The organism is Aquimarina sp. Aq107, assembly GCF_943733665.1.
In the GTDB taxonomy this organism is placed as follows: domain Bacteria; phylum Bacteroidota; class Bacteroidia; order Flavobacteriales; family Flavobacteriaceae; genus Aquimarina.
Map to the genome: position 1 here is coordinate 1,971,542 of NZ_OX030782.1, position 57,671 is coordinate 2,029,212.

60 protein-coding genes (2 of these 60 running past the window's edge) are annotated in these 57,671 nt (G+C 31.2%); 44 read left to right on the forward strand and 16 right to left on the reverse strand.

Annotation, left to right across the window (positions count from 1 at the left end):
- The 6 genes from NMK29_RS08235 to NMK29_RS08260 form a co-directional block, all read left to right on the forward strand.
- Positions 1–97 carry the 3' portion of a metal-dependent hydrolase gene (locus tag NMK29_RS08235; protein ID WP_108804345.1) on the forward strand. Its footprint begins 584 nt before the window's first position, so only the last 97 of its 681 coding nucleotides appear in the window; its start codon lies off the left edge, out of view; the stop codon is at positions 95–97.
- Positions 97–1,137, forward strand: coding sequence for an o-succinylbenzoate synthase (locus NMK29_RS08240; protein WP_108804344.1), 1,041 nt, complete (start codon positions 97–99; stop codon positions 1,135–1,137). Before NMK29_RS08235 ends, NMK29_RS08240 begins: the two co-directional genes overlap by 1 nt.
- Positions 1,138–1,148: 11 nt before the next feature.
- Positions 1,149–2,054 carry a CPBP family intramembrane glutamic endopeptidase gene (locus tag NMK29_RS08245; protein ID WP_108804343.1) on the forward strand — a complete coding sequence of 302 codons (906 nt, stop codon included), beginning with the start codon at positions 1,149–1,151 and terminating at the stop codon, positions 2,052–2,054.
- A gap of 66 nt (positions 2,055–2,120) precedes the next feature.
- On the forward strand, positions 2,121–3,236 hold the full coding sequence (locus tag NMK29_RS08250) for an AMP-binding protein (protein WP_108804342.1): 1,116 nt from the start codon (positions 2,121–2,123) through the stop codon (positions 3,234–3,236).
- A gap of 105 nt (positions 3,237–3,341) precedes the next feature.
- A complete protein-coding gene (locus NMK29_RS08255) occupies positions 3,342–5,486 on the forward strand; it encodes a VWA domain-containing protein (protein ID WP_108804341.1) in 2,145 nt (714 codons plus the stop codon).
- Positions 5,487–5,585: 99 nt separating this feature from the next.
- Positions 5,586–6,908, forward strand: coding sequence for a M24 family metallopeptidase (locus NMK29_RS08260; RefSeq protein WP_108804340.1), 1,323 nt, complete (start codon positions 5,586–5,588; stop codon positions 6,906–6,908).
- 49 nt (positions 6,909–6,957) lie between these two features.
- Here NMK29_RS08260 and NMK29_RS08265 read toward each other — a convergent pair whose 3' ends face one another.
- From NMK29_RS08265 to NMK29_RS08295, 7 genes are all read right to left on the reverse strand, one after another.
- A complete protein-coding gene (locus NMK29_RS08265; RefSeq protein WP_108804339.1) occupies positions 6,958–7,755 on the reverse strand; it encodes a hypothetical protein in 798 nt (265 codons plus the stop codon).
- 195 nt (positions 7,756–7,950) lie between these two features.
- Positions 7,951–8,133, reverse strand: a complete 183-nt coding sequence (locus NMK29_RS08270) for a hypothetical protein (protein WP_108804338.1) — start codon at positions 8,131–8,133, stop codon at positions 7,951–7,953.
- A gap of 130 nt (positions 8,134–8,263) precedes the next feature.
- Complete coding sequence (locus tag NMK29_RS08275; protein ID WP_108804337.1) at positions 8,264–8,464, reverse strand: hypothetical protein; 201 nt, start codon at positions 8,462–8,464, stop codon at positions 8,264–8,266.
- Positions 8,465–8,634: 170 nt separating this feature from the next.
- Positions 8,635–9,258 carry a hypothetical protein gene (locus NMK29_RS08280; protein ID WP_108804336.1) on the reverse strand — a complete coding sequence of 208 codons (624 nt, stop codon included), beginning with the start codon at positions 9,256–9,258 and terminating at the stop codon, positions 8,635–8,637.
- 216 nt (positions 9,259–9,474) lie between these two features.
- Entirely contained in the window at positions 9,475–10,629 is a 1,155-nt protein-coding gene (locus NMK29_RS08285; RefSeq protein WP_108804335.1) for a hypothetical protein, read from the reverse strand.
- Positions 10,630–10,742: 113 nt separating this feature from the next.
- Positions 10,743–12,485: an AraC family transcriptional regulator gene (locus NMK29_RS08290; RefSeq protein ID WP_108804334.1), complete on the reverse strand. Its 1,743-nt coding sequence runs from the start codon at positions 12,483–12,485 to the stop codon at positions 10,743–10,745.
- Between the two features lie 134 nt (positions 12,486–12,619).
- Entirely contained in the window at positions 12,620–14,248 is a 1,629-nt protein-coding gene (locus tag NMK29_RS08295; protein ID WP_108804333.1) for an acyl-CoA carboxylase subunit beta, read from the reverse strand.
- 266 nt (positions 14,249–14,514) lie between these two features.
- Here NMK29_RS08295 and NMK29_RS08300 point away from each other — a divergent pair, with 266 nt between their 5' ends.
- The 7 genes from NMK29_RS08300 (at position 14,515) to NMK29_RS08330 (ending at position 20,932) form a co-directional block, all read left to right on the forward strand.
- The gene (locus NMK29_RS08300) at positions 14,515–15,921 is read left to right on the forward strand and encodes a DNA/RNA non-specific endonuclease (protein ID WP_108804332.1); all 1,407 of its coding nucleotides are present in this window, start codon (positions 14,515–14,517) and stop codon (positions 15,919–15,921) included.
- A 205-nt stretch (positions 15,922–16,126) separates the two neighbouring features.
- Complete coding sequence (locus NMK29_RS08305; protein WP_108804331.1) at positions 16,127–16,309, forward strand: CAL67264 family membrane protein; 183 nt, start codon at positions 16,127–16,129, stop codon at positions 16,307–16,309.
- A gap of 57 nt (positions 16,310–16,366) precedes the next feature.
- Complete coding sequence (ettA, locus tag NMK29_RS08310; protein WP_108804330.1) at positions 16,367–18,058, forward strand: energy-dependent translational throttle protein EttA; 1,692 nt, start codon at positions 16,367–16,369, stop codon at positions 18,056–18,058.
- Positions 18,059–18,085: 27 nt separating this feature from the next.
- Positions 18,086–18,664 (forward strand): hypothetical protein, encoded by a 579-nt coding sequence (locus NMK29_RS08315; protein WP_108804329.1) that lies wholly within the window; start codon positions 18,086–18,088, stop codon positions 18,662–18,664.
- Complete coding sequence (locus tag NMK29_RS08320; RefSeq protein ID WP_108804328.1) at positions 18,658–19,347, forward strand: HAD family hydrolase; 690 nt, start codon at positions 18,658–18,660, stop codon at positions 19,345–19,347. The genes NMK29_RS08315 and NMK29_RS08320 overlap by 7 nt, the downstream gene beginning before the upstream one ends.
- Positions 19,347–19,982: a chloramphenicol acetyltransferase gene (locus NMK29_RS08325; RefSeq protein WP_108804327.1), complete on the forward strand. Its 636-nt coding sequence runs from the start codon at positions 19,347–19,349 to the stop codon at positions 19,980–19,982. Before NMK29_RS08320 ends, NMK29_RS08325 begins: the two co-directional genes overlap by 1 nt.
- A 44-nt stretch (positions 19,983–20,026) precedes the next feature.
- Entirely contained in the window at positions 20,027–20,932 is a 906-nt protein-coding gene (locus NMK29_RS08330) for a DUF6268 family outer membrane beta-barrel protein (RefSeq protein ID WP_108804595.1), read from the forward strand.
- Between the two features lie 84 nt (positions 20,933–21,016).
- Here NMK29_RS08330 and NMK29_RS08335 read toward each other — a convergent pair whose 3' ends face one another.
- Together NMK29_RS08335 and NMK29_RS08340 are read right to left on the reverse strand one after the other, a co-directional pair.
- On the reverse strand, positions 21,017–21,607 hold the full coding sequence (locus NMK29_RS08335; RefSeq protein ID WP_108804326.1) for a hypothetical protein: 591 nt from the start codon (positions 21,605–21,607) through the stop codon (positions 21,017–21,019).
- A gap of 174 nt (positions 21,608–21,781) precedes the next feature.
- Positions 21,782–22,375 carry a pseudouridine synthase gene (locus NMK29_RS08340; protein ID WP_108804325.1) on the reverse strand — a complete coding sequence of 198 codons (594 nt, stop codon included), beginning with the start codon at positions 22,373–22,375 and terminating at the stop codon, positions 21,782–21,784.
- 149 nt (positions 22,376–22,524) lie between these two features.
- On the opposite strand from NMK29_RS08340, the gene NMK29_RS08345 reads away from it, so the two are divergent.
- Positions 22,525–23,316 (forward strand): hypothetical protein, encoded by a 792-nt coding sequence (locus NMK29_RS08345; protein ID WP_159092286.1) that lies wholly within the window; start codon positions 22,525–22,527, stop codon positions 23,314–23,316.
- Positions 23,317–23,554: 238 nt separating this feature from the next.
- A complete protein-coding gene (locus tag NMK29_RS08350; protein WP_108804323.1) occupies positions 23,555–24,004 on the forward strand; it encodes a cold-shock protein in 450 nt (149 codons plus the stop codon).
- A gap of 81 nt (positions 24,005–24,085) precedes the next feature.
- On the opposite strand, the gene NMK29_RS08355 is transcribed toward NMK29_RS08350, so the two are convergent.
- Both NMK29_RS08355 and NMK29_RS08360 read right to left on the reverse strand, forming a co-directional pair.
- Positions 24,086–24,886: an MBL fold metallo-hydrolase gene (locus tag NMK29_RS08355; RefSeq protein ID WP_108804322.1), complete on the reverse strand. Its 801-nt coding sequence runs from the start codon at positions 24,884–24,886 to the stop codon at positions 24,086–24,088.
- A 69-nt stretch (positions 24,887–24,955) separates the two neighbouring features.
- Positions 24,956–25,711, reverse strand: a complete 756-nt coding sequence (locus NMK29_RS08360) for a TSUP family transporter (protein ID WP_108804321.1) — start codon at positions 25,709–25,711, stop codon at positions 24,956–24,958.
- Positions 25,712–25,840: 129 nt separating this feature from the next.
- On the opposite strand from NMK29_RS08360, the gene NMK29_RS08365 reads away from it, so the two are divergent.
- Positions 25,841–27,574 carry a SulP family inorganic anion transporter gene (locus NMK29_RS08365; protein ID WP_234424304.1) on the forward strand — a complete coding sequence of 578 codons (1,734 nt, stop codon included), beginning with the start codon at positions 25,841–25,843 and terminating at the stop codon, positions 27,572–27,574.
- Here NMK29_RS08365 and NMK29_RS08370 read toward each other — a convergent pair.
- Positions 27,571–27,978 carry a hypothetical protein gene (locus NMK29_RS08370; protein WP_108804320.1) on the reverse strand — a complete coding sequence of 136 codons (408 nt, stop codon included), beginning with the start codon at positions 27,976–27,978 and terminating at the stop codon, positions 27,571–27,573. The two genes, NMK29_RS08365 and NMK29_RS08370, sit on opposite strands and share 4 nt — an antisense overlap.
- 21 nt (positions 27,979–27,999) lie before the next feature.
- Positions 28,000–28,962 carry a hypothetical protein gene (locus tag NMK29_RS08375; protein ID WP_108804319.1) on the reverse strand — a complete coding sequence of 321 codons (963 nt, stop codon included), beginning with the start codon at positions 28,960–28,962 and terminating at the stop codon, positions 28,000–28,002.
- A gap of 272 nt (positions 28,963–29,234) precedes the next feature.
- On the opposite strand from NMK29_RS08375, the gene NMK29_RS08380 reads away from it, so the two are divergent.
- Positions 29,235–30,068, forward strand: a complete 834-nt coding sequence (locus NMK29_RS08380; protein ID WP_255411810.1) for a DMT family transporter — start codon at positions 29,235–29,237, stop codon at positions 30,066–30,068.
- Positions 30,069–30,090: 22 nt separating this feature from the next.
- Here the strand turns inward: NMK29_RS08380 and NMK29_RS08385 are convergent, their stop codons facing one another.
- Both NMK29_RS08385 and NMK29_RS08390 read right to left on the reverse strand, forming a co-directional pair.
- Positions 30,091–31,704 (reverse strand): FAD-binding protein, encoded by a 1,614-nt coding sequence (locus NMK29_RS08385; RefSeq protein ID WP_108804317.1) that lies wholly within the window; start codon positions 31,702–31,704, stop codon positions 30,091–30,093.
- A 19-nt stretch (positions 31,705–31,723) separates the two neighbouring features.
- Complete coding sequence (locus NMK29_RS08390) at positions 31,724–32,047, reverse strand: hypothetical protein (RefSeq protein WP_159092285.1); 324 nt, start codon at positions 32,045–32,047, stop codon at positions 31,724–31,726.
- Between the two features lie 290 nt (positions 32,048–32,337).
- Between NMK29_RS08390 and NMK29_RS08395 the strand changes: the two genes are divergently transcribed.
- From NMK29_RS08395 to NMK29_RS08450, 12 genes are all read left to right on the forward strand, one after another.
- Positions 32,338–32,667 carry a helix-turn-helix transcriptional regulator gene (locus NMK29_RS08395; RefSeq protein WP_108804315.1) on the forward strand — a complete coding sequence of 110 codons (330 nt, stop codon included), beginning with the start codon at positions 32,338–32,340 and terminating at the stop codon, positions 32,665–32,667.
- Positions 32,661–33,947: a type II toxin-antitoxin system HipA family toxin gene (locus NMK29_RS08400; RefSeq protein ID WP_108804314.1), complete on the forward strand. Its 1,287-nt coding sequence runs from the start codon at positions 32,661–32,663 to the stop codon at positions 33,945–33,947. Before NMK29_RS08395 ends, NMK29_RS08400 begins: the two co-directional genes overlap by 7 nt.
- Positions 33,948–34,544: a hypothetical protein gene (locus NMK29_RS08405; protein WP_108804313.1), complete on the forward strand. Its 597-nt coding sequence runs from the start codon at positions 33,948–33,950 to the stop codon at positions 34,542–34,544.
- A 599-nt stretch (positions 34,545–35,143) separates the two neighbouring features.
- Entirely contained in the window at positions 35,144–35,812 is a 669-nt protein-coding gene (locus NMK29_RS08410; RefSeq protein WP_108804311.1) for a DUF2293 domain-containing protein, read from the forward strand.
- Positions 35,813–35,863: 51 nt separating this feature from the next.
- On the forward strand, positions 35,864–36,034 hold the full coding sequence (locus NMK29_RS08415) for a hypothetical protein (RefSeq protein ID WP_199915052.1): 171 nt from the start codon (positions 35,864–35,866) through the stop codon (positions 36,032–36,034).
- Positions 36,027–36,413 carry a YchJ family protein gene (locus tag NMK29_RS08420; protein WP_108804310.1) on the forward strand — a complete coding sequence of 129 codons (387 nt, stop codon included), beginning with the start codon at positions 36,027–36,029 and terminating at the stop codon, positions 36,411–36,413. The genes NMK29_RS08415 and NMK29_RS08420 overlap by 8 nt, the downstream gene beginning before the upstream one ends.
- A gap of 355 nt (positions 36,414–36,768) precedes the next feature.
- Positions 36,769–36,984 carry a hypothetical protein gene (locus NMK29_RS08425; protein WP_027391388.1) on the forward strand — a complete coding sequence of 72 codons (216 nt, stop codon included), beginning with the start codon at positions 36,769–36,771 and terminating at the stop codon, positions 36,982–36,984.
- A gap of 152 nt (positions 36,985–37,136) precedes the next feature.
- Positions 37,137–38,360 carry a radical SAM protein gene (locus NMK29_RS08430; RefSeq protein WP_108804308.1) on the forward strand — a complete coding sequence of 408 codons (1,224 nt, stop codon included), beginning with the start codon at positions 37,137–37,139 and terminating at the stop codon, positions 38,358–38,360.
- Between the two features lie 68 nt (positions 38,361–38,428).
- Positions 38,429–38,737, forward strand: a complete 309-nt coding sequence (locus NMK29_RS08435; RefSeq protein WP_108804307.1) for a hypothetical protein — start codon at positions 38,429–38,431, stop codon at positions 38,735–38,737.
- A 100-nt stretch (positions 38,738–38,837) separates the two neighbouring features.
- Positions 38,838–39,422: an OmpA family protein gene (locus tag NMK29_RS08440; protein WP_108804306.1), complete on the forward strand. Its 585-nt coding sequence runs from the start codon at positions 38,838–38,840 to the stop codon at positions 39,420–39,422.
- On the forward strand, positions 39,419–39,640 hold the full coding sequence (locus tag NMK29_RS08445) for a hypothetical protein (protein ID WP_234424308.1): 222 nt from the start codon (positions 39,419–39,421) through the stop codon (positions 39,638–39,640). Before NMK29_RS08440 ends, NMK29_RS08445 begins: the two co-directional genes overlap by 4 nt.
- 76 nt (positions 39,641–39,716) lie before the next feature.
- The gene (locus NMK29_RS08450) at positions 39,717–40,286 is read left to right on the forward strand and encodes a hypothetical protein (RefSeq protein ID WP_234424303.1); all 570 of its coding nucleotides are present in this window, start codon (positions 39,717–39,719) and stop codon (positions 40,284–40,286) included.
- Positions 40,287–40,288: 2 nt separating this feature from the next.
- Here the strand turns inward: NMK29_RS08450 and NMK29_RS08455 are convergent, their stop codons facing one another.
- Positions 40,289–41,161, reverse strand: coding sequence for a pirin family protein (locus NMK29_RS08455; protein WP_108804304.1), 873 nt, complete (start codon positions 41,159–41,161; stop codon positions 40,289–40,291).
- Positions 41,162–41,322: 161 nt separating this feature from the next.
- Here NMK29_RS08455 and NMK29_RS08460 point away from each other — a divergent pair, with 161 nt between their 5' ends.
- The 15 genes from NMK29_RS08460 to NMK29_RS08530 all read left to right on the forward strand — a co-directional run.
- Entirely contained in the window at positions 41,323–42,642 is a 1,320-nt protein-coding gene (locus tag NMK29_RS08460; RefSeq protein WP_027391394.1) for a cation:proton antiporter, read from the forward strand.
- Between the two features lie 9 nt (positions 42,643–42,651).
- The gene (locus NMK29_RS08465) at positions 42,652–43,332 is read left to right on the forward strand and encodes a YafY family protein (protein ID WP_108804303.1); all 681 of its coding nucleotides are present in this window, start codon (positions 42,652–42,654) and stop codon (positions 43,330–43,332) included.
- Between the two features lie 136 nt (positions 43,333–43,468).
- Complete coding sequence (locus tag NMK29_RS08470) at positions 43,469–43,783, forward strand: hypothetical protein (protein ID WP_108804302.1); 315 nt, start codon at positions 43,469–43,471, stop codon at positions 43,781–43,783.
- Positions 43,784–43,831: 48 nt separating this feature from the next.
- The gene (locus NMK29_RS08475; protein WP_108804592.1) at positions 43,832–44,647 is read left to right on the forward strand and encodes a DNA alkylation repair protein; all 816 of its coding nucleotides are present in this window, start codon (positions 43,832–43,834) and stop codon (positions 44,645–44,647) included.
- Between the two features lie 219 nt (positions 44,648–44,866).
- The gene (locus tag NMK29_RS08480; RefSeq protein ID WP_108804301.1) at positions 44,867–46,288 is read left to right on the forward strand and encodes a glycogen synthase; all 1,422 of its coding nucleotides are present in this window, start codon (positions 44,867–44,869) and stop codon (positions 46,286–46,288) included.
- The gene (locus NMK29_RS08485) at positions 46,281–47,552 is read left to right on the forward strand and encodes a glucose-1-phosphate adenylyltransferase (RefSeq protein WP_108804300.1); all 1,272 of its coding nucleotides are present in this window, start codon (positions 46,281–46,283) and stop codon (positions 47,550–47,552) included. The genes NMK29_RS08480 and NMK29_RS08485 overlap by 8 nt, the downstream gene beginning before the upstream one ends.
- Positions 47,553–47,638: 86 nt before the next feature.
- Entirely contained in the window at positions 47,639–49,549 is a 1,911-nt protein-coding gene (gene glgB / locus NMK29_RS08490; RefSeq protein ID WP_108804299.1) for a 1,4-alpha-glucan branching protein GlgB, read from the forward strand.
- 201 nt (positions 49,550–49,750) lie between these two features.
- Positions 49,751–52,156, forward strand: coding sequence for a glycoside hydrolase family 31 protein (locus tag NMK29_RS08495; RefSeq protein ID WP_108804298.1), 2,406 nt, complete (start codon positions 49,751–49,753; stop codon positions 52,154–52,156).
- Between the two features lie 125 nt (positions 52,157–52,281).
- On the forward strand, positions 52,282–53,103 hold the full coding sequence (locus NMK29_RS08500) for a M48 family metallopeptidase (protein ID WP_108804297.1): 822 nt from the start codon (positions 52,282–52,284) through the stop codon (positions 53,101–53,103).
- Between the two features lie 86 nt (positions 53,104–53,189).
- On the forward strand, positions 53,190–54,503 hold the full coding sequence (locus NMK29_RS08505) for an MFS transporter (RefSeq protein WP_108804296.1): 1,314 nt from the start codon (positions 53,190–53,192) through the stop codon (positions 54,501–54,503).
- 305 nt (positions 54,504–54,808) lie between these two features.
- Positions 54,809–55,288, forward strand: a complete 480-nt coding sequence (locus tag NMK29_RS08510; protein ID WP_108804295.1) for a lipocalin family protein — start codon at positions 54,809–54,811, stop codon at positions 55,286–55,288.
- Positions 55,289–55,307: 19 nt separating this feature from the next.
- Complete coding sequence (locus NMK29_RS08515) at positions 55,308–55,997, forward strand: OmpA family protein (RefSeq protein ID WP_369863162.1); 690 nt, start codon at positions 55,308–55,310, stop codon at positions 55,995–55,997.
- A 201-nt stretch (positions 55,998–56,198) separates the two neighbouring features.
- On the forward strand, positions 56,199–56,660 hold the full coding sequence (locus NMK29_RS08520) for a lipocalin (RefSeq protein WP_254097190.1): 462 nt from the start codon (positions 56,199–56,201) through the stop codon (positions 56,658–56,660).
- Between the two features lie 40 nt (positions 56,661–56,700).
- The gene (locus tag NMK29_RS08525) at positions 56,701–57,393 is read left to right on the forward strand and encodes an OmpA family protein (protein ID WP_108804292.1); all 693 of its coding nucleotides are present in this window, start codon (positions 56,701–56,703) and stop codon (positions 57,391–57,393) included.
- A 79-nt stretch (positions 57,394–57,472) separates the two neighbouring features.
- Positions 57,473–57,671: the 5' end (the start) of an NAD(P)/FAD-dependent oxidoreductase gene (locus NMK29_RS08530; RefSeq protein ID WP_108804291.1), read on the forward strand. Its footprint extends 929 nt past the window's final position; 199 of the gene's 1,128 nt are visible here — the first part of the coding sequence; its start codon is at positions 57,473–57,475; its stop codon lies beyond the right edge, outside the window.

Sequence of the window (57,671 nt, forward strand, 5' to 3'; positions counted from 1 at the left end):
ATATATAGAAATTGATCATGAGGATGCTAAAAGAAAGTTTAGAGCCAAAGACAAGGATCTTATTTTATTAGATGTAGGGCAGCGTATAGAATTATAATGAAAGCAATCTATCATAAGCATATTTTAGAATTTAAAAGACCGAGTGGAACTTCTAGAGGAGTTCTTAAGACTAAAGAAACTTGGTATATCGTAATTACTTTTAATGGTAAACAAGGTATTGGTGAGTGTGGTATTCTAAGAACGTTAAGTATTGATGATCGACCTGATTATGAAGAAAAACTTAAATGGACTTGTAATAATATTCATTTAGGCGTTGAGCAACTTTGGGAAGAACTCAAAGAATTCCCTAGTATTCAATTTGGAGTAGAAATGGCTTTTAAATCTTTACATAGTGAGTCACCGTTTTTGTTATTCCCATCAAAATTTACGAAAGGAATAGATTCTATCCCAATTAATGGACTGATATGGATGGGAGAGAAGGAGTTTATGAAAAATCAGATAGTAGATAAACTAAATCAAGGTTTTGATTGTATTAAAATGAAGATAGGTGCCATTGATTTTGAAGCAGAATTAGAATTGTTATCATATATAAGATCCCAGTTTTCTGAGGAAGTTATTGAGCTAAGAGTTGATGCTAATGGAGCGTTTAGTACTAACGAAGCTTTAGATAAATTGATAAAACTGCATAGTTTCGGATTGCACAGTATAGAACAACCAATTAGACAAGGACAATACGATTATATGATGGATTTGTGCGAAAGATCACCTTTGCCCATAGCTCTAGATGAAGAATTAATTGGTGTTTTTAGTGTAACGGAAAAGAGAAAATTACTACTAACAATAAGACCTCAATACATTATTTTAAAACCAAGTTTAATAGGAGGTTTTAAAGGAACCCAGGAGTGGATCGATATTGCCGAAGAATTAGGAATAGGATGGTGGATTACGAGTGCTTTGGAAAGTAATATAGGATTAAGTGCTATAGCACAATATACCTATACATTACAAAGTAAGATGCCGCAGGGATTAGGAACAGGAAGTTTGTATACCAATAATATAGAAGCTCCCTTGTTAGTAGATACAGGTAGTTTAAAATATCAACAAAATAAGAAATGGGTAGTTTCTTATTTAAATTAAATAATTTATAGATGTATATAGAGCAAGGAAGAAAAGGGAAATTAGGAATGTGGAAATATTTGCCTGTTCCAATCGGTTTTCTCGGTTTAATTCTTTTTAATTTGATGTTTACTCAGGGAGTTGATATTGATGCACTTATGGCTGAGCAGATAGAAACTTTAGGAAAACCACTATTTTTTCTTATTTCTGTAGGACCTTTTGTCATTTTTTTAGCAGGGTTGCTTTTTTGGGTAAAGGTAGTGCATCAACAAAGTATAACGTCTTTAACTACATCTAGAAAAAGAATAGATTGGAAACGAGTTCTTTTTATGTTTACACTCATAACACTCTATATTTTAATTACTACTGGAGTTTTATATTATTTATATCCAGAAGATTTTCAGCTTAATTTTGAATTAGATGCTTTTATTACTTTGGCTATAATGGCAATTATTATTGTTCCGATGCAAACTAGTTTCGAAGAATATTTGTTTAGAGGTCATATGATGCAGGGATTAGGTTTAGCTACAAAAACTAGATGGATTCCACTGATTGTTACCTCTGTAATATTTGGTGCTATGCATTTTGGTAATCCAGAAGTAGCTAAGATTGGTCCTCATATTATGGTTTACTATATAGGGACAGGTCTATTTTTAGGTATTATTACTTTAATGGATGAAGGTTTAGAGCTAGCATTAGGTTTTCATGCAGCGAATAATTTAGTAACGGCACTTTTAGTAACATCTTCTTGGACGGCATTTCAAACAGATTCTATTTTATTGTATACAGGAGAACCCGAGACAGGATTGGAAATATTGATTCCTGTTTTCGTAGTGTTTCCAATTTATATTTTAATTCTTTGGAAAAAATATAAATGGTCAGGATGGAGAGATAAACTATTTGGAAAAGTTAAACCAGAAATTCAAATGGAAAAATAACAAATTATTAATATATAATTTACGTAATCATAACCAATGAATATGTAATAAAATTGAAATTTGGGTATGCAAACAGAAGATACATTTTCTACACCTAAAATACATAACAATTTTAGTATTAATAAGCGATCTTTAGATAATTCTGGTCTGCAACGTATCGCCTATAGTTTTAAAAAAGACGGAGAGTTTTATGAACAAGAAGTGGGTAACTTTCTTCTGGATTGGTTAAATGATAAAGATTATATTGTAGTCAAAACTTCAGGTTCTACCGGAAAACCAAAGAAAATTAAAATTTACAAGCAGCATATGATAAATAGTGCCTTAGCTACGGGTGCTTTTTTTAAGGTAAAAGAAGATACAACTGCCTTGTTATGTTTACCGGCTACCTATATTGCTGGAAAAATGATGTTGGTTCGCGCTATGGTTTTGGGATGGAAAATTGATTTGGTTCCACCTAAAACAAATCCCTTGGATACTGTATATAAACAATATGATTTTTGTGCTATGGTTCCATTGCAATTAGATAATTCTATTAATAGATTACATCTTATAAAAAAATTAATTGTTGGTGGAGGAACCGTACCGGAAAATCTTAAAGAATTAGTGCAAGGGGTCAAAACTAAAATTTTCGAAACCTATGGAATGACCGAAACCATCACTCATGTTGCTGCAAGAAGAATTAACCCAAAAAAGAAAGATAAAAAAGATGCTAAATACTTTAAAGCATTACCAAATATAACACTTAGTACAGACGAAAGAAATTGTTTGATAATCAAAGCACCCCAGTTAAATGATAAAACAATCATCACAAATGATGTTGTAGAGCTTAAAACATACAAGAAGTTTAATTGGAAGGGACGTTATGATAATGTAATAAATAGTGGAGGAGTTAAATTATATCCAGAAGAGATAGAAACTAAACTTCAGTTATTAATTGGGCATCGATTTTTTATAGCAGCTGTTCCAGATGATGCTTTGGGTGATAAAGCAATTTTGATAGTGGAAAGGGATTATGATATTGTGGTAAAAGAAAATTTAGAAGATGCGATATCTAATTTAAAAGTTTTAAGTAAATATGAAGTCCCTAAAGAGATTCATTTCTTAGCTCAATTTATAGAAACGGATAATGGTAAAGTACAACGAACTAAGACGTTGGAACTTGTTCATAATAATCTATCCTAAATATATTACCAATTTCCCTAAGCTAAATCACCTTTTTACTCAATGTAGATTTTAATTAAGAATCTGTAGGAGTAGTTTTATTTCATAATTAAAACAATAATTATTATGAAACAACTACACTATTTTATGCTTTTGTTATTTACCGTTGGAATAACAATGGGCCAAGAACTAACAATTACAGGAACTGTTACGGATGCCAGCAATAATGATCCAATTCCTGGAGTAAATATTACTATTAAAGGAACGAATAAAGGAGCTCAAACTGATTTTGACGGGAGGTATTCAATTCAAACAAATATTGGAAATATTTTAACTTTTTCTTTTATCGGCTATGAAACTGAAGAAGTAAAAATAAAACAAGATAGTTCTATTGTCAATGTAGCTATGAGTATATCTCCCGCACAACTAGAAGAAGTTGTAGTAACTGCAGAAGGAATACAAAGAAAACGAAGTGTTTTAGGGTATGCAGTCTCTGCTGTTAGTAGTGAATCTATTAGTATGTCTAGAGCAGATAGAAGGAAAGCTAGAAGAGCAAGAAAACAATCAAAAGCTAATAAGTTAAATGGGAGAGTTTCTGGATTATCAATAACTAATAATGCGGGAAATACGAACTCTAATAATTCTATAAGAATAAGAGGAGCTAACAGTATTTCTAATACAAATCAACCTTTATATATTGTAGATGGTATACCTATAGATAAAAAAAATATAGGAAAGATTCAGAGTATAGATCCTAAAAACATTTCTAATGTAGAAGTTTTGAAAGATAAAACTGCAGCTTCATTATACGGTATAAGAGCAACTCATGGATGTGTTATAATTACTACGCACAAAGGGAATTATAAAATAGATAATAATGAATCATATGAAGAAATAGTAGAAAATAGTTTTGAAAAGGTAAATATGTCTCCGTTATCTACATTTTCTATAGATGTTGACAAAGCATCATACAGTAACGTTCGAAGAATGATTAATAGTGGTCAACAAATACCTGTAGATGCTGTTAAGATCGAAGAGATGATTAATTATTTTGAATATGACTATAAACAACCAACCAATGATCATCCATTCGCAATTCATACAGAATATGATAAAACTCCTTGGAATACCAAAACTCAATTGGTAAAAATAGGATTAAAAGGAAAAGAAATTCCGCAAGATGAAATTCCAGCCTCGAACTTGGTTTTTCTGCTTGATGTATCTGGTTCTATGAATCAAGCTAATAAATTACCATTACTAAAGAGAGCTTTTAAATTATTAGTAAATCAATTAAGAGAGAAAGATAAAGTGTCGATAGTGGTTTATGCTGGAGCCGCTGGAATGGTATTGAAACCGACATCTGGAGCTCATAAAAACGAAATCAATCGAGCATTAGATAATTTGAGTGCTGGAGGTTCTACAGCTGGAGGAGCAGGTATAGAACTTGCGTATAAAATTGCACAAGAAAATTTCATGAAGAAAGGAAACAATCGTGTGATTCTTGCTACAGATGGTGATTTTAATGTGGGAATGAGCAGCGATTCGGATATGAAAACATTGATTGAAGAAAAGCGTAAATCTGGTGTGTTCTTAACATGTTTAGGTTTTGGGATGCATAATTATAAGGATAGTAAATTAGAAACTCTGGCGGATAAAGGTAACGGGAATCATGCATATATTGATACTATGCAAGAAGCTCAAAGAGTATTAGGTAAAGAATTTGGAGGAACATTATATACCATTGCCAAAGATGTAAAGATACAAGTAGAATTTAATCCAGGAAAAGTACAAGCATATCGTTTGATTGGTTATGAAAATAGATTATTAGCTGATGAAGACTTTGTGGATGATACAAAAGATGCAGGAGAATTAGGCAGTGGTCATACAGTTACCGCGTTATATGAAATTATACCAGTAGGAGTAAAAAGTAACTACATAAAAAGTACACCAGATCTAAAGTATACGGATACTAAAATCACTAAAAATTATGGAGATGAATTATTAACTGTAAAATTTAGATATAAAAAACCGCAAGGAAATAAGAGTATTGAAATGGTTCACATACTAAAAACAGATAAAAAGCAGGTATCAAAAGATTTCAATTTTGCAGCATCTGTTGCTTGGTTTGGTATGAAAATTAGAAAGTCAAGATATATAACAAATAAAAATATCAATGATATTATAACAATGGCAGAAGAAAACAGATCTTTAGATCGTCAAGGTTATAGAGCAGAGTTTATAAGATTAATGAATAGTTATCAGACGCTTTAAAATTTGTTTTATTGTAACAGGGGTAAAGAGACATCTACAAAGCATTGCAGGTGTCTCTTTTTTGTAATACTTTTATTCGATATTAATGAACCCACACAAATGAAAAGATTTTTTATATTCCTATTACTAATTTTTACTACAATCTCTCAAGCACAAATTCTTCCAGAAAGAGATAGAGCAGAGGTAATTGATCAAATATTAGCAGATCGTTTTAATAAACTATTACCACAGTTAATGGATCAAACTGATTTTGATATGTGGATATTGATTTCGCGTGAGTATAATGAGGATCCAGTATTAAAGACCATGTTACCAGCAAAATGGCTTAATGCAAGAAGAAGAACTATATTGGTTTTTTATAGGGATAAAGAAAAAAACACAATTGAACACCTTGCTGTAGCTAGATATAATGTTGGTAAGTATATTGATTCTGCTTGGGATAAGGAAAAACAACCGGATCAGTGGAAGGCCCTTACAGATATTATTGCAAAAAGGGATCCCAAAAAGATTGGAATTAATTATTCTGAACATTTTGGAATTGTAGATGGTATAGTTAAAACAGATTATGAAGAATTTATAAAAGAGTTACCAGATACTTACAAGTCTAGAGTAACATCTGCAGAGAAATTAGCTATAGCATGGATAGAAACTAGGACTGAACAAGAAATGGAAATCTATAAAGAGTTAGTACAAATCACACATGATATTATCGGTGAAGCATTTAGTACTAAGGTTGTGAAACCAGGTAGCACAACAACCGATGACGTGGTTTGGTGGTTAAGACAAAAAGTAACAGATATGGGACTTAAAACGTGGTTTCATCCAACTGTAGATATCCAACGGGATAATGAAAAGTTAGAAGATCACATAGTTTCGTTCTCCAATAGACCAAATGATAAAATTATCAAACAAGGGGATCTGATTCATTGTGATTTTGGAATTACATATTTAAGGTTAAATACAGATTGTCAGCAACATGCATATATATTAAAAAATGGAGAAATGGCTCCACCTGAATTCTTGATTAAAGCATTTGCGGATGGTAATAGAGTTCAGGATATTTTTACTTCAAATTTTGAGACAGGGAAAACCGGAAATGAGATACTATTAAAATCTTTAGAAGAAGGCAGAGCAGAAGGATTAAAACCTGCCATTTATACACATCCTTTAGGATTGTATGGACATTCATCGGGTACAACTATTGGAATGTGGGATTCACAAGGCGGTGTTCCTTTTACTGGAGATTATCCGTTACACCAAAATACCGTATATGCTATAGAACTTAATACTACAGTAACATTATCGGAATGGAATAAAGACATTAGAATTATGTTAGAAGAAGCTGGCTTTTGGGGTAAAGATGGATTTAGGTATGTCAATAAAAGACAAGAAGAATTGATAACTATTCCGAAAAGGAAATAAAAAAAGGGAGTTCCATTGTGAACTCCCTTTTTTTATTTTGATTTATATTTTATAATTCAATCTCTTCAGTAGTTCCATCAGGATATGTTACAAGTGCTTTGTCGTCGCAAGTTCCATCTCCATAATTAATAGAAGCGCTCAACGAATTTTTAGTCATTATTAGAGTACCTGTGGTAATATATCCACAACTAAAAGTACCTTCTAATGTAGGATCTGTTACTAGAGAATAACTGTCAGGACCTAAGGTTACTATCCAACTACCACCAATAGAATAACTAGCATTTGCTGTCCCAAGACCACTTACTGTATACGTTTTTGTTCCTTGTTCAGAAGCTGTAGTTCCATCAGCTAAAGTAATGGATAGGTCAGAAGTAACACTATATACAAAGTTACCACCATTAGTATCTAAAGAATAGGTAGTACTTTTGCTGCCATTAACAGAGTTTCCTGCAAAGGTTAAATTATCAAAAGTAATCGTTGTAGTAACGGTATTGTTTTCTATTACTACCATTACATTAATTGCTCCACTAATTGTTTCTCCATCCTCTGTAGTACAGTCGGTAAATGTTAGCGTGTAACCAGTATCAGTAATACTGAAATCTGCGCATCCAGGTCTGCTGAATTTTGAAGATAACTGCGCATTGGATCTATTTGTTGAGATATTATCCAAAGTCATGTTGTCAATAAAGTTGGATATTTTTTCAACTTCTAAACCCTTCATTACATCTTCTTGTGTTATATCAATAGATGCGTTGCTACTGTTGTCATCATCGCTACAACTTATGATAAATAAACTGGCAAGTATAGCGATACTTAATACTTTGATTTTTAAAAATGATTTGTTCATTATTTTTGCTTTTGTTTATAAATATTCAACTTAATAATATTGGTTTTAGTATATCTTAAACAATATTTTAAGTATGATATAAACTTCATGTAAGCTAAATCAAATCTTAATTAAAGGTATCGAAATTTAGTTTTATCGAATATTTAAAAGGCGATACCAAATGGTATCGCCTTAAGAATTTCTAAACAGAAAAAATTACGCTATTTGACACATACCCCAAAAACAAAAGAATTCTTCGTGTTCAAATCCAGGAATAGAATTTAAAACATTACAATCAGCGCTGCTATAACAACGCATTCCTGTATTTCCTCCGTTTACAGATTTTTGTTCTTGTTTGTTTAAAATTTGAGCGTCTTTTAGTTGCATTATTTTTTTCATCTTTTTATAATTTATTGATTTGTGTTTCAGTAAACGTTTTAAGACAGTTACTGTTTCTGTCTGTTACTTTTTATAAGCTTATAAATCTTTCTTGCTTAAGTGCTATAGGTTCAAAAATGATTGTTATTATCTAAGAAAATGAACAGATAGCAAGCGTTATGATATTTCCATTGATTATTTTTTCTACTCCACATTTTCCTGAACAACAATCATTATCATCTATGCATCTTCTAGCTTCATTTTGACATTCATGAGTACCTCCTTTAATTGATTTTTGATCTTCCTTTTTAATTGGAGTGACTCCGTTTAGGTTTAAAATTTTATTAATCATCGTGTAGTATTTAAAATTTGAATACGTTTTGAAAACATTTCCTTAATTAGAAACTTCTTAGAAATTTTATTAGTCTAGTTATTCCAAACAACGCTTGAAAGACCAACTATCATAATCTTTATTGGTTGCTGCCTTTATAAACTTATTATATAGATTTAGTCAGTTACAATTTATGGGCAATTTGGATTGCACGGTGGATCGATTGGATTTCCATCTCCACTAGTATATGGTCTACGTACAGTTCTGCCATCTGCCCATTTTCCAGGATCTGGATTTACTACCCAAATACGTAATCCGTTACTGGCAAATTGACTTCGTTCAAATGCTGATGATAAACGCAGTGTAATGACTTGTTGTCCTTGTGCATTTGTTGTTAGTGTGCGGTTAGAACCTCTATAAGTTCCTATAATAGTAGAGCCCGTAGTAGTTCTAATATCTACATAAGAATTGTTATCAAAATTGGAGCCCTTAATCCAAATACAATAATTGTCATCACAACCAGCTCCTGCACTAATTATATTTGGAGTACCGTTTCGTCTTACGATAGCACCATTATAACCTCCTGGGAATAAATTGGTAAAAGGACAATTATTATTGTATATATATTCCTCTACAAAGTATCCGTTCGGGATACCATCTACAGAACATATAAAAAGATATTCTGGATTACTTTTATCACTAATTTCATTCTCTAAAAACTCCTGTTCTTCTATAAAAGAATTATCTTCTTTCTCACAACTTTGAATTCCTATTAATAGAAATAGTACTGTAATTACTCTTATATAATTTTTCATGTCTTTAATCTGTTTTTTAAAATGATTTATGATTTGCCGGCCAGCTTATATTGGTAAAACTAGAGGTAAATCATTGATTATGAAAAAGAAGAAAAGTCAGTTTTATAAAATTGATGTTGTTTGTAAATAGTATAGCGGTCAGGGTTTCTCTATTAATAAAAAAACGATTTCTATTATTTAAGAAATCGCTTTTTAAATTTGGATGTTTTATTAAAACTATTCTTTTTTTATTATTGTCCCAAAATATCTAATATCTCCAGTACTTTTATGTATAAATAAAGAATAATGGTAATTACCAGAAGGTATTTTATTCTCATCCAGATAAGAAATTTCAAGATGATTTGCTTGCGCAGGAAATATATACCCCTTTTGATAAACTATATTACCTTTATTATCATAAATTTGAATAGAAACAGTACTGGTATAAGTTGAGTTTAAATAAAATCCAAAAGTAACTTTATCTCTAAACGGGTTTGGGTATACCTTTAGATTGTTAGAGTTTACTTCGATAGATGGAATTTCATACGTGATTCTATTATTACTATCACCATCACTATATTCTAGAATATCTTTATCCTCATCTACAACAATGTTGATTTTACGTCCCACAATATCGTCATATGTGTTGGAATTTATAAATAATAGCGAATTTGTACTTTCATTGCCTTCAAGCGGCCTAATATTTGTTTTGCCTAGTAAAATTGACTTTTCATTTTCTGTATAATAATATCTAACTTCTGTAGATTCGTTGATATCATAATTTCTTGAATTTAATATTTGACTTTTTATATAGTATCCATCCATTATGTATTGATTTAAAGGATTAATAACTTCTGCATGGGTAATTATGTAATCACCAAGCTCATCATATTTATAGATAGAAAATGGAACATTAATCTTATCAACTAAACCAATATAGTTCTCTGTTAGTTTTACATGAAATAGATAATCACCCGAGTTTACATAGTATTTATCAAGATATATCGATCTACTATCTAATAAAACCCTTTCTTTTCCAATTTGATTAGATATTACCCTAGTATCAGGATCGGGTCTTGTAGGTGGAATAATTATTGGATTAAGAGTTGTATTGATAAAATTAGGAGATACAGAAAAATGTATTTCTTTTTGCCCAGGTGGTCTGTAAAAACTGGAAGGATAAATGCCAAATATGTTAATAATTATTTTCCCACCATATCTATGAAGTTTTAGTTCTTCTAAATCGTCTTGGTTGATGAGTATTTTTCCTGAATTAATATCTATATCTATATCTAAAATTATTTCTCGGAAATCAAAATGACTTTGCGCAAAAGAATATGTTGAATAAATGATCAAAAAAAATACAACAGGCATTAGAGTTTTATAGTTCATTTTTATCTCTTTAATTGGTTCATTGTAAAAATAAAGTTTGGATATGTAGAACTAATTATAATATGGTTTTATAAACGTCAATTTTATAAAATTGATCGAATTTTGTCTTCAATTTAAGACTTTATTCCATTTTTTTCATTCGTGTTAGTAATCTCGGTACTTACTTTTTTGATATAATAAGAATGACTAAGTCCTGTTTGTTTTTTAAAGGCAGATGCAAAGGTATTTACACTTCCATATCCTAGTTCACCAGCAATAGCTTTAATGGTATATGACCTAAATTTAGGATCATTGTTTAATCGATTTCTAAAATATTTAATCCTTAGTTCATTTACATACTCATTGAATGATTGTTTCTTATATTCATTAATTATTTTGGATAAATAGGTCGTATTGGTATCAATTTTCTTTGCTGTGTTATATAGATTACAATCGATGGTTAAGTAAAACTCTGTTTTTTCTAAAGCAGACAATTTTTGCAATAAATTTTCTATTTTTTTATCAGTGATAAATTCGTTTTTCGAAACCACTGGAATATCTTTTTCTGGAATAGATTCATGTATTCTTTCTTTTTGTAATTCTTCGTAGAGGAGTTTGTTTTTTCGTTTGGTTTTGATATTATATATCAATGCCGCGATAGCCAAGGTAAGTGCAAAAAGAAAACTGATTATATAAATAGTATTTTGTGATATTAGATCTTGGTTTTGTTTTTCTAAATTTTCTATATCATAATCATATAGTTTCTCTTGAGCACTGTTTTCATTCTCATACAAAGATTGAATGATTTTATTGTATTCATTACTATACTTAAATTGAAGATCGGTATCGTTGAGTTTTTCTCCACATTTTTTTGCTAAATCTGAGGCTTCTCTTATTTTTTCAATTTCTAGATTCTCTTTAAGGTGTTCAAAATTTTCAAGCAGTAATTCTCTTGTTTTTTTATATTCTTCTTTCCAAAAAAAACAGGTTGCTATATGTAGATTCGCTGTAAAAAGATCCGGATCATTTTTTTTATTTTCTTTTAATATATCGGATTTGGCTATTGCTAAATAGGAAAGCGCTTTTTCATATTTTTTCTTTCCTATATATACTTCTCCAATATTAAGATTAAAGCTGATAATATATGTTTTTAGATCACGTTCTTCGGCATATTGTAATCCTTTATAATCATAATTTAACGCTTTATCATAATTACCCATTTTATAATAACACACTCCAATACCTTGGATAGCAGACAAGTATCTAGCGTCATGATTAGTGTCAGATTTATATGTTGGTTTTTGAAGTAATTCTAAACCTTTTTGTAAAGATACTAATGCCTTTTCATTTTGATTTAATCGTATTCGTATTTGACCAATACTCACTAAATTATCAATTTCATATTGCTTTAGGTTATATTTTGTTATAACCTTTTTCATCAGTAAGTACTGTTTAAGCGCATTTTCACGATCTCTTTTCTCTTGGTAACATGCCCCTAGAATAGATAAACCACTTACGATATAATTTCCTTGATCTAATTTTTCTGCAGAATACACAGCTTTATTACCATATTGAATAGCTAAATTATAATCTTTTTTTGAATGACTTATATTGCCTAAATAGAAGTTGGCCCAAAATTGAATTGTATCATTTTTTTCTTTGAGCCCTCTATCTAAATAAGTTTTATAGCCTAATTCTCCTAGATCTAAATCTTTATTTGAAATTTGAAATAGATACGATTCTACAGTATCTCTATTTTTTTCATTTAGAATAAATTCTGAATCATTATTGGATATACTCTTTTCCTGAAAAGCAAATCCATTACAAAATATTAATAAGAGTATGGTAAATACTATAGGTGTGGTAAGAACTCTCATAAACTAAAAGATAATATACCTAAAAAGGAATTAAGATGTATTAAATTATTATTTTACAGTAATTGAATTTACTCAATTACTGTAAAACAATAAGGTGTAATCAAATATTGTTATACTAATAAATAGTACGTTTATTACACTTGTATCACCCCAAGATTAAAAGGTTTTTCGATAGGAGCGTGGTCAGCAGCTTCAATACCCATAGAAATCCATTTTCTAGTATCTAATGGATTAATAATTCCGTCTGTCCAGATTCTTGCTGCAGCATAATATGGAGAAATCTGCTTATCATAACGAGCTTTAATTTTATCAAATAAAGCCTTTTCATCTTTTTTAGAGAGTTCTTCTCCTTTTTTCTTTAAGGAGGCAGTCTCAATTTGCAATAATACTTTTGCCGCTTGAGCACCACCCATTACAGCAAGTTCGGCACTTGGCCAAGCACAGATTAAACGAGGATCATATGCTTTACCACACATTGCATAATTACCAGCACCGTAAGAGTTACCAATAACTACCGTAAATTTTGGGACTACACTATTGCTAACAGCATTTACCATTTTAGCGCCATCCTTTATAATACCACCATGTTCACTTTTACTTCCTACCATAAATCCAGTAACGTCTTGTAAAAAAACCAAAGGAATTTTCTTTTGATTACAATTGGCAATAAATCTGGTAGCTTTATCTGCAGAGTCAGAGTAAATAACTCCTCCAAACTGCATTTCTCCTTTTTTATTTTTGACAATTTTACGTTGATTAGCAACAATACCTACAGCCCAACCATCAATACGCGCATAACCTGTAATTATTGTTTGACCATAACCAGATTTATATTCTTCAAAATCAGAATCATCCACTAATCTATGAATGATTTCCATCATGTCATACTGTTCATTTCTAGCTTTAGGTAATATACCATAAATATCATTCGGGTCCTTTTTTGGTTTTATAGATTTAACTCTATTGTATCCAGCTTTGTCAAAATCACCGATCTTAGAAACAATATTTTTTATAGTGTCAAGAGCATCTTTATCATCTTTAGATTTATAATCTGTAACTCCTGAAATTTCACAATGTGTAGTAGCTCCGCCTAGTGTTTCATTATCGATACTTTCTCCAATAGCGGCTTTTACAAGGTAGCTACCAGCTAAGAAAATACTTCCTGTTTTATCCACAATTAAAGCTTCATCACTCATAATAGGCAAATATGCACCTCCTGCAACACAGCTTCCCATTACAGCCGAGATTTGAGTAATTCCCATACTACTCATTACTGCATTATTTCTAAAAATTCTACCAAAATGTTCTTTGTCAGGAAAAATTTCATCCTGCATAGGAAGATAAACTCCAGCACTATCTACTAAATAGATAATAGGTAATTTATTTTCAATAGCTATTTCTTGTGCTCTTAGATTCTTTTTACCAGTTATAGGGAACCAAGCACCGGCTTTTACTGTAGCATCATTAGCAACAACGATACATTGCTTACCACTTATATGGCCTATTTTAATTACAACTCCTCCACTTGGGCATCCACCGTGTTCTTCATACATTTCATCTCCTGCAAAAGCACCAATTTCTATGGCTTTGTCATCATCGTCCAGTAAATATTCAATTCTTTCTCTTGCAGTCATTTTACCTTTGGCGTGTAACTTTTCTATTCTCTTTTCTCCACCGCCTAATTTTACTTTTGCTAGTTTTTGACGTAACGCGGAGACCAGTAGTTTATTATGATCTTCGTTTTTATTGAAGTTTATATCCATTTGTGTGTATTGTATCTATTGTTTGCACGAAAATACAAAAAACAAGTAGTTTTTAAATCATTAAAATTTTCACCGAATTCATCAATTTCTTTTTTAGTGAAATGTTTAATAAATGTTAACAGATTTATGTAAAAGATTAAATTCTATAACATTTCTATAACAGTTTGCTAACTTTTGATTATCAGATATTTAACACTGTAGAGCTAGTTTTATGGATACATTAAATCCAACTATAAAAAATTACTAATCTATAATCAAATGCTACTATGAAATTATTGAAATTAAATTCGATTTTATACCTACTGTCTTTTGCTGTTTTTATAACAAGTTGTAATGTAGATGATGATAATCTTCATTCGGAAATAGAAACTAATCCTGTTTCTATAAGTGGAGAACTAAAAACTGAAACCTTTTTATATGATAATGAAGGACCACATGATTATAATCCAAATGGGAAAAGGCAAGATGGTTTTATAGAAACGTATGAGTCAGGTTCTAAATCAAGCTATGCAGGAGCAAGTGTTACTTTATCATCTGGAGATTGGTATTTAAGTGATGCATTATTAGGCGGGTTATCTAATGACCGTAAATACGGATCTAAATCTGTGAGAATTCGAAATACAGGCTATGCAATCATGTCTTTTAATATGGATAATGGCGCTGAAACTATTAGAATTCGTCATGCAAAATATGGCAACGATGGCACATCTACGTGGAGATTAATAGCTTCTTATGATAATGGTGCTTCTTGGTATTATATAGGTTCTAGGGTAACAACAAATTCTACAACGCTAAACACTGTGGCCTTTGATGTGAATGAAACCGCGAGTGTTCGGTATGGAATTCAAAAAATTTCTGGAGGATCTAATAGAATAAATATAGATAATGTAGAAGTAGTGACTAGCTCTACTGGTGGTAATGCTGGAATAGATAGTAATATTACCTTTGGTAATCCTTCTGATGCAAATACAAGCTCTACTAATTATTATCTTTCCAAGCCTGATTTTTCTTTATCATATAATAACAATACAGGAACAGCTAATTGGGTAAGTTGGCATTTAAGCAGTGCTTGGACTGGAAATACCCCAAGATGCAATTGTTTTAAAAGAGATAATGATTTACCAAGTAGTTTTTTCAGAGCTACATCTAGTGATTATACTAACTCAGGCTTTGATAGAGGACATTTATGTCCATCTGCAGATCGCAATGGATCAGAGGATTCTAATGAAAACACGTATTATATGACTAACATTGCTCCGCAAGCTCCGGATAATAATCAGAGAAGTTGGGCCAATTTTGAAAATTATCTCCGGTCATTAACGTTAGAAGGTAATGAGGTTCATATCATTGCTGGTGTAGCAGGAAGTGGAGGAACAGGAAGAAATGGTTTTGCCTCTTCTATCGATGGAGGTAATATTATTGTTCCTGATTCTTTTTGGAAAGTTGCTTTGATTTTACCTAATGGTTCTAATGATATTAATAGAGTAACGACTTCTACTCGAGTTATTGCTATCAATGTGCCTAATGATCAAGGTATAAGTACTGATTGGACTCAGTTTAGAACATCGGTTAATTCTATCGAAAGTTTAACAGGATATGATCTCTTTGAGAATATTGACAATGCTATTGAGTCAGTAATTGAGTCGGTTGTAGATAACGGCCCTTCAAGTTAAGTAATAAATAGATTTATAAAAACAGGGACTTAATATTTTAGGTCCCTGTTTTTATAAAATAATTTCATAACTTATTGTTTAACAAATAGTAAAGTGTTTTTATGATCTAAGATCACTCCAAAATGTTATTTTTTGATGATAAAATACCGATATTTGTATGCTGTTTTTGATTTTTCATTAAGAACAGTTAACTAAATAACTTGCTATGGGAATGAATAAAAATACAGTATTAGCGTGGGCCACATTTATAATGATTTTGGTAGGACTTGGTTTAATAGCACTTGGAGCATTTAAGTACTATGATGTCTCTGGTTGGGGTTTTGCCGCTGTTGGAGTTGGTTTTTTAGCTAATGCTTGGGTATTTAATGCTTTAAAAGGTAGAGTATAATTATCCAAAATTCATTTGGATTACTAACAATATTATTAAAATAATTTATAGGGGCTTATGTCAGATGATAAAAAGATTATCTTTTCTATGTCTGGAGTTACAAAAACGTTTAAAAGCGCTAACACTCCAGTTTTAAAGAATATATATTTAAGTTTTTTTTACGGTGCTAAGATTGGGATTCTTGGTCTTAATGGATCTGGTAAATCAACTTTATTAAAAATTATTGCGGGAGTTGATAAAAATTATCAAGGGGATGTAGTATTCTCTTCGGATTATTCTGTGGGATATTTAGAACAAGAACCGCAGTTAGATCCTGAAAAAACGGTTTTGGAAGTGGTTAAAGAAGGTGCTGCAGAAATGGTAGCTGTTCTTGATGAGTATAACAAAATCAATGATATGTTTGGTTTAGAAGAAGTCTATAGTGACGCAGATAAAATGCAGAAACTAATGGATAAGCAAGCATTATTACAGGATCAGATTGATGCTGGTAATGGTTGGGAACTGGATACCAAACTAGAAATAGCAATGGATGCGTTAAGAACTCCTGATTCTGATAAAAAAATTGGAGTTCTATCTGGAGGAGAGCGCAGAAGAGTAGCGCTATGTCGTTTATTGCTTAAGGAGCCTGATGTTTTACTATTAGATGAACCTACAAACCACTTGGATGCAGAATCAGTACATTGGTTAGAGCATCATCTGGCGCAGTATAAAGGAACTGTAATAGCAGTAACTCACGATAGATATTTCTTAGATAATGTTGCTGGTTGGATTTTAGAATTAGATAGAGGAGAAGGTATACCTTGGAAAGGTAATTATTCTTCTTGGTTAGATCAGAAATCTAAACGATTAGCACAAGAAAGTAAATCAGCTTCTAAACGTCAAAAAACTTTAGAGCGAGAATTAGAATGGGTTCGTCAAGGTGCGAAGGGAAGACAAACTAAGCAAAAAGCTCGTCTTAAGAATTATGATAAATTAATGAGTCAAGATCAAAAACAACTTGACGAAAAATTAGAAATATATATACCGAATGGACCACGATTAGGGACCAATGTGATTGAAGCTACAGGTATAAGTAAAGCTTATGGAGATAAGCTTTTATATGAAGACCTAAATTTTAAACTTCCTCAAGCTGGTATTGTTGGAATTATTGGGCCTAATGGAGCTGGAAAAACTACAATTTTTAGAATGATTATGGGAGAAGAAACTCCGGATAAAGGAAGTTTCTCTGTAGGTGAAACCGCAAAATTGGCGTATGTTGATCAATCTCATTCTAATATAGATCCTGAGAAATCTATTTGGCAAAATTTTAGTGATGAACAAGATTTAGTGGTGATGGGAGGTAAAGAAGTTAATTCTAGAGCATATCTTAGTAGGTTTAATTTTGGTGGAAGTGAGCAAAATAAGAAAGTTTCCACACTTTCTGGAGGTGAGCGTAATAGGTTACATTTAGCGATGACGTTAAAAGAAGAAGGTAATGTATTGCTTTTAGATGAACCGACTAATGATCTTGATGTTAATACGTTACGAGCTTTAGAAGAAGGTTTGGAAAATTTTGCAGGATGTGCCGTTGTAATATCTCACGACCGTTGGTTCTTAGATAGAATTTGTACGCATATATTAGCTTTTGAAGGTGATTCACAAGTATACTTTTTCGAAGGTAGTTTTTCTGACTATGAAGAAAATAAAAAGAAACGTTTAGGAGGTGATTTAATGCCTAAGCGAATTAAGTATAAAAAATTAGTAAGGTAATTTATTTTATTTATTTAAAATCAAACTATGAATTTAACTCTTAAGTTATGTGTGTTTCTATTGTTTTCAATAGGCGCATATGCACAATCAGAGTATCCACATATATTAGTTTTTAAAGATGGCTCTGAAATAAGAGGAAAAGTTGTTGTTTGGGATAGGAGTAAAGTGGTTTTTAGAAAAGCCAATACCAATGAGAAAGAAAGCTATAAATATAAATCACTTAAATCTATACTTGATTTTGATACGCGTAAGGAGTACGAAGGATTATTTGTATTACGGCAATTAAAGGGCACAGACAAAACATTACGATTAAAAAAGGCTATTTCTGGAAAAGTCGATTGTTTATATATTCCAAGGGAAATATCCTCTGCAGCGTTTGGGTCTGATGCCGTTACAGTTACGTCAATGTATTACTTATCTAAAGAAGAAGATGGTAATGAAGTCATAAAAATTAGATCTGGACTGCAATTTAAGAAAACTAAAAAGTTGCTAATAGAGTATTTTAAAGATTGTCCTGATTTAATATCTAAAATCGAAGAGGGCTATTTTGATGATAACATTGAAGCTTTAGAACCAATAGTAAAATATTACAATACCAAATGTTAAGTAAAATAAAAGTAATTGCTTTTGACGCGGATGATACCTTATGGGTGAATGAAACTTTTTTTAGAAAAGCTGAAGAAGATTTTTGTGAGCTTGTGTCTAAATATCTCTCTAAAGAAGAAGCAAATAAATTACTTTTTGAAGTTGAGATGCAAAACCTCGATTTATATGGGTATGGAATAAAGCCATTTACGCTTTCTTTAATCGAAGCAGCATTGCGGATAACTAATGGAAATTTGAACGCTAAGCTTGTAGAAACTTTGATAGCTAATGGAAAACAGATGTTGCAAGAGCCCGTGGAGTTAATCGATGGAATTGAAGAAACATTGCAATACTTATCTAAAAAATATCGTTTGGTTATGGCTACTAAGGGAGATTTATTAGATCAAGAACGAAAATTAATTAAATCTGGATTGGAGAAATACTTCCATCATATAGAAATTGTTTCAAATAAAACTGAGAAACAGTATAAGAAACTAGTGGATCATTTAGATATTGATGAATCCGAATTCTTGATGATCGGCAATTCTCTAAAATCAGATGTTATACCGGTGTTAAATATTGGAGCGCATGCGTATCATATTCCTTTTCATACTACTTGGGCTCATGAAGTGCATAATGGAACAATTGACAACCCTAATTTTAAAAGTTTAGATAGTTCTAAAGAATTGTTAGAATTTTTATAATGAAAACAGTACTAGATCTCACAAATTGGAATAGAAAAGAACATTATGAATTCTTTGGTTCTTTTGATGAACCTTTTTTTGGGATTGTGTCTAATATTAATTTTACAAAGGGATATCAAAAGATTCAAGAAAATGGATATTCCTATTTCCTCTATTATCTACATAAAGCAGTAAAAGCAGCAAATACTATAGAACCATTTCGATATAGAATCGAGGATAACAAGGTTTATGTGTATGATCAAGTACACGTTTCTGCCACTATAGGAAGAGATGATCATACTTTTGGTTTTTCATTTATAGAATATGATGAAAACTTTAAGGTGTTCGAACAAAATGCTCAAAAGGAAATAGAGGCGGTTAAAAACTCTAAAGGATTACGACATAATGATAATGCTAAACGAATGGATAGCTTACATGTTTCATCAATTCCTTGGTATAATTTTACAAGTATTTCACATGCTAGACATTTCCAATATAAGGATAGTGTTCCAAAAATATCCTTCGGTAAGTATGTTAAAATAGAAGATGAAATCCATCTCCCAATCTCTGTTCATGTTCATCATGGCTTAATGGATGGATACCATGTTGGTGAATATCTAGAAGAATTTCAACGATTGTTAAATGAGGATGAATAATTAATATGTATTTTAATTATTTTTCGAAGTATTACATGTTATCTATGAAAAAATGGTTTTTATTTTCCTTCTTTATTTTATGTTCTTTTTTTACTAAAGGGCAAGATTATACAGATATTGTTCGATTAAATGTATCTAGGGCTAATTTTGAAGATAAAGAAAATACGTTTGATACTGATGTAACAAATATCAATTTTGAAGTTATATATCCTAAAATTATAAATGATGATTTAATTTTGTTAACAGGGTTAACCGTAGAGCATACGAGTTTAGATTTTTCAAGTGTATCATCTAATGAAAATCTTATAATGACTCGACTAAATGCTGGAGTAAAAATTAACCATTCAGAAAAATGGTCTGGTACCTATGTAGTGCTTCCTAAATTAGCTTCTAATTTCGAAAATATAGGTTCTAAGGATTTTCAAATTGGTGGAATTGCACTTTTGGATTTTCAGTATAATGATAACGTAAGAGGAAAATTTGGACTATACTCTTCCTCAGAGAATTTTGGAACAATTATAACACCTCTTTTAGGTTTCTTTTATAGGTCAGCAAATAAAAAGTTTCATATGGATGCTGTTCTTCCAATTCGTTTAGAAGTAAACTATAAATTATATAATCATTTTAGTTTAGGTTTGGATCTAAGAACTTCTGTTAAATCATATAATATAGTAGATCAAGATGTTGAGTTTTATGCACAAGAAGAATCTGTAAGAGTTGGTTTTTACGGTTCTTATGAATTATTTGATGATTCTTTGTTAATAAGAGCGAAGTTTGGTCTAGATACTACAGATTATGGTGTTTATGCGTCAGATGATACATCAGGTGTTCAGTTGTTAACATTTACACTTAATGATGATGAAAGAATACGACTGAATAATGAATTCGATAGTACTTTATTTTTTGGGTTGGATTTTATATATAGATTCGATATTTCATCAAAAAAATAAAATAATTTCGAGAAATTATTTGGTGTTATAAAGGGATATCTAGTTATAGATACCCCTCTTGTATATATGATCAAAGTGGTTTATTTAGCGATGTACATATCCTATTACACCTTCATATGAATATCCAGCACTAATACCTTCATTGTAGTTTGTAGTATATAAATGATCTGTATTTGAAGATCCATAAAATCTATAAAGTTTTACTCTTCCACTTCCTGCACTATTATGAATGTATGCAGCTTTCTTAATGTTTCCGTATAGGGTTCTAACACTATAATCTTTCCATCCTTTTCTTAATAAACTAAATTGTTCTGACCCACTCGTGGTCATAACGAAATCTTTATTTCCAGGAGCTAATAGAAAAAAGACCTGTTTTGTTCCGGATGGTACTGATTGATTATAATCAAAGGTACCTAGTTTAAATGGTCTACCTTCATAAGTTCCAATTCCAACACCGAGGTTTAAAACTCTATACGTGTGTACCGTATTTGATCCTCCAGAATAATAACGGCTAACCGGAGATATCGCAGTTGCTTTGCCATTGATTTCAGAAGTAGTTTCAAGGTCTTCTAATACTGTGCTTTCAGATTGAATTTCTTCTTTTTCACAAGAGATAAAGGTCAATACAGTAAAAATCGCTGTAGATAAGATTGATAATTTTAATTTGCTTTTCATAATTTAAGAATGATTTATTGTTATATACCTCAAAGATGTAGTTTACTAGGTTTTCTTAAATTATTTTGTGGGTTTTTAATGGGGAAATTGTGGACTAATGTAGATGTTTAGGTGATGCGTGTTTTAAAAATAGTTTTTTAATGACAAATCTATTAAAGCGTAACCGTAAACTACTTACTGTATTACTGTTTGCAGCTCTATTACTTCTCCTGGTTCCATGTTTTTTAGTAGAATATTTCCAATTCTCACTCGTATTAATCGTAAAGTTGGGAACCCTACAGCAGAAGTCATTTTTCGCACTTGTCTAAATTTACCTTCTGTTAATGTTATAGATACCCAAGAAGTTGGTCCATGTCTGTCATCCCTTATTTTTTTTGATCTTTCGGGAAAATCGGGGATTTCCTTAATCTTAAATGCTTTACAGGAATTAGTCGTGTATTTTTTTCCATCAAAACCAATTTCTACTCCATTCATTAATTTAGATACTGCATCATCGGTAATATCACCATCTACTTGAGCGTAATATTCTTTTTCAATTTTCCCGCTACATATATAGTTACTTGTTTTACCATCTGTGGTTAATAGTAATAAACCTTCTGATTTTTCATCTAATCTCCCAATTGCCATCGTACCTTCTGGGAAATCAAAGAGATCTCCTAACAATTTTTTGGAATTTTGTTTTTGTCCATTGTTTATAAACTGACTTAAATACCCATAAGGTTTATAGATCATAAAATGTCTTTGATCTTTGTTATTGTCTGTTAGCATTATTGAATGGATATTTATTTTTTAATTAAAGCATCAAATGTAATGATTGAATAATTGCTTAGGAAAACTTTTATCTTTTTCAGGTTAACTTTTATGTTTTGTTTTTGACTAAGTAATGATCAATTTAACTAATTAAAATAATCGTTACTATGTCAATTCATATGATTGGACAGTCATATCATCAAGATATTATTATCGGAGGGTATGGCTCAGGAAGAAGAAGGAACAGAGCACCTAATTATTTTGCACCAAATCCATTAGATTCTTGGGAGCATGATCGTACAAGAGGATTTTATCAAGTGGTAGAGAATGAGGATTTAATTGATATACATTATTATAGATCGAATGAGAATGTTTCTATAAATATATATCAAGTGATACGTTCGGAAGTATTATTGGTAGAAAGGACATTGGATTTAATACCTTCAGGACATTTAAGATGGTTAAAAGAGCGTAAACCAGCAGGAATTATATTTGCCGATTCTGCGGGTAGAGGTAGTTCTGAGCGATATACAGGTGGTTTAAATCCTGGATATGATGATCTAAATACTTCGTTTTTTGATGAAAGCCAAGGTATAATAATTACATATGGGGCTTTATGGCGTTATCAAAATATTGGAATTATTCCAACATTGATTCATGAAATTGGTCATGTAATGACACATGCCGGTAAGATTAATTATCGATTTTTTTCTGAATCCGATAGAGAAACACTTTCTAATACTAGAGTTTCTAGAAATCCCGGAAGTCTAGAAGCTTTATGTAATGCATATATGTATTTTATCTGTTTTGCTAGTTATACGCCGGTAATAAGATTGTTTGGAAGTAGACCACTAATATTAGAAAGAAGTCCACAAACTCGTGCTGCATTAAGAAGATGTAGGGCGTTTACTTCGCGAATGTTATCTCCTCATGAGATGTTACGTTTTAGAGAAAGATAGTATTGTTCTTGTATTCATATGATGACTTGTGCATTAAATTAGTGTGTTAATTACTAAGAAATTAAAAAGTATAATTTATCTTTGCATTAAATAAATGCATATTCTATGTATTTAGTCGTTGTAACCACTGGGTCAATTCTTCGGTAAGTCAATAAGATGATATTATGATTTTCCAATTGTTTGTTTAGTATTTCGATGACGATTCATTACTTAACAAATAAAATTATATTTATAATATATGGCAAAATCACAGCAGACTTTTAGCAAAATTGAAAAAGAAAAAAAGAAACAGAAGAAACGCGAAGAGAAGCAAAAAAAGAAAGAAGAGCGTAGAGCTAATTCTAAAAAAGGAAGTGGTTTTGATAATATGATTGCATATGTTGATGAAAATGGACATCTTACGGATACACCACCAGATCCATCAAAAAAGAAAAAAATAAAGGCCGAAAATATTGAAATCGGTATTCCTAAGAAAGAACACGTTGAAGAGGATCCTATCAAAAAAGGTAAAGTAGCATTTTTTAATGATTCTAAGGGATATGGTTTTATTACAGAACATGAAACACAAGAAAAGTTTTTTGTTCATGTAAATGGTTTAATGCAAGAGGTTAAAGAAGGAGATAAAGTGCAGTTTGAATTGGAAATGGGAATGAAAGGATTAAACGCAGTGCGTGTAAAGAAGATTTAATAAGTAAATCTAGATAGCTAAAAAACAAAAAGCATTTACAGTTAATTTCTGTAAATGCTTTTTGTTTTTTAGTACTTTCCTTTATTTAGAATACCAGTTTAATTGTACTACTTCTATTTCTGAATTACCCTTAGTTACAATTTCTTTAAACTTAACTACATCACTAAATCCATCTGTGCCTCTATAGTGATAGGGGTATATTTCTTTTGGTTTAAATTCTAATACAGCATCAGCTGCACTCTCCACGGTCATAGTGTAAGGTAGATTCATGCAAACAAATGCTTTGTCTATATCTTTTAGTGCTCTCATTTCAGGGATATCTTCTGTATCTCCTGAGAAATATAACCGCTCTTCACCTAACGTAATAACATATCCATTTCCACGACCTTTATTATGAAATTTTAGCGCTTCTTCTCTTAAATTATACATTGGTATTGCTTCAATGGATATTCCATTTACCTCCTTTATTTCTCCATTGTTTATGATTACTAATTGTTTGGTGTAATTAGCAGGTAGTTTTTCAGCAACCGCTTGTGGAACAACAATTTTCGATTTTGAGAGGTCCAGACTATTAAGTGTTTCGATGTTCATATGGTCTCCATGAATATCTGTAATCAGAACTATACTTGGTATCTTTTGATTTTCAAACGCTTTTTTACCACCAGTAGGGTCTATATATATAATATTGTTTTTATATTCTAGCACTGCTGTTGCGTGAGAGATTGGGATAATTTTTAAATCAGAAATTGGTTTTTTTATAGATTCTTCTTTTGCAATAGCATTAGCTTCATCGGTGTTTGCTGCTTTTTCTTCTTTTACATTTGATTTACAACTGATTAAAAATATGCTAAGAGCAAAAATGCCAAGGGTATATGTTTTCATTATATGTGATTTTAGTTTCCTTAACAAGGTATAAAATGGTGATAAAACAGGAAATATTTTAATGTAAGATTAACTATCTATCCATAGCTTAATAGCCATAGCTATTACCATTATTACCAAAAATATTTTAACAATTCCATCTCCTTTTTTTACAGACCATCTACTGGCGATCCAACCACCACTGGCATTACCAAAAGCTAATACAAATCCATATAAATAGTTGATTTGATTATTATATGCAAAAATAATCAATGCACCAATGGTGTATATAAAAACCACCAAAGCTTTTACTGCATTTGAAGAAACTAGGCTCATTTTATTAATGGTACTTAATGCCAAAAGAATAAAAATGCCAACTCCTGCCTGTATGAAACCACCGTATATTCCAATTATAAAAAAGGTGATGATAGAAAACACACGATACTTTCCTTGTATTCGTTCTGTAAAATCTACCAAATTAACTTTAGGTTTAAAAACCATAAAAAGAACCACAATCAACATTACAATTGCGAGTATCTTATTAAAGGTTTCACCTTTTATGTCGATTGCTATTTTTGCTCCGATTAACGACCCTATCAATGCGGATAGGCCTAAGTATACACTAAAAATTGATGGTTTTATACCTTTGCTTTTAAATCCAGCAACCGATGTAATACTCTGAATAAAAATCCCGATTCGGTTTGTGCCATTTGCTATTGCTGGTGGCAATCCCATAAAGATAGGCATCGGTAATGTTAACAATGATCCTCCTCCAGCTATAGTATTGATAACTCCTGCTATAAAACCAACTATTGCTAAAAGAATAAGAAGTAGTGTTTCGTTCATTTAAATATGTTTCCTCCCAAAAATAGGTAAAACAAAAAATACAAGCGCTTTTTTAAAATCAATTGGTATAAATTATTAAACTATCGTAGATTTACCATTACGAATGAAAAATCAACTAGCAATAATTCTTTGAATAAAATAATTCCCATTTTAGAGGCTTTAAAGGGCTATGGCAAAATGACTTTTGCTTCTGATGCTATTGCGGGTATAACTGTAGGGGTGGTACTTATTCCTCAGGCGATTGCATATGCTTTGCTTATGGGAACCCCACCAATATATGGACTGTATGCTTGTTTAATTCCGTTGATTATATATGCTTTTTTTGGAACATCAAGACAATTAAGTATTGGTCCTGTAGCAGTAACTGCAATTTTAGTAATGAGTGGAGTAAGTCAGCTTGCGACTCCTTTTACTGAAGAGTTTACTAATTTGGTGATTTTTTCTGGTTTATTAATAGGAATATTGCAGATTGTACTCAGTCTGCTAAGGATGGGGTTTTTAGTTAATTTGATTTCGCAACCTGTTATTTCTGGTTTTATTTCTGCCGCAGCTATTATTATTATCGTTTCTCAACTTAGTGAATCATTAGGAATGAAAATTCCTAATTTTGATTACCCACATGAATCAATATGGTATGTTGTACAGAACATTTCTTCGATTCATGTAATCACATTAAGTATGTGTTTGGGATCAATAGTCATTATGCTTATTCTTAAAAAAATAAAAAAATCATTTCCGGGAGCACTTTTTGTTTTAATAGTAACAACTGTAATTACAATTATTTTTGATTTAAAGAAATTAGGTCTTTCAGTTATAGAAGATGTTCCAAAAGGTTTGCCATCTTTTAGTATTCCTGATATGAGTTATGATTCTATGATAGCATTAATCCCTTCTGTACTTACGGTTACTTTTATTGGTTATGTTGGTAGCATTGGTATTGCTAAATCCTTAGAGATGAAAAATAGAGATCACATTGTTCGTCCTAATCAAGAATTATTGGCTTTAGGCTTAGCAAAAGTTATTGGTGCATTTTTTCAGGCAATCCCTTCTTCAGGAAGTTATAGTAGATCAGCTATTAATGATGAGGCAGGAGGAAAGACTACGATTTCATCTATTATCACTGTTGTTATGGTGGTCATATCTTTATTGTTCTTGACTTCGTTCTTTTATTATATTCCAAAGGCAGTTTTAGCGGCTATTATATTAGTTTCAGTTTTTGGATTGATCAATATCAGTGAGGCAAGATATCTTCTCGCATTAAGACGAAGGGAGTTTATCGTAATGTTCATAACATTTATAGGGACATTAGTTTTTGGTGTAGAAAAAGGTATTTTTATTGGAGTCATATTATCTTATATTTTCTTACAATATTATAGCTCAAGACCGCATGTCGCAGAATTGGTAAATATTCCGAATACCAATTATTATCGTAATATCAAAAGATTTCCGGATGCTACGAGGTCATCTAGGTATTTGATTATTCGATTTGATGATCAATTATATTTTGCTAATACTAGTTATTTTAAAGATGCTATATTAAATCAAATACATAAAAGAGAAGTGTTGCCAGAGTTTTTGATTTTAGATAGTACGAATATTAATGATATTGATAGTACAGGGTTACATATTTTAGAAGACGTTCACCGGTATTTGGAGGATTTAGGAGTACAATTATTAATCACTGGGACAATTGGTCCTGTTCGGGATTTTCTTAAAAGATCTGGTTTTACAGATAATTTAGGTAGTCAACATAATTTTTTAAACATAGAAGATGCTGTTAATTACGCAGATAATAAGACTGTTCAACAAAATTCTCTTGAGGTAGCAGTTCAGTATAATAAGAAACGTTCTTTCCTTGATTAAGATTTGAATATTTCAGGCTCTTCGTTTATTTTTTTGAACTGTATTATTTTAGTCTTATAACCACCAAAAACAAGACGTTTTGCTTGAAAAGTAAACATAATAGTATAGTTTTTTTGTTTCATGTTCATAAGATTTTCTGGATGTAGCTTCCTAAAATCAGTTTTGTTTATATAAATCCATTTAATACATTCGATTTCGGTTTCCGTTTTTAGAAATACTCTTCTTTTTTTTAATATTAAGGATTCAAAAGAGTATCTAAAAAAATCATTCTGTCCTAAATCGATTAATTTATATTTTACTGTAGAACTACCATGGATTATTTTGGGATACGCAATTTGATATCTTAATAAAATAAGTGTACAGAATAATATCAGAGTTATTAAAATAAATCCTGTAATTATCATTTTATTTAATTGTAATCATCATTATTTCTCGTAAACGTGCATTTTTATTCCCATACCATAATTCATAAAACCTTTCTGGATTAATGTATTATTTTCACTGTATTCTTTGTCGAAGCGTTGCCAAGTTCTGTTTTTGAAAAATATTCTTCTTGTAAATGTAATATTGTTGTCTATTTTATCGGTAAACGGGAGTAGTGGTCTAAATGTAGTAGAGACTTTTACGATTCCTTTACGTGTTTCTACTTCATGGTATTTTTTGGTATGTTGTAGTTTTCCTTGCTTATCTGTATACCCTAATACTTGAACAGATATAAATATACCATTTTTAGGAACAAATACTTTGTATTCAGAAATATTAAGTTCGAAATTTGTTTTGTCTTTGTTTGTTATTCTAAAAATAATATCATCACCTGCCAATCTCTTTCCAGGTGCACCATTTGTGTTTTCATAGAACTGCATTTTAAACAAAGTAGAAAAAGATTGTTTTCTACTAGAAGATCTTTTAGAACTTTCCATCATAACGGGTAAAAAAACAGAAGCAATTTTAGTTGATTTCATATAATCCCTAGGGAAAAAGACTGCTATTTCCGATTCTACAGTAGGTAACCAACATCTAAAGTAATCATCGTGTATTTCAGAACTTTTTTTCTTTGTCTTATACTTGCCTAAATTTTCTGCTTTTACAACTACTTCTTGAAGTTCTGCAATATCAGGTGTTAATAAAATAGTCTTTGGGAGATTATTTGTGCTAAGACCCTTTTCTTTATATCCAAGTGCCGATATATATAATGAATCGATGTCGCTATATCTTTTTTTAGAAAATTTAAAGATTCCATCTTCATCAGCAAATAATCCATTACCATTACCAAATGAAATTGTAGCATAAGATATAGGGAATTTTTGTACAGAATCTTTGATTGTGTATACTTGACTATAAATACCACTGGATATCAGTAATAGAAGGATATAGAGGACTTTTTTCATAGTAGGTTAGGAGACTAAATAGGCTGTTAAAATAGTGAAAATATTTTAAAACATTCTTTATATTTCATTAGTTACAAATGTAATCGCTCTTTAATGCATTGACTTTTCATATTTTGATATAATCAAAAAAGAAGCCAAAAAATGAATAAATTATTATTTTTAAGTATTGTTTTTTAATAATAACATACTGGTTAAAGATTAAATAATATAGGTACATACTCTATCTTTGCAAGATTAATAATATTCCTTATTTGGTTTAAAACAAAGAGTGTTTGAAAAAAGCAATTTATTTTATGCTACTAAGCACCGTTTCTTTTACGGTGATGAATTTACTGGTTAAATATTTAGTAGGCTTTAGTGCATATCAATTAGTTTTTTTTAGATCAATCGGAACTTTGTTTTTTACGATGCCATTTTTAATTCATCATAAAATATCAATTCTAGGAAATCAAAAGAAGTTACTAGTACTTCGTGGTTTAGCAGGGGTAACCTCTATGGGGTTGTTTTTTATGTCGGTAGAATATCTTAAAATAGGTTCTGCAGTATCTCTACGGTATCTTTCTCCAATTTTTGCTACTATATTAGCAGTTATATTTTTAAGAGAAAAAGTTAAAAACATTCAGTGGTTATTTTTTTTATTAGCGTTTACAGGTGTTTTGATTATCAAAGGATTTGATGCAGAGATTAATTCTTTAGGATTGGTATTAATTGTTTTTTCTGCGCTATTTAGTGGATTTGTATATGTTTTAATTAATAAAATAGGTTTAAGAGACCATCCGGTAGTTATTGTGAACTATTTTATGTGGATTGCTACTGTTTTAGGTGGAATTCTATCTATTTTTAATTGGAAGAAAACTCCACAGGGTATGGAGTGGGCATTATTATTAAGCTTAGGAGTCTTCGGCTATTTTGGCCAACTATTTATGACAAAAGCTTTTCAATCACAAGTTACTAATAAGGTAGTTTCTTTAAAATACATGGAGGTAATATTTACCATGATAGCAGGTATTTTCTTATTTGGGGATAAATATCCTTTGCTTAGCGTTTTAGGTACTATAATGGTAATTACTGGATTAATTCTTAATATGTTTTATAAATCTAAATAGATAATGATTGTAGTATTTATACTTAAACAATTATTCCAGATTTTTTATTCAACCCACATTGTTCCAAAAACTTATTAGTAAATACTTCTCGCGTATCGTCATCCAGAAGCTCGTTACGTGAATCTATCCAATGTTGGACAATAGTGGTGCCATACATTTTTTGTATCCTGTTATAATTAAGGTTGAAATTTATTTTACCCCAATGTAGTGTGTATGCAATGTTCTTTGCTTCTAATCGATTCCATATTTTGTCATAAAAATCTCTGGTTACTTTAGAGTCAACACCGTCTAATTCCAAAACACAAGTTTTAGTAAATTTTGTAAAACCTAATAATGCTTTTGTGCCTTTTACATATCGCAAAGAAATTCCTCCAGGAAAAGGATTGCCATTATCAATAATATCCATTATTTCTTGTACTACTTGTACGCTATCTTTAATATTTATTCCAAGTGCCGCACTTGCGACTTTTCCTCTAAATTTAGTATTGTTATATGTTTCTCCAATAGTGCCTTCTAAAGCAGGAGTTTCTTTATAAGCCAAAGGAAATAATAGATTAACTAAGCTTGGTACTAATTTTACAGATAAAGTACCTAGACTGTCCATCATAGTTTGTATTAGACCTAATAAATCATCTCCATATGTTAATCCATTTTGATCTCTTTCTCTTCGTGTGTAATCGTCACGGTATTTTCTCTTGTATGCAACCTTAATAAAAACACCTTTGTCAATATTATTGGGTTTAAAATCATATGGATTTATAAGTACTTCAAAATGGTATAATTCTCTATCCAGAGAAACTTCAGGAAAAGGCATTAAATCTTTAATACCAGAAAAGTTTTGTGTAGTCATTGTATTTTTTAAAGCATCATTATATGCTACTTTATCAATACGATGTTCTTCTAATAAAAATTTGGGTTCTGTTTCTATTAATACACCATGAATGAAACCAAAACTTCCAAAACTTACGATTGCAGCGTTAAACATGATATCATCCTGAATTCTTTCTGCTCCTAGCCAATTAACAAATTTATCAGACATAATAGGAGTAGACTCTCTCTCTAACCAAATATGTCTATCCTGGCCTACTATTAAGTGTAATCCTACTACAAAGTCCTGTAATGCACCAACGTTATAAGCAGCACCGTGTGTTCCTGTAGATAATGCTCCTGCGATGGTTTGACCATTACTAGCACCGGATGCTTTAATGGATCTGCTTGGTCTTTTTTCTTTTTCGAGTTTAGCATTTAGTTGTAAGATAGACATTCCGCATTGCGTAAAAAATAAGTTTTCTGGAATACCTCCTTCGTTTAAATAATCTTTTGCTACGTATGATTTAGAGATAGAAAAAGAAAGCCTTAGTGATTTAGTGTCAATAATACCTCCTTCAGAAACAGCTACTTTAGAAAAAGACCAGCCGCTACCCATTGCGCGTAATCTGATTTTATTTTTAATAGCATGTCTTATTAACCATTGGATGTTTTTAGTGGTAGCTCTATATTTTTCAGAACTTTTAGATAAAGAATGGTCGTTTCTTATTTTAAAAGAAGCATTTTTAGTTAATTTTTGAGTAAAATTTTGATGTCTGTTTTCCCAAGAAGTGATTGGTAGTATTTCTATGCCTTTTGGTAATGCCATTTTTGAAGTTTTTTAATTGTTATAAATCTTCGATAGGAGTTTCTACAGGTGCGCATTCCCATTCTATTGTTTGTGGGACTGCTATACCAAGAGTAATTGCTGAAATTAAAATATATCCCAGGTTGGTTTTACTAGTAACAGCATTCATTTTTTTAGATTCACATTCTGGGTTGATATCTTTAGGAGTTACTAACCCCCAAGCATAACTCCAGGATGTTTTATGATGTTTTACAATAGAATCATTATCATACTCGCTGACAACTCGTGTTGACATACAGCTCTGAAAAAGGATTAAAAGCAATAATAATATGCTAATTGTGCGTAATTGGATATAATTTTTCATACCTCAGATGTTTTATGAGGCAATAAGACGATTGAAGGGTGACTATGTTATTGGTAAAAGTATGAATATAAATAGTGAGTCAAAAGGGGTTTTTAACTGTATTTTCTTATAACTAAACATTAGAATATAAAGTATATTGTAATATACTTTATGCGTTTTTTGGTTTAATTGTGTATATTATGATATACTTTATTATATTTGTATAATACTTTTTTAAAATATAACTAAATATACCTTATATGATTTTTTTGTTTATAAAGTATATTTTTGTATACTTTAAATTTTAAATTATGGATTTAAATAGATTTTCGGATAATGATGTTTTGTTAGAGCTTACACAACGCGTAAAAAAGAGAAGACTTAATCTTAATATCACACAAGAAGAGCTTTCTAACAAGGCAGGTGTGCATGTGCAAACAATAAAAAATTTCGAGTCCGGTAAAGCGACAACTTTACTTACATTTATTCAAATATTACGGGCTTTTGGAGAGCTTGATGCTTTAAGTTCTTTTTTGCCTGATCCTGGTATTAGTCCTATTGAATTATTAAAATTAAAAGGAAAAGAAAGAGAAAGAGCTTCTGGAAATTCAAAAGATAAACCAAACAAGTCATCATGGTAGATGTAATAAAAATAACACTCTGGGGAAAAGAATTAGGGGCTTTAAGTTGGGATAATGATAAGAAGTATGCATCATTTGAGTATTTTCCTGAATTTTTGAATAATGATTGGGAGGTTTCTCCTATACATATGCCTTTAGGTACATCAGAGAAAAGAATATATAGTTTTCCTCGCCTTAACGAAGATACTTACAAAGGACTTCCTGGAATGTTATCAGATGTATTACCTGATGATTTTGGAAATAGGTTGATAGACCAATGGTTATTACTTAACAATATATCCAAAACAGAATTTACTCCTTTAGATCGTCTATGTTATATAGGATCTCGAGGTATGGGCGCCTTAGAGTTTCAACCCGCGAGAAATTTAGGGAATAAAGTAGCGAGTAATGTAGTAATAGACAAATTAGTTATACTCGCTCAGAAAGTTCTAGATTCTAGAGAGCAAATTGAACTTAATATTGATGAAACTGAACATTTAAATGAATTAATAAAAGTAGGTACTTCTGCTGGAGGGCAAAGAGCAAAGGCAATTATAGCATACAATTCTAAAACAAGTGAAATTAAATCCGGTCAAACAGATGTTCCTGAAGGTTTTGAACATTATCTGTTTAAATTTGATGGAGTAAATGATGTGTCTCTAGGAGATCCACATGGTTATGGGAAGATAGAATATGCATATTATTTAATGGCTTTGGATTGTGGGATTGAAATGGAACATTCTCAGTTGTTTAAGGAACATGACAGAGCACATTTTATGACCAAGCGATTTGATCGTTTACCTAATAATAAGAAGTTGCATATGCAGACATTATGTTCTTTAGCACATTTTGATTATAAATCTCCAGGAGCATATTCTTATGAGAATGCATTTGATATTATGCGACAACTTAGATTACCGCATCGAGATGCTATCCAGTTATATAAAAGAATGTTGTTAAATGTTATTGCAAGAAATCAAGATGATCATACCAAAAACATTTCATTTTTAATGGATGAACTAGGAGTGTGGAAATTAGCTCCTGCATATGATATTACATATTCTTACAATCCAACAGGGATATGGACTAGTATGCACCAAATGTCAATTAATGGAAAGAGAAATGATTTTACTATTAGCGATTTATTAACTGTAGGGAATAAAATAAGTTATAAAAACAGCAAGACTGAAATACAACAAGTATTAGATGTTGTAGCTAATTGGAGTTACTATGCTAACAAAGCTGGAATACCATCTAAACAAGCCAATAAATTACAACAAGCATTTAGAATGAATTTATAGATGAGTACAAAAAAGAAATCCAAATTAAGTTATATAACTACTAAAGGAATATTTTATATCACATTATTAGTTATAGTTATTACAATACTTCAGGTTTGGCAATTTGGATTAGAAAAGGAAAGAACTATTATAGAAAACTCTGTCTTATCCACGACAATACTATCTGTGATTTTTTTTCTCTTTATTACAATCGGTCTATATTATGGAGTAAAACTAAAAGATAATTTGGGTAAAATGACAGATCGATTAGATTATAATAGGGAAGGTGTGTCCGATTTTTTTAATATAGATGCTGATATACCAGATGTTGGTGATGGATGCGAAGGTATTGTATTAAGTATACTATTATGGATTCTAATAACTATTTTAATAGGAGTATTTTTATGGTTGTTTGGAGGAGTGCTATGGAGTGTTTTAATTACATTTTTAGCGATGCTTTATTGGATTTTCTTTAGGGCATTACGTTTGGTTTTTAAAAAATCTCCAGTTTGTAAAGGTAATCTTCCCAAAAGTATTAGATATGGGATTAGTTATACAGTATTATATAATTTTTGGATTTATATAATAATTTTGATAGCTGAATTTATAAAACAATAATTATCGAGCATATAAGTACCGAGAAATTTGGTGAATTATTTAGGGCAAAAAAATTCAAAATTTGATTACGATAAGCGGGGTAAAATGTTTCAACTTAGAAACTAATTTAAGACTCATTGTACTTATATACTCAAATAATAAGGTGTTGTTCTAGTTAAAATCTTCTCTCAGATAATACATTAACTTAGATTTGTCTGTAAAACTTTTAATTGTAATAATTTCACCGTTTAATTTATTATAAATTATTTCAGCGAATAAAAAGTCTATGTAGAATATACTGTAGTAAAAGTCTCTATTAGCATCGTTTATAGAAAAAAGGTGTATTCCTTTATTCCAAATGTTACGATATTTCTCTGCTAAATTTTGCGAATTAAACCGCTTCTCTAGGGTAGTTTTTTGCATAAGCATTATGATTTTAAGATTTAAGGCACTACTAAACTACGGAAAAACCGTAAATAAACAAACATTAAAACGGAAAAATTTGAAAATTCCCCATTTATTACTTGTAAATTATTAAAAAGTACTATTTAAACGTTATTATTAATTAATGATGTAAATAGAATAAAATATTATTTTCGTAGCTTAAAAGTAAAATTATATTGGCTACAGTTTCTCAAAATATATTTCTAACTAGAAAAGAAAAACAACGTTGTGTTTGTTGTGGTAAAAAAATTCCTTTTGGCAAATCGTTTGTTGCAGAAACCGAAGATCATAAAGGTACTTGTTTTGCTTGTTCCCCATTTTTAGGATACTCCTTATTACCGGCAGGAAATGCAGCGATGACTAGAAGGTCTAAAAAACACTCAAAACTTTGTGGAGTCGTTTTAAAATGGAATCAACGTAGAAAGCGATACGAGCGTAAAGGGCAATTTGTAGAAGAAATAGCAATTGAAAAAGCAAGGTTAGAGTGCGAAAATGATAGAGAAGCTAGAGAACTTAAAAATAAAAAGGCAGCTATTGTAAGAGAACAGAAAGATAAAGTGTATATCTTAAATTTTGCAAATGCAATAAGAAATAAATATCCTAATTGCCCTCAAAAGCGAGAGTTTAAGATAGCATCGCATGCTTGCGAGAAACATAGTGGAAGAGTAGGGCGTACTGCAGACGCCAAAGAATTTGACCCACAAATGATTGACTTGGCTGTACAAGCACATATACGGCATACAGAGACTAATTACGATGAACAATTTGGTAAAGGAAAAAGAAAGACTGAGATTAGATCAGATGTTCAGTCAAAAATTGAGAGTGTTTTGAATAAATGGAAATAGTAAGTACTATATTCTAATATTCTAAGTGTAAAATTATTTAAGTTTTTAGAGATGGCAAAAAAAGGTAGAGAGAAAAATACATTAAATAAAGCAAAACATTCAAAGCTTATGAATCGCAAAAAGAATAAGCTTAAAAAAGAAAAAGAACAAAGGGCAGAACGATTAAAAGCGATAGTTCGAAAAGCTAATGAATCCAAAGAAAAAAGCTCTGATAATGAATAAATGTTATTGTGGTAAAGAAGTGTCCTATAGCGATTGTTGTGGTAAGGTTCATAAAGACATACTAAAAGCTACAACTGCCGAAGATTTAATGAGATCTCGCTATAGTGCTTTTGTTTTGGCTAATGGTGATTACTTAATGAAAAGTCATCACAGTACTACACGCCCTTTAAAAGAAAAGAAATCTATTGTTGCCTGGACTAAATCTGTTAATTGGGTTAAGCTAGAAGTTTTAAATACTACAGATGGATCAGAATATGATAAGAAAGGAACCGTGGAGTTTAAAGCTTTTTACTTTGAAAAAAATAAGATAGAATGTATTCACGAAAACTCTGCATTTATTAAAGAAAACGGGTATTGGGTATATCTAGGCGAAGCTTAAAGATTATGTATCTCATAATTGGTGCTTAAAAATATTTGGTCTTCCTACTTAACGAATTTTTAAAGATATTCTTTCAACAGGGTAGTTTAGCAATTGTATTGTTTGCTTTTTTTGGTTTATTGACCGATAAATGTCAGGTAATATTTCTCTTCAGTTTAAAAACAACCTACTCTTTTATTTCTCAAAATATATCTATGTATATCCATCAACATATAAACTTTTTCAAGAAAGGGGGTAACAAAATAATCTCCCTTTTTATATAAGTATGTAAAATCAAAACGCGCGCTTGATAAATACACTTTTTTTGAGGTGGCCGAAAATCATAAAGAGTAGGCAAAATCTAAACATACAAATAATGAAAAAGGTATTCTTATTACCCAAAGGCTTAGACAAATTTTCTACAAAAGAGCTTAAAAATATGGAGGCTATTTTAGGAGGAACTGTAGATGTACCGGATATTATATATTACCCAACTAGTGGTGGTAGAAGATGTGCAGAAGGCCAGGTTTGGTCAGAAACATTACAGCGATGTGTTCTTGTTGCTGTCGGAAACCCAGTTCAGCACAGGTAAATGATTTGGTTTTATATCCAAACATATATTGATAAATAGGTTGTTTAATCAACCTATAAAATACTAAGCGGAGTGGAGTAAACTTGTACAATTTTTATTCTCCAAACTTCGCTTAGTATGTTTAATACTCTTAACTTTTTAATTCCTTATTCATGCAATTCGATGCCTTAATACTCAAAGTAGCTAGTAGATGTAATCTTAATTGTTCCTATTGTTTTATGTATAATCTTGGTGATACTACATATAAGGGGCAACCTAAATTTATGTCGTATGAAATAATTGATTCCATTTTAGAAAAAACCAGACGATATATTCAGAAATATAATAAAAAGGAATTTTCTTTTATTTTCCATGGCGGAGAACCTTTATTAATAGATAAGGAGTTTTACAGAACTTTTGTAGCTAAAGCTAATAACATCAATAAACTGCTTCCTAATGTCATTTTTAAGTATGATATACAAACCAATGGAGTTTTAATAGATGAGGATTGGTGTACACTGTTTAGAGAATTAAATATTTATCCTAGTACCAGTGTAGATGGCACAAAAGAAGCGCACGACATGTTTAGAGTAGATCATCGGGGAAATGGTAGTTATGATCAAGTATGTAGAGGAGTTAAGTTATTAAAAGAGCAAATAGGATATGCTGATACAGTTTGTGTAGTAAATATTAAAGAAGATGCAGATACTATGTATAAAAGTTTCAAGAAAATGAATGCAAATTCTGTAAATTTCTTAATTCCAGATTATACACATGATAATTTTCCCTTTGATAAAAATAAAACGGAAATGGCTGATTGGTTAATTAAGCTATTTGATGTTTGGATACAGGATTCTGAACGATATAAGATTCCTATTTTTATAGGGTTAGTAAATAGGTTGTTAGGTGTTACCGAACAAACAAATAATGAATCTGCCGTTTTGGTCATCGAAACAAATGGAGAAATAGAAGCGATAGATTCTTTAAAAGCTTGTGGACATGGTTTTACAAAATCAGGAATTAATGTATTGCACAATGATTTTTCTGATATTAAAAAATCTCCTTTAGGGAAGTTGTATTTTGAAGAAAGTACAACAAAGTTGTGTGGTCAATGTCTTAGTTGTCCAATAAAAGAAGTCTGTCAGGGAGGTAGGTTGGTTCATAGATATAAAAAAGAAAATGGTTTTAATAATACATCTGTATATTGTAATGATCTTATAAAGTTGATAGCTCATATTCAGAATACCTTAATGACTATTTTTCCTAAATTATATAGTCAGAAAAATATAGATTGTATAAAAAGTGAAGAAATTATTCAATATTTGAGTAAGGAAAGGAGAAATTCTTCTACCAATTCAATGTTCTCTATAGAGTTAGAGTATTTTGCTTCCAGCTAGAATTGAAATTTTAAGTATTCTGATTATAAAGAACTGTTTACATTCATTTTAGTACTAATAGTTTCATTATGAAAAAAAATCTTCAAAATAATGATCATTCAATGGGCGAATTTGCTACTGTTGATCAATGTTCGTTAAGAGGACATTTACGTTGTGTATATACTACTGGTAAAGAAGTGTATCGAGATGGTCGTAATGGTCGAAAAACAATTCATTGGTGGACTATGTCTTATATCGGAAGAGCTTGTACTAGAAAGTGGGGTAAACGAGCTGGAATTTTTTATGAAGCTTTATTCGTAGTCCCTCATTACATTGGAATATTCTTTGGAAACCTTCTTGGATATTGTATGTTTTTAGTTTTAGGAAGTAAGAAATGATTCATCTAATTCATTATTTGAATTAGAATTATTTTGTAAATATTACCACAATAATTGACCTGTTATTGTGTTTAAGTAATGTTAATTTTATGAAATAATTATGAAAAATTGGCTAATTATATTTTCATTCATTTTTTGTTGTTCTTCTATTATTGCTCAAAAGGAAATTAAATTTTCTAGTTACTTTAAAACCAATAAGGCGAACTTACGGCTTAGTGATTTCTCAAGACTTTCTAGGTATATTGATTCAATTTCGAAATTAAAAAACGTTGGTAAAATAAAAGTTTTTGGTTATTGCGACGATGTAGGAGAAGAAGCTAATAATCTTATGTTATCTCAAAAAAGATCAGAATTCGTCTCTGAACAAATTAAGGTTAAAGCAAATAAGCAGACGGTACTATTTTCTCCTGTAGGTAAAGGGGAGTTACCAATTGATGACGAGAGTGATTTTTCTGTATCGGAACAAAGAAAGAAAAACAGAAGAGTTGATATTATTGTTTATTTCAATGATAAAAATCGGATTATTGATGACTATCATGAGAAGGGTGATAAAATTATTTTAAATAATGTTTTGTTTCAAGGTGGTAAAACTTTATTCTTACCAAGAACGGATTTTGTATTACATAAATTGGTAAAAGAATTAAAAGAAAAAAGAAGTTACATATACAACTTCAAGGTCATATAAATCAGTTAAAACCTCAGCAGATGGCTGACTCTACATTATATAGACCCGAAGACAATTTATCTACACGAAGAGCAAAAAAGGTATATGATTTTTTAATTTCTAATGGTATTGATAAAGAACGATTATCTTACATAGGTTTCGAGGGTAAATTTCCGTTAGGTACATATCCGCAATATAATAGAAGAGTAGAAATAGAAATAACGGATATCAAAGAATAATATAATTCTGTTAAAAACTTGTTTTCTTTTTCTCCTAAAAAAATAAGTTATTTGTTCCCGGAAAAAAAAGTAGTCATTGGAAGAACAAATTATTACAACGAAGAAGTTTACTCGAAATAATTTCTTTAAGAATACCTATTGTGTGTTTAAAGGAGTACGTTTAAGAGAAATTTCTAGGAGAAAACCTCATTATCGCAGTGAATCGGGTAGTACCTATTATTATACAACTAATGGAGTATATCGTCTATCTAATCATTGGGGTAGAGCTGCTAAGTGTAATTGGAGATTGGTCTCAGAAATTCCTGTGGAGATTGATGATCTACGATTAGGGTATGCTGATTGGACTGATTTTAGAGAAAACCTAGATCAAGATGTGGATGCATATTATATTGCTGTAGATTTCGAAACCAAAACTGTTAGTTATAAGCATAAGGACAATCCTGCTTATGATCATATTGCAATTATTAGACCTGTAGATGCTACTCGTAAATTGATTAAACAGATAAAAACTCTTTTAGAAGACCATAAATGGGCAAAGTACTATGATTATGAGGATTTAGATGAGTTCCGTAAAGAAATAGTTATGGAATTAGTAAACACAACCAAAACACTACATGATATTAGAAGAGAATTAGCATCGGGCTAAAACTATTCGGGCATTATTACATAACTGTTATCGTCAGGTACCTTTGGAAATTGTTTGTTCCTCCATTTTTCTTTTGCTTCTTCTAGTTTAGTCGAACTAGAGGAAACAAAATTCCAATAAATATGGCGTTCTTCAGGAAATGGTTGTCCTCCGAAAAGTAAGATGTGTGTATTTGGTTCTAAAACTATGGTACATGTATCTTCTATTTTAGAAACTAGCATATTTCCTTTTGGGATTTTGTTTTCACAAGCTTGTATTTCTCCTTCAACAATACAGATACCTATTTCTCCTCGTAATTCGCCTTTGATTTGTAATTCGTAACGTTCATTATTTTTTACTTCTACCATAAAAAGTTCTGAATGCACAGGCAACGATGATATTCTACCATATCCTTTTCCGGCAACTAACTTAAATTCAGTTGTTCCATCATTCCAAGAAGGGATTTTAGTTTTATCTAAATGATGAAATTCTGGTGCTATATTTTCTAAATGTTTTGGTAGTGCTACCCAAATTTGATATCCGTGTGTTATAAATTCTGTACCGTCCCTCATATCCTTAGGAGTACGTTCGGTATGTGTAACTCCTTTTCCGGCAACCATCCAATTCACAGAACCTGGAGAAATACGTTGATTGGTACCAATACTATCCTGATGCATAATTTCACCATCTAATAAATAAGTTAAAGTAGATAATCCAATATGTGGGTGTTGATCTACATCCATATATTTCCCTTTTTTAATTGTTGTAGGACCCATATGATCAATAAAAATGAAAGGACCTACCATTCTTTTTTTTCGAAAAGGAATAAGTCTCCCAACAAGAAAATCACCAATATCTCTACTTCGTTCTTCAATTATTAAACCTTGATTAGACATGAAAACTGTTTTTATTTCATTTTAAGTTTCTAAAATACACTTTTTACCTACAGTATTTCGTTAAATAAGTATTAACGATTGATTGCAATTAAGAGGATGTTCATACCTTAAAATAATTTACTATCTTTTCCCTAGCAATATTAAACAACCACAACTAACCAATGGAAATATTCTCCTCGTATAATTTAATAATCGAAGTTTCACTAGTCCTTATTTTATCCTTTATTTTTAATGGAATAGCAAAGAAAACTAATATTCCAGCTGTATTAATGTTGATTATATTAGGTATTATTATTCAGTATGCGATTAAAGCATTTGGAGCGGGATCTTTTGATTTTTTCCCGATGCTAGAAATACTTGGAATTGTCGGGTTAATAATGATTGTGTTAGAAGCAGCATTAGAATTAAAGTTAAAAAAAGAAAAATTAGTTCCTATCTTAAAATCTCTTGGGATTGCTTTAATAGGGCTTGTTGCGTCTGCATATATTGCTGCGGTAATATTAAAGGCACTTATTGATGGAATGACGTGGCAATCTGCTTTGTTATATGCTACTCCATTATCTATTCTATCAAGTGCTATAATTATTCCAAGTGTAGCCGGATTGTCAGAAGCAAAAAAAGAATTTCATGTGTATGAAAGTACATTCTCTGATATTTTAGGAATTATGATGTTTTATTTCCTAACAGGAAAACTTAATCCCGCAGAAGATGCTGGAGTCTCAGGGTTTGCATTTAATTTAATTATTACGATTATTATATCACTAATTGCTAGTTATGGTATTATTTTAATTTTTCAGAAAATAAAAAGCCAAGTAAAACTCTTTTTACTAATTGCTGTTTTGTTATTGTTATATGGAGTAGGAAAAAAAATGCATTTATCCTCTTTGATTATCATTTTGATTTTTGGTCTAGTAATCGCTAATATGAAATTGTTTTTTCAATGGAAACTAGAAGGTTTATTGGATTTTGAAAAAGCAAAAACAATTTATCACGAATTACACGTGATTACTGCAGAAACTGCATTTGTAGTACGAACATTGTTTTTTGTGATTTTTGGTATTACAATTACATTATCTTCTTTATTAAATTTAAAAGTGGCTTTAATAAGTATCCTTATTATCATTTCGATTTATTTGATTCGATATGTATTATTACGATTATTTGTTGGAAAAGATATTTCGCCTCAGTTATTTATTGCTCCCAGAGGATTAATCACAGTACTATTATTCTATGCAATACCTGCAGAGGCAATGATTCCAGGTTTTGAACCAGGAATTTTATTATTTGTAATCATTGGAACTAGTCTTATAATGACTGGCGGTATGATACGTGATAATAGGGTGAAAGCGGTAGCACTAACTCCTGAAGAGATTGAAGAAGCAGCTGATGCAGAAGTAGCTTATATCATGAATACTACAACCGATCTTAGCGAAATTGAAGATTCCTCTGAAGAGGAAGATGATGATGAAATTTATGAATAATTAGTAAAAATGAAACGATTACATCGCTTAACAGCTATTTTAGTTAAGTTACAGTCTAAAAAAATAGTTCAAGCTTCAGATTTAGCAGAGAAATTTGATGTAAGCATTCGTACTATTTATAGAGATATGCTTGCATTATCTGATGCTGGTGTTCCTATAGGAGCCGAGGCAGGTACAGGTTATTTTTTGGTTGATGGGTATTCTCTTCCCCCAATTATGTTTTCAGAAAAGGAAGCGAATGCATTAATAACTGCTGCTAAGATTATTCATACTAATAATGATGAATCACTTATTTCTGATTATAATACTGCTATAGAAAAAGTTAAAGCGATTCTGAATACAACACAAAAAGAAAAGTTAGAACTTTTAGAAAAAAGAATTGTTAGTCCTCCTTATAAAAAGTCTCCAGCTAGTACTTATTTATCAGTAATTCAAAAAGCTATTACAGATTTGAGAGTACTAGAAATAGAATATACAGCTGCTTCTACAGAATATACCAAACGATCAATTGAACCTTTAGGCGTATATTTTACGAATACTATTTGGGTGTTAATAGCTCATTGTAGATTACGCAATGATTATAGGGAATTTAGGACAGATCGAATTATCAATTTAATAGAAACTTCAGAGTTATTCCCTCCAAAATTTTTCACTTTAGAAGAGTACTTCAAAAAATATATGGAACATTAAAAATACTACTGACATAAGGTTGTCACACTCTACTTGTAGTTTTGGTGAAAATTAGAATATGTATCACTTAATTCACACAATTATGCTTAGTATGTTTTTATGCTGCGCAACTACATTTAGTCAAAACCACAACCTTATGAAAGACAAACCTTATTCAATTGAAATCGTATTATTCGAAGTAATGCCAGGTTACACCGCAGAACAAGCCAAGAAGGCTATAGTCTCTTTAAATGATATCGTTAAATTATATGATGGATTTATAGATAGAACAACCGCAAGTAGTGTCGATGGTAAGTTTATTGATCTACTATATTGGACAGATATTAAATCAGCTAAACTAGCTGGAGAAGATATTATGAAAAACCCAAAAGCGTTAGAAATTTTTGAAGTTATAAAACCGGAGTCAATGCAGATGTTTCACATGGATGTTTTTAACCAATTCGAAGAATAATCATATATTTAAAGAGAATGTACTATGTTATCAGATTTAAAACCTATTATGCAAACAAGTAAAAAGATTCCAGAGCACATCATAAATCGAAAAGGTCCAAGAAGTGCTAAAGATTTAGATCCGGAAGTATTAGAATATTTAAATAGAGGCTTAATTGAGACAGCTAACCTTATGGAATGGTTAGCTGTGGATCAATTAAAATTACTAAAATGTATACTAGATGATTTAAACAAATCTAATTGGTATGATAGTTTTTATGAAGCAGTGTCTGATCAAAAAAAACCAAGTGCCAATACCAATACAAAGGTTATTGGAGTTACTTTTGCCCAATTGACCAATGACCGTAAAATAATTGACTATTTGTCTAATCATCCTTCTGATGTATGTAGATGTTGGGTAACTCAGTATTATAGTGGATTAGAAATGTCAATCACAGAAAGACTCCATACTAATAAGCCATTTGCTGCAGATCCACATTTTGGGGTTAGAGAAGTTGCAATCTTTGCAACAAAGGAATACATAATTCAAGATTTAGATCAATCTATTATGATATTATCTAATTGGACAAAAGATACCGATGAGAATGTTAGACGCTATGCAGTAGAAACCATTAGGCCGATAGGGGTTTGGACAAAAAAAATAGACGAACTTAAAGAAACTCCTGAAAAAGCAATTGAAATTTTGGAAGCGTTAAAATCTGATACATCAAAGTATGTAAAAGATGCTGTAGGTAATTGGTTAAATGATGCAAGTAAGACAAGACCAGATTGGGTTCTTAAGATATGTAAAAAATGGGGAGAAAATAGTCAGTCTAAAGATACTAAGTATATTATTAAAAAGGCTCTAAGGACCATCAATAAGTAGCTTGCTAGTAGTTGTTAACTGTTGTCGATTTATCAACAATTATCATATTATTATCAAATCGAAAATAATGCTGCTAAATAATTATTAAATAATCATTAAATCTTATTCTTTTTAAAATTTATATAGGTAAATGTTTTCAGCTTTTTTATAGCTTTAAACTCCTGTTGGAAGTTATTAACAACAGATTGATTTCATAAATTTTGCATTAAAGAATAAATAATGAGAGTACTTCATGCCAGTTTAGAATGTTATCCTTTGGCAAAAGTTGGTGGCCTTGGAGATGTTGTCGGTTCATTGCCAAAATATTTAACCGAACTAGGTTGTATTACAGAGGTTATTATGCCTTTTTTTGATAACTCAAGAATTAATGAACTTTCTTGTGAAGATATTTATACCGATTCATTGGTGCTAGGATCTAATTCCTTTGATTTTACTATAAAAAAAGTAATGTCCTCGGAGTTTGGGTTTCAAATATATTTAGTAGATATAAATGAACTACTATATAGATCAAATGTGTATAGCTATGAGGATGATACAGAACGATTTGTAGCATTTCAAATAGCGGTTTTAAATTGGCTTTTATCTATAGATATAAAACCTGATATTATACATTGCCATGATCACCATACAGGTCTTATACCTTTTTTAGTATCCCAAGTGGGTATTTATCAAAGTTTAATTGATATTCCTACCGTACTCACAATTCATAATGCGCAATATCAAGGTCAGTTTTCTTATGATAAATTAGATTATATACCACAATTTGATTTACATAATATTGGATTACTAGATTGGGATCAATGTATAAATCCTTTGGCGACTGCGATAAAGTGTGCTTGGAAAGTAACTACAGTTTCACCAAGTTACATGGAAGAGTTACAAGGTCAAGCTAATGGTTTAGAAGGGCTTTTATCACATGAAAAAGATAAATGTCTTGGAATACTGAATGGAATTGATCATCAGATATGGAATCCTGAAACGGATCCAATGGTCATTAGTAATTACGGAAATAAAAATATTGTTTCTGGAAGAAAGGAAAATAAAAGTTGGTTATGTAAAGAGTTCGGGTTTGATATAGATAAACCATTATTTGCATTTATAGGTCGACTTGTATATGAAAAAGGAGCAGACCTTCTTCCGGATATTGTTTCTGAGACATTGCAGCATTTGGATATTAATATACTCATATTAGGATCGGGTGATCCAGCTATAGAGTCAAGATTAAGAGAATTAAAAGGACGTTTTCCTAGTACATATAACACATATATAGGATATGATGAAAAACTATCACATATCATATATGCGGGTGCCGATTTTTTATTAATGCCTTCTAGAGTGGAACCTTGTGGGCTTAACCAGCTATATTCTTTAAGGTATGGTCTCGTACCTATAGTAAGAAAAATAGGCGGATTAAAAGACACTGTTATAGATATTGGTGATGGTGGTTTTGGGATCTGTCATGATCAGGTAAACGTTCAGGATGTATATAATTCAATTAAAAGGGGAATTGAATTTTATAACGACCAAAAAAGATATAGGAAAACACAAAAAGAAATTTTAAAAATTGATCATTCTTGGAATAATTCAGCTAATAAATACATTGAATTATATAAATCTTTAAAACAATCGCACAATGATTAACAAAAAAGTCCTTGCAATTATCCTTGGAGGTGGACAAGGAACCAGATTATCTCCTTTAACCGAAAGTAGATCAAAACCAGCAGTATCTATCGCTGGAAAATACAGATTGGTAGACATTCCTATTACCAATTGTATACATTCGGATATTAAAAGAATGTTTGTGCTTACGCAGTTCAATTCAGCTTCTCTAAATAGTCACATTAAAAACACCTATGTTTTTAGTTCTTTTAGTCAAGCTTTTGTAGATGTTCTTGCCGCAGAACAAACGCCTGGTAATAAAACATGGTTTCAAGGTACTGCAGATGCTGTAAGACAATCGATGCATCATTTTCTTAATCATGATTTTGAGTACGCACTTATTTTATCCGGTGATCAATTGTATCAAATGGATTTTAATGATATGATTGAAGCTCATATAGAGAAAGGAGCTGATATCTCTATAGCTACATTGCCTGTTAACCCAAAAGACGCCACCGATTTTGGGATTTTAAAAACTGATGAAAATAGTTTTATCAGTTCATTTACTGAAAAGCCAAATTCCGATAAACTTCCAGGTTGGGAATCTGAAGTAAGTGAAGAAATGAAAAGTGAGAATCGTCACTATTTGGCATCAATGGGGATTTATATATTTAATAGACAGTTGCTAGTTGATTTGCTTTCTGATCCTTCAAGAATAGATTTTGGAAAAGAAATCATTCCTCAGTCGATTGAAGATCATAAAGTCTTAGCATATCAATATGAAGGTTATTGGACAGATATAGGAACTATTCCTTCTTTTTTCGATGCTAATATTGAGTTAGCAAACGATATTCCGAAGTTTGATTTATTTGATAATGATAGAAATATACTTACTAGACCGAGAATACTTCCTCCATCAAAAATATCAGGAACACTACTTAGTAAATCCATGATTGCAGAAGGTTGTCTAATACAAGCTAAAGAAGTTGAACAATCTGTTATTGGTATTAGATCCAGAATAGGAAAAGATACTATTATAAAGAACACCTATATGATAGGAAGTGATAGGTATCAAGACTTAGAAGAACTACAAACTGATGACAAGGAGAATAGGCCTTATATAGGTGTTGGAGAAAGATGTAATATTAATAATGTTATAATTGATAAGGATTGCAGAATTGGCAATGATGTTGTTATTAATGGAGGACCACATCTTAAGGATACTGATAATGAAAAATATGTGATAAAAGATGGTATTGTAGTGTTTAGAAAAGGTGCTATAATACCAAACAATTTTAAGATTTAAGTATCGATAATTTCCAAATTAAATAATTATAAATAGAAAAATCTATTTAGTTAAAATGATATTGATAGTATCGTGACCATTCTTATATGAATAAAGTAATAGTACATAGTTTATTTTCTGAATTTGATATTAATCTTTTTAAAGCTGGTAAGCATTATCGATTATATGAAAAATTTGGCTCACATATTATTACGGTAGATGGAGTTCGAGGAACATATTTCGCAGTTTGGGCACCATCAGCTAAATCTGTTTCTGTTATAGGAGATTTTAATTTTTGGGTAGAAAAAGAGCATCAATTGCATGTACGCTGGGATGAATCTGGTATATGGGAAGGTTTTATACCCGATATAGGAAAAGGTAATATTTATAAATATAAAATTCATTCTCATAATAATGGTATTGTAACTGAAAAAGCAGATCCATATGCCCGTAGGTGTGAACATCCCCCAAAAACAGCATCGGTAGTTTGGGAAGATTCATACGATTGGAAGGATAATGAATGGATGATTAAAAGGAAAAAGAATAACGCAATCAATGCTCCTTTTTCAGTTTATGAAGTTCATTTAGGCTCTTGGAAAAGAAAAATAGAAGAAGATCGATCTTTATCTTATACCGAACTGGCGGATGAATTGGTTTCCTATGTAAAGGAAATGAATTTTACTCACGTGGAGCTAATGCCTATTATGGAATATCCTTATGATCCATCTTGGGGATATCAATTAACTGGCTATTTTGCGCCAACATCTCGTTTTGGTTATCCAGAAGAGTTTAAATTGCTTGTAGATAAACTTCATCAGAATGATATTGGGATTCTATTGGATTGGGTGCCATCGCATTTTCCAGAAGATAGTCATGGTTTAGGTTTTTTTGATGGATCTTGTTTATATGAGCATCCCGATAAAAGAAAAGGGTATCACCCTGATTGGAAGAGTTTAATATTTAACTATGAAAGAAATGAAGTCAAAAGTTTTCTGATTAGTAATGCAATTTTTTGGTTGGATCAATTCCATGCAGATGGATTAAGAGTAGACGCAGTTGCTTCCATGTTATTTTTAGATTATTCTAGAGAAGATGGAGAATGGGAAGCAAACCAATATGGAGGCAGAGAAAACCTTGCAGCGATTGAATTCATGAAAGAGCTAAATAAAGAGATTTATATTAGTTATCCAGATGTACAAACAATTGCAGAAGAATCGACTTCTTTTCCTATGGTTTCTAAACCAACATTTCTCGGAGGGCTTGGTTTTGGTATGAAATGGATGATGGGTTGGATGCACGATACGTTACAGTACTTTTCAAAAGAGCCTATCTATAGAAAACATCATCAAAATGATTTAACTTTTAGTATGACCTATGCATTCACAGAAAACTTTATGTTACCATTGTCACACGATGAAGTGGTATATGGAAAAAGAAGTATTATAGGCAGAATGCCTGGTGATGAGTGGCAACAGTTTGCTAATTTACGATTGTTGTATAGTTATATGTTTACACATCCAGGTAGTAACTTGCTTTTTATGGGTGCCGAGTTCGGTCAACGAGAAGAATGGAACTTCCAGAGTAGCTTGGACTGGCATTTACTACAATACGATTATCATTCTGGAATTAAAAAGTTGATTACGGATCTTAATTCTTTATACAGAAATTACCCAGCTTTGTATGAAAAACAATTTGAGTCAGATGGTTTCGAATGGATAAGCTATGATGATCATGAAAATTCTGTAGTTGCCTATATTAGAAAAGGAAACAAGGATGAGGATACGTTAATTGTGGCTTGTAATTTTACACCAGTACCACGCTCTAATTATCGTATAGGATTATCAGCAAAAGGAACATTAACCCCAATATTTAATAGTGATGAAAAAATATATGGAGGAACTGGGGATTTTAGATCTAAAAAGATATTGATAGAAGATGCAAAATGGCATTATAGAGAATATTCGGCGGAGATTGATATTCCTCCATTAGGAACACTTGTTTTTAAAATTAAGAGTTAATTTATATAACCTAAATTATTTCATGTTTACAATACTATAGGGCACTTTATTAGTTGTAGTTTAAACAATTGTTAATTGATTAAAGTTTCAAACGTTTTCGTTGAATGTTTTTAATAAATACTAATTAAAAGAGTTCATTTATTGCAATAGATATCGTTTTTTTACATAACACAATAGTATAAGAAAAGAAACCAACCAACTATGATTACTAATACTGAGTTAGAGATAAAAGGGAACTTATTTCCCGGAAAAATCATTTCCTTTTCACAAAATGTAGATAAGATTAATTTCACTACAGAGAATGGTGTAATTCTTCAAGTAACTATTATAAGGGGAAGTGTTGTGCGCTTTAGATATGCAACAGATAATAACTTCGAGAAAGATTTTTCTTATGCAATTAGTGAAAAAGGTGTAAGAGGATATAGTGAGTTAGAGGTTAAAGAGTTAGAAGATAAATATGAGATTATCACCAAAAAAATTATAATTTCTATTGCTAAGGCTAACATCAGTGTTTCTATAAGCGATAAAGAAGGAAATATTATTTGTAAAGATGATTGGGGATTTCACTGGGAACAAAGTTATGAGTATGGAGGAAACATCGTGAAGATGAGTAAATCCGCTCCGCAAGGTGAGTGTTATTATGGTTTGGGAGATAAACCAATGCATTTAAATTTAAAAGGTAAGCGTATAGAAAATTGGGCTACAGATCAGTATGCATTTGGAAAAGATCAAGATCCATTGTACAAGAGTGTTCCGTTTTATATTGGAATGTATGAAGAGAGAGCATATGGAATTTTCTTTGATAATTCTTTTAAAACCTTTTTTGATTTTTGTAATGAAAGAAGAAATGTAACTAGTTTTTGGGCTCATGGAGGAGAGATGAATTATTATTTCTTTTATGGACCTGATATGCAAGAGGTAGTTACTAGATATACAGATCTTACAGGTAAACCCGAGTTACCGCCTTTATGGGCATTGGGATATCATCAATGTAAATGGAGTTATTATCCAGAAAGTAAGGTAAAGGAAATTACTACGAAATTTAGGAACTTACGAATTCCTTGTGATGCTATATATTTAGATATAGATTATATGGAAGGGTTTAGATGTTTTACTTGGAATAAGGAGTATTTTCCAGACCCAAAACGAATGGTAGAAGAATTAGCAGAAGATGGATATAAAACTATAGTTATCATTGATCCAGGGATTAAAATCGACGATAAATATTGGGTATATCAGGAAGCAATGGAAAAAGATTATTTCTGTAAGCGAGCTGATGGACCTTATATGAGAGGAAAAGTATGGCCAGGAGAATGTTTCTTTCCAGATTTTACTAATCCTGAGGTTAGAGAATGGTGGGCAGGATTGTTTAAAGAATTAATAGATGAAATAGGGGTTAAGGGTGTGTGGAATGATATGAATGAACCTGCCGTAATGGAAGTTCCAGGAAAAACATTCCCAGACGATGTACGTCATAATTATGATGGTAATCCTTGTAGTCATAGAAAAGCACATAATATTTATGGTACGCAAATGGCCCGCGCAACCTATGAAGGTATAAAAAGATTTGCCTATCCCAAAAGACCATTTGTAATTACGAGATCGGCATACTCAGGAGCACAGCGATATACTTCTTCTTGGACTGGTGACAATGTAGCCACTTGGGAACATTTATGGATAGCAAATATTCAGGCGCAACGTATGAGTATGAGTGGTATGTCTTTTACCGGAAGTGATATTGGGGGATTTGCAGAACATCCTACAGGAGAACTTTATGCTCGATGGATACAATTAGGTGTTTTTCATCCTTTTTGTAGAACACATTCATCAGGAGACCACGGTAATCAAGAACCTTGGACATTTGGTGAAGAAGTAATTGATGTAACACGAAAATATGTAGAATTACGTTACCAATTACTACCATATTTATACACCATGTTTTGGGAATATGCAGAAGAAGGAATACCAATGTTAAAATCATTAGTCCTATATGATCAATTGGATCCACAAACACATTATAGAACCGATGAGTTTGTTTTTGGAAATCAAATTTTAGTATGCCCTGTTCAAGAACCTAATGCCAAAGGAAGAAGATTATATATACCACGAGGTAATTGGTATAATTACTGGACTCGCGAATATGTAAAGGGAGGAATGGAACAATGGGTAGATGCAGATTTAGATACAATTCCGTTATTTGTAAAAGAGGGTGCTGTTGTCCCTAAATACCCTGTTCAGCAATATGTTGGTGAGAAAAAAATTGAACAATTAAAGTTAGAGGTGTATTATAAATTGGGCAATAAAGAAGTTTCTAAAGTATATGAGGACGCTCAAGACGGCTATGATTATGCTAAAGGACGATTTAGTTTACGAAGTTTTGCTTTTACTGGAAAAGAAAATGAAATTATTATACAACAGCATAAAAATGGAACATTTATTACCGAGTATGAAACAATGAAAATAGAGTTTATAGGACTACCTTTTGTTATAGGTAAAATTGAAATTGATAATGTTGTAGTATCCTTACGTGATCTTAAATATGATGCAAAAAATAATACCGTAGTTGTTCCAAAAAACTTTGCAGAGCTTCATATTGTAGCTAAATAATACAGTTTATCGATTATAAAAGCTTTACATAGAATATAGTGAATAAATAGATCGTTTTTTATTAAAAAGGATGTCTTGAATTTTGTAATTTTATATTACGTAAATTATATCTATCCGTAAATATTATGAAAAACAAAAAAATAGTCGTTGCGTTGGGATCTGTGTTTCTTTTTCTTTCTTGTGCTACGAACCCTTTTACTGGTAAGCAAACTCTGGCATTAGTACCTAATTCTCAGATTTTACCAGCGGCTTTTGCTCAATATGATCAGGTATTGAAAGAAAGTAAAGTACTAAAGGGTACATCAGAAGCAGAAATGGTTAAACGTGTTGGTCAAAAGATAGCTACAGCGGCAGAAAGATGGCTAAATGCAAATGGTCATCAAGGTTATTTGAGTGATTATAAATGGGAGTATAACCTAATAGATGATAAAGCAGTAAATGCTTGGGCTATGCCTGGTGGAAAAATAGCATTTTATACTGGTATTTTGCCAATTGCCCAAACAGAAACAGGAATAGCTGCTATTATGGGACATGAGGTAGTACATGCGATCGCAAATCATGGACAACAACGTATGAGCGCTGGACAATTACAACAAGTAGCCGGTGTGGCGACAGCAGTAGCTGTTAGCGGACAAAAGGAGGAAACACAACAAATAGTTGGAACGGCATTTGGCTTAGGTAGTCAATTTGGAGTTATGTTACCATTTAGTAGAAGTCACGAAACAGAAGCTGATAAAATTGGATTGACATTAATGGCGATTGCAGGATATGACCCTTCAGAAGCGGCTGAGTTATGGAAAAGAATGAAAGCTAACAGTGGAGGACAAGCGCCACCAGAGTTTATGAGTACACATCCGTCAAATGATACACGTATAGCGAATCTTACTGCTTGGGCACCAGCTGCAAAAGCTGAGGCAAGAAAATTTGGAGTTACTAGTTTTAAATAATTGTAAATTCTCAATTCTTAAAAAGATTATACTTATTTTAGAAGCTGTTCTGGAAAAACCCAGAACAGCTTTTTTAATATTCATACATGGGAAATACACTACCTAAAGGACATAAGAAATTATTAAATGCTTGGGCTTTTTATGATTGGGCAAATTCTGTATATAGTTTAACAATTGTTTCTGCTGTATTTCCAATCTTTTATGGATCTCTGTTTGAAAAAGATGAGATGATAGAAGTTTTTGGAGGCGGTATTAGAAGTACTCCTTTGATAACCATTGCCACTGCTATAGGTTTCGGTATTGTTGCAATTACTTCGCCTATTTTGTCTGGTGTAGCCGATTATATTGGTAATAAGAAAATTTTTATGAAATTCTTTAACTATATAGGTGCTTTGGCTTGTGTTGGATTATTTTGGTTTAGTAAAGAGACGATTTATTTTAGTTTATTTTGTTATATAATCGCTTTAGTTGGTTTTTGGGGTAGTATAGTTTTTTATAATTCCTATTTACCAGATATAGCATTTCCTGAACAGCACGATAAAATTAGTGCTAAAGGGTATTCTTTAGGTTATATAGGTAGTGTAATACTTTTACTTCTTAATCTTGCAATGGTTATGTTTCCTGATGTTTTTGGTTTGGGAGAAGGAGGAGGAGGTTCTGTAAAAGGAATGAGATATTCTTTTATTTTAGTAGGTATTTGGTGGATTGCATTTAGTCAATATTCATATTATTATTTACCTAAAGGTTATAGTTCAGGACATAAGGTCACGAAAGATGTTTTTCTTAAAGGGTTTAAGGAATTAAAAAATGTCTGGAGCATTATGTCACAAACAAAAAGATTGAAAAATTATTTAAAAGCATTTTTTGTTTATAGCATGGCTGTTCAAACTGTTATGCTAGTAGCTACATATTTTGGAGAAAAAGAAATTAATTGGGGAGGAGATGATGAAAAAACGATAGGTCTAATCGTTAGCATTCTTATTATACAGCTTGTCGCGGTTGGAGGAGCAATAATAACTTCACGATGTTCAAATAAATATGGTAATATTCCTACTTTAATAGTAATAAATTTTATTTGGGTGTTTTTATGTGTTTATGCCTTTTTTATGAAAGAACCAATTCATTTTTATGCTGCAGCAGGTTTTGTAGGTTTGGTTATGGGGGGTATACAAGCTTTATCTCGATCAACGTACTCAAAGTTTTTACCTGCAACTGAAGATACTACATCCTTTTTTAGTTTTTATGATGTATCAGAGAAGGTGGGTATTGTAATAGGAATGGGTATCTATGCAATTGTGGATTTATGGACTGGTAGTATGCGAAGTGCTACATTATTCTTGGTTGTATTTTTTGCATTAGGTATTTTTCTACTATTTAGGGTTCCAAAGGAAGAAGAGTAAGTGTTTTTTCTTTTTACATTAATTGACCTTTTATAGTGTTAAAATCTGTTAACAATACATAGTTAATATATGATAATATTCTTTGTTTCGTTTTATCTGTTATGTAGATTAGATTTGAACTTTTAAAAACCAAAACCATATGACTCCCCAAAGTAAACTTCATCACTTTTATCTAAAATCTGTGCATTTGATCTAAATTATTAAATGCTCTGATGATATTTTTAATTCAAAGTAAGTTTATATAATGATATTTGAATTTATAAACTTATAACCTAAATTTTACAGTTAAACATAAATTAATACTCATGAAAAAACTGATATTAGTACTTACAGTTATTTTGCTGGCTTCTTGTTCTGCAAGCCAGAAAACAATTATAGCAGCAAAAAAAACCTTGAAAGGGGAATGGTCCTTAGATAAAATATCTTACGATCGTTCCGGTGTTTTCGAGGTGACATTATATAATGATGCATCTGCAGAATGTCTAACTGGTGGTATATGGAAATTTATTCCAAATAATAATACCGGTAAATATACCGTAAATGAAAATCAGTGTACTTCTACTGGTGCTCGTAATTTTAGATTTACTATTCCTGAACCAACAGAAAATGGAGATTACAGTTTTCTTTTTAAACCAATAGATGAGAAGAAGAAAAGTACAAATAATAACAAAGGGTACCGCATGACACTTAAGCATTTAGATGATACTACAATGACATGGACTCAAACAGTTAGCTTAGAAGGTAAGCCTTTTGTAATTACCATGAATTTTAATAAACTACAATAAATCAAATCTTTAGATAATGATACGATCAAATTTTAATAAAATAGCAATAGCATTAACTGCATTAATTATTTTGAACAGTTGTGATGCTGTACAAAATGCAAATAATACACAAAAAGGTGCTGTTATAGGTACGACTACTGGAGCAGTTCTAGGAGGAGTAATAGGTAATAACGTAGGAAACAAAGAAAACTCTGTATTAGGAGCTATTATTGGAGGTGTTGTTGGAGGTGTTGCCGGTGGAGTCATTGGTAAGCAAATGGATAAACAAGCTCAAAAAATAGAAGAAGAAATTCCTGGAGCAGAAGTAACTAGAGTTGGAGAAGGAATTGATATAATTTTTGATGAAAATAGCGGTGTGTATTTCGATACTAATAAGTATAATATTAATGCAAAATCCAAGGAGAACTTGAATAAGCTTATTAATATTTTTAAGGAATATCCTGACACCAATATTATTGTAGATGGTCATACAGATAGTTCTGGTGATGATGCTTATAATATGGAATTATCAAAGAAACGAGCAAATGCAGTTACTAGTTATTTGGTATCTCAAGGTATTAGCACTAGTAGATTAACTACTTATTATCATGGGGAAACATTACCTAAGTATGATAATTCGACCGCAGAAGGAAGGGCGAAAAACAGAAGAGTAGAATTTGGTGTTTTAGCTAATGATAAAATGATAGAAGACGCTAAAAAAATAGACTAAAAAAAGTATAAAAACCCATCGAATCCCCAAAGGAACATAGTTTTCTTTTGGGGTTTTTTTATGCTTTTTTTTTACCCTGAAAACAGTGATCTCATTTTCACTATTTAGGATGTAGTATCAAGGCAATAAGAAGGAGATATTTGTTGTGTAAAACATGATAACCTTTTTAAAACCTAGACCTTGAGAACAATTTTTCTTTTTTTGACATGTATACTTTTATATAGTTGTGGAGCTTCGGATGCTTTTACAAGGTCAGCTAAAATTTCAATGCATGGAGTTTGGATATTAAAAGAAGCCAGTTTTGATACCAATAGTAGTGCTACATATAATGTTTCTGTATTAAATGATGTTCCTTTAAAATGTATCGAAGACACAAATTGGGAGTTCATATCCAATAATAATACCGGAAGCTACGCCCTATCAGGGACTTCTTGCCCAGAAACAGGTATTTACAATTTCATATGGTCCATTCCAAAAGAAATGAATGGATTAAAGCATAGTATCTTATTAAAACCGGTCAATAATAAAATGAAAAGTGAAATAAATAATAAAGGATATCGTATGCAATTCCATGAATTGAAGGATGATAGAATGACTTGGAGTTATGATCTAATCATTGACGGAGAAAAGTTTACAATTAAACTAAATTTTGAGAAACAATAATTAAAAGAATTAATAAACCAACAAACATAATTTAATACACATGAGATCACACAATATCAAAAACTCAAAAAAACTGGCATATTTAGGAATATTATTAATTACTATCATGAGTTGCAAATCTATGAAAAATGCCGAGTTAGGTGGTTTTATAGGAGCAGCAGGTGGCGCCATTATTGGAGGAGTAATTGGAGAAAACATAGGAGAAGAAGGAGAAATTGGTGCCGTCATTGGTGGTATTGTCGGAGCAACGGTAGGGAGTATTATAGGAAATCAAATGGATCAACAAGCAAAAAAGATTGAAGAAGAAATGCCTGCAGTCGTTGTACAAAGAGTAGAAGAAGATATTAATATTGTTTTTGATGAAGAAAGCGGTGTATATTTTAGCACCAATAAGTATGATTTAAATGAAAGTTCTAAAGAAACCATCAATAAATTAGCAGAAATACTTAAAGAATACCCTAATTCTAATATTTTAATTGAAGGTCATACTGATAATGTTGGTAAAGAAGAATCTAATTTTATTCTATCAAAATACAGAGCACAATCGGTTAGAGATTATCTAATTGCTCAAGGTGTTGATGAGCAGAGATTTACTGTGACTTATTATGGAGAATCGCAGCCTAAATATACAAATGACACTTCCGAAGGGAAGTCTAAAAATAGAAGGGTAGAAGTTACTATATCGCCAAATGAAGAATTAAGAAGGCAAGCATTTGCGCAAATAAAAGAGTAAGGTTTTGTAATTGAGAATGATAAATCCCGACTTAAAAGTTGGGATTTTTTTATGCACAAAATTTATGTATCTTCAATAAATGAATAGTCATAAACACATAGTTGTTATTGGTGGTGGTTTGGCTGGTTTGACGAGTGCAATACATTTGGCTAAGTATCAAATACCTGTGCTTATTATAGAAAAAGATCAGTATCCAAAACATAAAGTTTGTGGAGAGTATATTTCTAACGAAATAATGCCATACTTTGATTTTTTGGGAATAAATTTAGATGATTTAG

Coding starts and splice junctions, on each gene's coding strand:
- NMK29_RS08250 (WP_108804342.1), top strand. CDS start 2,121: ATGCAAACAGAAGATACATTTTCTACACCTAAAATACATAACAATTTT.
- ettA (WP_108804330.1), top strand. CDS start 16,367: ATGTCAGATGATAAAAAGATTATCTTTTCTATGTCTGGAGTTACAAAA.
- NMK29_RS08280 (WP_108804336.1), bottom strand. CDS start 9,258: ATGAAAAATTATATAAGAGTAATTACAGTACTATTTCTATTAATAGGA.
- NMK29_RS08505 (WP_108804296.1), top strand. CDS start 53,190: ATGGGAAATACACTACCTAAAGGACATAAGAAATTATTAAATGCTTGG.
- NMK29_RS08260 (WP_108804340.1), top strand. CDS start 5,586: ATGAAAAGATTTTTTATATTCCTATTACTAATTTTTACTACAATCTCT.
- NMK29_RS08355 (WP_108804322.1), bottom strand. CDS start 24,886: ATGAAAACATATACCCTTGGCATTTTTGCTCTTAGCATATTTTTAATC.
- NMK29_RS08500 (WP_108804297.1), top strand. CDS start 52,282: ATGAAAAACAAAAAAATAGTCGTTGCGTTGGGATCTGTGTTTCTTTTT.
- NMK29_RS08245 (WP_108804343.1), top strand. CDS start 1,149: ATGTATATAGAGCAAGGAAGAAAAGGGAAATTAGGAATGTGGAAATAT.
- NMK29_RS08415 (WP_199915052.1), top strand. CDS start 35,864: ATGGCAAAAAAAGGTAGAGAGAAAAATACATTAAATAAAGCAAAACAT.
- NMK29_RS08255 (WP_108804341.1), top strand. CDS start 3,342: ATGAAACAACTACACTATTTTATGCTTTTGTTATTTACCGTTGGAATA.
- NMK29_RS08340 (WP_108804325.1), bottom strand. CDS start 22,375: ATGCTAACAGACAATAACAAAGATCAAAGACATTTTATGATCTATAAA.
- NMK29_RS08430 (WP_108804308.1), top strand. CDS start 37,137: ATGCAATTCGATGCCTTAATACTCAAAGTAGCTAGTAGATGTAATCTT.
- NMK29_RS08440 (WP_108804306.1), top strand. CDS start 38,838: ATGAAAAATTGGCTAATTATATTTTCATTCATTTTTTGTTGTTCTTCT.
- NMK29_RS08325 (WP_108804327.1), top strand. CDS start 19,347: ATGAAAACAGTACTAGATCTCACAAATTGGAATAGAAAAGAACATTAT.
- NMK29_RS08420 (WP_108804310.1), top strand. CDS start 36,027: ATGAATAAATGTTATTGTGGTAAAGAAGTGTCCTATAGCGATTGTTGT.
- NMK29_RS08480 (WP_108804301.1), top strand. CDS start 44,867: ATGAGAGTACTTCATGCCAGTTTAGAATGTTATCCTTTGGCAAAAGTT.
- NMK29_RS08510 (WP_108804295.1), top strand. CDS start 54,809: ATGAAAAAACTGATATTAGTACTTACAGTTATTTTGCTGGCTTCTTGT.
- NMK29_RS08470 (WP_108804302.1), top strand. CDS start 43,469: ATGAAAGACAAACCTTATTCAATTGAAATCGTATTATTCGAAGTAATG.
- NMK29_RS08290 (WP_108804334.1), bottom strand. CDS start 12,485: ATGAGAGTTCTTACCACACCTATAGTATTTACCATACTCTTATTAATA.
- NMK29_RS08345 (WP_159092286.1), top strand. CDS start 22,525: ATGTCAATTCATATGATTGGACAGTCATATCATCAAGATATTATTATC.
- NMK29_RS08275 (WP_108804337.1), bottom strand. CDS start 8,464: ATGATTAATAAAATTTTAAACCTAAACGGAGTCACTCCAATTAAAAAG.
- NMK29_RS08390 (WP_159092285.1), bottom strand. CDS start 32,047: ATGAAAAATTATATCCAATTACGCACAATTAGCATATTATTATTGCTT.
- NMK29_RS08405 (WP_108804313.1), top strand. CDS start 33,948: ATGAGTACAAAAAAGAAATCCAAATTAAGTTATATAACTACTAAAGGA.
- NMK29_RS08455 (WP_108804304.1), bottom strand. CDS start 41,161: ATGTCTAATCAAGGTTTAATAATTGAAGAACGAAGTAGAGATATTGGT.
- NMK29_RS08285 (WP_108804335.1), bottom strand. CDS start 10,629: ATGAACTATAAAACTCTAATGCCTGTTGTATTTTTTTTGATCATTTAT.
- glgB (WP_108804299.1), top strand. CDS start 47,639: ATGAATAAAGTAATAGTACATAGTTTATTTTCTGAATTTGATATTAAT.
- NMK29_RS08485 (WP_108804300.1), top strand. CDS start 46,281: ATGATTAACAAAAAAGTCCTTGCAATTATCCTTGGAGGTGGACAAGGA.
- NMK29_RS08375 (WP_108804319.1), bottom strand. CDS start 28,962: ATGAAAAAAGTCCTCTATATCCTTCTATTACTGATATCCAGTGGTATT.
- NMK29_RS08400 (WP_108804314.1), top strand. CDS start 32,661: ATGGTAGATGTAATAAAAATAACACTCTGGGGAAAAGAATTAGGGGCT.
- NMK29_RS08435 (WP_108804307.1), top strand. CDS start 38,429: ATGAAAAAAAATCTTCAAAATAATGATCATTCAATGGGCGAATTTGCT.
- NMK29_RS08460 (WP_027391394.1), top strand. CDS start 41,323: ATGGAAATATTCTCCTCGTATAATTTAATAATCGAAGTTTCACTAGTC.
- NMK29_RS08495 (WP_108804298.1), top strand. CDS start 49,751: ATGATTACTAATACTGAGTTAGAGATAAAAGGGAACTTATTTCCCGGA.
- NMK29_RS08295 (WP_108804333.1), bottom strand. CDS start 14,248: ATGGATATAAACTTCAATAAAAACGAAGATCATAATAAACTACTGGTC.
- NMK29_RS08320 (WP_108804328.1), top strand. CDS start 18,658: ATGTTAAGTAAAATAAAAGTAATTGCTTTTGACGCGGATGATACCTTA.
- NMK29_RS08360 (WP_108804321.1), bottom strand. CDS start 25,711: ATGAACGAAACACTACTTCTTATTCTTTTAGCAATAGTTGGTTTTATA.
- NMK29_RS08395 (WP_108804315.1), top strand. CDS start 32,338: ATGGATTTAAATAGATTTTCGGATAATGATGTTTTGTTAGAGCTTACA.
- NMK29_RS08465 (WP_108804303.1), top strand. CDS start 42,652: ATGAAACGATTACATCGCTTAACAGCTATTTTAGTTAAGTTACAGTCT.
- NMK29_RS08330 (WP_108804595.1), top strand. CDS start 20,027: ATGAAAAAATGGTTTTTATTTTCCTTCTTTATTTTATGTTCTTTTTTT.
- NMK29_RS08240 (WP_108804344.1), top strand. CDS start 97: ATGAAAGCAATCTATCATAAGCATATTTTAGAATTTAAAAGACCGAGT.
- NMK29_RS08475 (WP_108804592.1), top strand. CDS start 43,832: ATGCAAACAAGTAAAAAGATTCCAGAGCACATCATAAATCGAAAAGGT.
- NMK29_RS08300 (WP_108804332.1), top strand. CDS start 14,515: ATGAAATTATTGAAATTAAATTCGATTTTATACCTACTGTCTTTTGCT.
- NMK29_RS08385 (WP_108804317.1), bottom strand. CDS start 31,704: ATGGCATTACCAAAAGGCATAGAAATACTACCAATCACTTCTTGGGAA.
- NMK29_RS08525 (WP_108804292.1), top strand. CDS start 56,701: ATGAGATCACACAATATCAAAAACTCAAAAAAACTGGCATATTTAGGA.
- NMK29_RS08270 (WP_108804338.1), bottom strand. CDS start 8,133: ATGAAAAAAATAATGCAACTAAAAGACGCTCAAATTTTAAACAAACAA.
- NMK29_RS08315 (WP_108804329.1), top strand. CDS start 18,086: ATGAATTTAACTCTTAAGTTATGTGTGTTTCTATTGTTTTCAATAGGC.
- NMK29_RS08370 (WP_108804320.1), bottom strand. CDS start 27,978: ATGATAATTACAGGATTTATTTTAATAACTCTGATATTATTCTGTACA.
- NMK29_RS08335 (WP_108804326.1), bottom strand. CDS start 21,607: ATGAAAAGCAAATTAAAATTATCAATCTTATCTACAGCGATTTTTACT.
- NMK29_RS08265 (WP_108804339.1), bottom strand. CDS start 7,755: ATGAACAAATCATTTTTAAAAATCAAAGTATTAAGTATCGCTATACTT.
- NMK29_RS08305 (WP_108804331.1), top strand. CDS start 16,127: ATGGGAATGAATAAAAATACAGTATTAGCGTGGGCCACATTTATAATG.
- NMK29_RS08350 (WP_108804323.1), top strand. CDS start 23,555: ATGGCAAAATCACAGCAGACTTTTAGCAAAATTGAAAAAGAAAAAAAG.
- NMK29_RS08425 (WP_027391388.1), top strand. CDS start 36,769: ATGAAAAAGGTATTCTTATTACCCAAAGGCTTAGACAAATTTTCTACA.